Origin of the sequence: Streptomyces sp. NPDC098789 (genome assembly GCF_044759975.1) — a bacterium.
Lineage (GTDB): Bacteria > Actinomycetota > Actinomycetes > Streptomycetales > Streptomycetaceae > Streptomyces.
The window spans coordinates 599,776-656,354 of sequence record NZ_JBIWAJ010000001.1 but is presented as its reverse complement, the minus strand read 5'-3'; the positions used below and the strand labels follow the sequence as shown (position 1 = coordinate 656,354).

The 56,579-nt window shown below is 71.7% G+C and carries 50 protein-coding genes and 2 riboswitches (2 of these 52 only partly in view); of the genes, 23 read left to right on the top strand and 27 right to left on the bottom strand.

The window, feature by feature from the left end; all coding sequences use genetic code 11:
- Positions 1 to 950 carry the 5' portion of a GlxA family transcriptional regulator gene (locus tag ACIQWR_RS03185; protein ID WP_404004745.1) on the bottom strand. 19 nt of this gene lie to the left of the window's left edge, so only the first 950 of its 969 coding nucleotides appear in the window; it begins with the start codon at positions 948 to 950; its stop codon lies beyond the left edge, outside the window.
- A 123-nt stretch (positions 951 to 1,073) separates the two neighbouring features.
- Here ACIQWR_RS03185 and ACIQWR_RS03180 point away from each other — a divergent pair, with 123 nt between their 5' ends.
- Complete coding sequence (locus ACIQWR_RS03180; RefSeq protein ID WP_404004742.1) at positions 1,074 to 2,021, top strand: NADP-dependent oxidoreductase; 948 nt, start codon at positions 1,074 to 1,076, stop codon at positions 2,019 to 2,021.
- On the opposite strand, the gene mnmA is transcribed toward ACIQWR_RS03180, so the two are convergent.
- Entirely contained in the window at positions 2,018 to 3,151 is a 1,134-nt protein-coding gene (gene mnmA / locus ACIQWR_RS03175; protein ID WP_404004740.1) for a tRNA 2-thiouridine(34) synthase MnmA, read from the bottom strand. The genes ACIQWR_RS03180 and mnmA overlap by 4 nt on opposite strands.
- 68 nt (positions 3,152 to 3,219) lie before the next feature.
- Here mnmA and ACIQWR_RS03170 point away from each other — a divergent pair, with 68 nt between their 5' ends.
- Positions 3,220 to 3,846 carry an N-acetylmuramoyl-L-alanine amidase gene (locus ACIQWR_RS03170; protein WP_404004738.1) on the top strand — a complete coding sequence of 209 codons (627 nt, stop codon included), beginning with the start codon at positions 3,220 to 3,222 and terminating at the stop codon, positions 3,844 to 3,846.
- 28 nt (positions 3,847 to 3,874) lie between these two features.
- Here ACIQWR_RS03170 and ACIQWR_RS03165 read toward each other — a convergent pair whose 3' ends face one another.
- From ACIQWR_RS03165 to ACIQWR_RS03115, 11 genes are all read right to left on the bottom strand, one after another.
- Positions 3,875 to 5,038 (bottom strand): cysteine desulfurase family protein, encoded by a 1,164-nt coding sequence (locus ACIQWR_RS03165; RefSeq protein WP_404004736.1) that lies wholly within the window; start codon positions 5,036 to 5,038, stop codon positions 3,875 to 3,877.
- Positions 5,039 to 5,577: 539 nt separating this feature from the next.
- Positions 5,578 to 6,441 carry a thioesterase family protein gene (locus ACIQWR_RS03160; RefSeq protein ID WP_404004733.1) on the bottom strand — a complete coding sequence of 288 codons (864 nt, stop codon included), beginning with the start codon at positions 6,439 to 6,441 and terminating at the stop codon, positions 5,578 to 5,580.
- Positions 6,442 to 6,495: 54 nt separating this feature from the next.
- Complete coding sequence (locus tag ACIQWR_RS03155) at positions 6,496 to 7,152, bottom strand: trimeric intracellular cation channel family protein (protein ID WP_404004730.1); 657 nt, start codon at positions 7,150 to 7,152, stop codon at positions 6,496 to 6,498.
- A gap of 155 nt (positions 7,153 to 7,307) precedes the next feature.
- Complete coding sequence (locus ACIQWR_RS03150; RefSeq protein ID WP_404005033.1) at positions 7,308 to 8,375, bottom strand: ABC transporter ATP-binding protein; 1,068 nt, start codon at positions 8,373 to 8,375, stop codon at positions 7,308 to 7,310.
- Between the two features lie 14 nt (positions 8,376 to 8,389).
- Positions 8,390 to 9,454, bottom strand: coding sequence for an ABC transporter ATP-binding protein (locus tag ACIQWR_RS03145; RefSeq protein WP_404005032.1), 1,065 nt, complete (start codon positions 9,452 to 9,454; stop codon positions 8,390 to 8,392).
- Positions 9,455 to 9,480: 26 nt separating this feature from the next.
- Positions 9,481 to 10,482, bottom strand: a complete 1,002-nt coding sequence (locus ACIQWR_RS03140) for an ABC transporter permease (protein WP_385779579.1) — start codon at positions 10,480 to 10,482, stop codon at positions 9,481 to 9,483.
- Positions 10,483 to 10,599: 117 nt separating this feature from the next.
- Positions 10,600 to 12,390 carry an ABC transporter substrate-binding protein gene (locus ACIQWR_RS03135; protein WP_404004726.1) on the bottom strand — a complete coding sequence of 597 codons (1,791 nt, stop codon included), beginning with the start codon at positions 12,388 to 12,390 and terminating at the stop codon, positions 10,600 to 10,602.
- A gap of 24 nt (positions 12,391 to 12,414) precedes the next feature.
- Positions 12,415 to 13,407, bottom strand: a complete 993-nt coding sequence (locus ACIQWR_RS03130; RefSeq protein ID WP_385779583.1) for an ABC transporter permease — start codon at positions 13,405 to 13,407, stop codon at positions 12,415 to 12,417.
- 577 nt (positions 13,408 to 13,984) lie between these two features.
- Complete coding sequence (locus ACIQWR_RS03125) at positions 13,985 to 14,725, bottom strand: enhanced serine sensitivity protein SseB C-terminal domain-containing protein (RefSeq protein ID WP_404004723.1); 741 nt, start codon at positions 14,723 to 14,725, stop codon at positions 13,985 to 13,987.
- Between the two features lie 85 nt (positions 14,726 to 14,810).
- The gene (locus ACIQWR_RS03120; RefSeq protein ID WP_399262924.1) at positions 14,811 to 15,545 is read right to left on the bottom strand and encodes an enhanced serine sensitivity protein SseB; all 735 of its coding nucleotides are present in this window, start codon (positions 15,543 to 15,545) and stop codon (positions 14,811 to 14,813) included.
- 88 nt (positions 15,546 to 15,633) lie between these two features.
- Complete coding sequence (locus ACIQWR_RS03115) at positions 15,634 to 16,371, bottom strand: AAA family ATPase (protein WP_404004719.1); 738 nt, start codon at positions 16,369 to 16,371, stop codon at positions 15,634 to 15,636.
- Positions 16,372 to 16,647: 276 nt separating this feature from the next.
- A riboswitch (glycine riboswitch) is annotated at positions 16,648 to 16,748 on the top strand.
- A 164-nt stretch (positions 16,749 to 16,912) separates the two neighbouring features.
- Here ACIQWR_RS03115 and gcvT point away from each other — a divergent pair.
- The 12 genes from gcvT to ACIQWR_RS03055 all read left to right on the top strand — a co-directional run bounded on the left by gcvT (position 16,913) and on the right by ACIQWR_RS03055 (position 28,036).
- On the top strand, positions 16,913 to 18,028 hold the full coding sequence (gcvT, locus tag ACIQWR_RS03110; protein ID WP_404004717.1) for a glycine cleavage system aminomethyltransferase GcvT: 1,116 nt from the start codon (positions 16,913 to 16,915) through the stop codon (positions 18,026 to 18,028).
- Positions 18,029 to 18,164: 136 nt separating this feature from the next.
- Positions 18,165 to 18,548, top strand: coding sequence for a glycine cleavage system protein GcvH (gcvH, locus tag ACIQWR_RS03105; RefSeq protein WP_399262920.1), 384 nt, complete (start codon positions 18,165 to 18,167; stop codon positions 18,546 to 18,548).
- 15 nt (positions 18,549 to 18,563) lie between these two features.
- Complete coding sequence (gene glyA, locus ACIQWR_RS03100) at positions 18,564 to 19,820, top strand: serine hydroxymethyltransferase (RefSeq protein ID WP_399262918.1); 1,257 nt, start codon at positions 18,564 to 18,566, stop codon at positions 19,818 to 19,820.
- A gap of 176 nt (positions 19,821 to 19,996) precedes the next feature.
- A complete protein-coding gene (locus tag ACIQWR_RS03095) occupies positions 19,997 to 21,670 on the top strand; it encodes an APC family permease (protein ID WP_404004714.1) in 1,674 nt (557 codons plus the stop codon).
- A gap of 130 nt (positions 21,671 to 21,800) precedes the next feature.
- Positions 21,801 to 23,183 carry an L-serine ammonia-lyase gene (locus ACIQWR_RS03090; RefSeq protein ID WP_385779595.1) on the top strand — a complete coding sequence of 461 codons (1,383 nt, stop codon included), beginning with the start codon at positions 21,801 to 21,803 and terminating at the stop codon, positions 23,181 to 23,183.
- Positions 23,184 to 23,430: 247 nt separating this feature from the next.
- Complete coding sequence (locus ACIQWR_RS03085) at positions 23,431 to 23,742, top strand: hypothetical protein (RefSeq protein WP_404004711.1); 312 nt, start codon at positions 23,431 to 23,433, stop codon at positions 23,740 to 23,742.
- 139 nt (positions 23,743 to 23,881) lie between these two features.
- Positions 23,882 to 24,442, top strand: a complete 561-nt coding sequence (locus ACIQWR_RS03080; protein ID WP_404004709.1) for a hypothetical protein — start codon at positions 23,882 to 23,884, stop codon at positions 24,440 to 24,442.
- A 41-nt stretch (positions 24,443 to 24,483) separates the two neighbouring features.
- Positions 24,484 to 24,700, top strand: a riboswitch (cobalamin riboswitch).
- 29 nt (positions 24,701 to 24,729) lie between these two features.
- Complete coding sequence (locus ACIQWR_RS03075) at positions 24,730 to 25,440, top strand: energy-coupling factor ABC transporter permease (protein ID WP_404004707.1); 711 nt, start codon at positions 24,730 to 24,732, stop codon at positions 25,438 to 25,440.
- Positions 25,437 to 25,778, top strand: a complete 342-nt coding sequence (locus ACIQWR_RS03070) for an energy-coupling factor ABC transporter substrate-binding protein (RefSeq protein ID WP_404004704.1) — start codon at positions 25,437 to 25,439, stop codon at positions 25,776 to 25,778. The genes ACIQWR_RS03075 and ACIQWR_RS03070 overlap by 4 nt, the downstream gene beginning before the upstream one ends.
- A 4-nt stretch (positions 25,779 to 25,782) precedes the next feature.
- Complete coding sequence (gene cbiQ / locus ACIQWR_RS03065; protein WP_399262906.1) at positions 25,783 to 26,532, top strand: cobalt ECF transporter T component CbiQ; 750 nt, start codon at positions 25,783 to 25,785, stop codon at positions 26,530 to 26,532.
- A complete protein-coding gene (locus tag ACIQWR_RS03060) occupies positions 26,529 to 27,368 on the top strand; it encodes an energy-coupling factor ABC transporter ATP-binding protein (protein ID WP_404004700.1) in 840 nt (279 codons plus the stop codon). The genes cbiQ and ACIQWR_RS03060 overlap by 4 nt, the downstream gene beginning before the upstream one ends.
- A 47-nt stretch (positions 27,369 to 27,415) precedes the next feature.
- Positions 27,416 to 28,036, top strand: a complete 621-nt coding sequence (locus ACIQWR_RS03055) for a PadR family transcriptional regulator (RefSeq protein WP_404004698.1) — start codon at positions 27,416 to 27,418, stop codon at positions 28,034 to 28,036.
- A 52-nt stretch (positions 28,037 to 28,088) separates the two neighbouring features.
- On the opposite strand, the gene ACIQWR_RS03050 is transcribed toward ACIQWR_RS03055, so the two are convergent.
- On the bottom strand, positions 28,089 to 28,301 hold the full coding sequence (locus ACIQWR_RS03050; RefSeq protein ID WP_354379979.1) for an EF-hand domain-containing protein: 213 nt from the start codon (positions 28,299 to 28,301) through the stop codon (positions 28,089 to 28,091).
- A 253-nt stretch (positions 28,302 to 28,554) separates the two neighbouring features.
- On the opposite strand from ACIQWR_RS03050, the gene ACIQWR_RS03045 reads away from it, so the two are divergent.
- Together ACIQWR_RS03045 and ACIQWR_RS03040 are read left to right on the top strand one after the other, a co-directional pair.
- Complete coding sequence (locus ACIQWR_RS03045) at positions 28,555 to 29,316, top strand: tRNA-dependent cyclodipeptide synthase (protein WP_404004696.1); 762 nt, start codon at positions 28,555 to 28,557, stop codon at positions 29,314 to 29,316.
- On the top strand, positions 29,297 to 30,529 hold the full coding sequence (locus ACIQWR_RS03040) for a cytochrome P450 (protein ID WP_404004694.1): 1,233 nt from the start codon (positions 29,297 to 29,299) through the stop codon (positions 30,527 to 30,529). Before ACIQWR_RS03045 ends, ACIQWR_RS03040 begins: the two co-directional genes overlap by 20 nt.
- Positions 30,530 to 30,599: 70 nt before the next feature.
- Here the strand turns inward: ACIQWR_RS03040 and ACIQWR_RS03035 are convergent, their stop codons facing one another.
- The 8 genes from ACIQWR_RS03035 to ACIQWR_RS03000 all read right to left on the bottom strand — a co-directional run bounded on the left by ACIQWR_RS03035 (position 30,600) and on the right by ACIQWR_RS03000 (position 40,440).
- Complete coding sequence (locus tag ACIQWR_RS03035; protein ID WP_404004691.1) at positions 30,600 to 31,787, bottom strand: YncE family protein; 1,188 nt, start codon at positions 31,785 to 31,787, stop codon at positions 30,600 to 30,602.
- Positions 31,784 to 32,563 carry a polysaccharide deacetylase family protein gene (locus tag ACIQWR_RS03030; RefSeq protein WP_404004690.1) on the bottom strand — a complete coding sequence of 260 codons (780 nt, stop codon included), beginning with the start codon at positions 32,561 to 32,563 and terminating at the stop codon, positions 31,784 to 31,786. The genes ACIQWR_RS03035 and ACIQWR_RS03030 overlap by 4 nt, the downstream gene beginning before the upstream one ends.
- 395 nt (positions 32,564 to 32,958) lie before the next feature.
- Positions 32,959 to 33,462, bottom strand: coding sequence for an ATP-binding protein (locus tag ACIQWR_RS03025; RefSeq protein ID WP_399262891.1), 504 nt, complete (start codon positions 33,460 to 33,462; stop codon positions 32,959 to 32,961).
- 251 nt (positions 33,463 to 33,713) lie between these two features.
- Positions 33,714 to 34,481: an enoyl-CoA hydratase/isomerase family protein gene (locus tag ACIQWR_RS03020; RefSeq protein ID WP_404004687.1), complete on the bottom strand. Its 768-nt coding sequence runs from the start codon at positions 34,479 to 34,481 to the stop codon at positions 33,714 to 33,716.
- A 108-nt stretch (positions 34,482 to 34,589) separates the two neighbouring features.
- Entirely contained in the window at positions 34,590 to 35,825 is a 1,236-nt protein-coding gene (locus ACIQWR_RS03015) for an Ig-like domain-containing protein (protein ID WP_399262887.1), read from the bottom strand.
- Between the two features lie 172 nt (positions 35,826 to 35,997).
- Positions 35,998 to 36,726, bottom strand: a complete 729-nt coding sequence (locus tag ACIQWR_RS03010; protein WP_404004684.1) for a L,D-transpeptidase family protein — start codon at positions 36,724 to 36,726, stop codon at positions 35,998 to 36,000.
- A gap of 141 nt (positions 36,727 to 36,867) precedes the next feature.
- Positions 36,868 to 39,054 carry a choice-of-anchor A family protein gene (locus ACIQWR_RS03005; protein ID WP_404004682.1) on the bottom strand — a complete coding sequence of 729 codons (2,187 nt, stop codon included), beginning with the start codon at positions 39,052 to 39,054 and terminating at the stop codon, positions 36,868 to 36,870.
- A gap of 156 nt (positions 39,055 to 39,210) precedes the next feature.
- Positions 39,211 to 40,440, bottom strand: coding sequence for an Ig-like domain-containing protein (locus tag ACIQWR_RS03000; protein WP_404004680.1), 1,230 nt, complete (start codon positions 40,438 to 40,440; stop codon positions 39,211 to 39,213).
- 155 nt (positions 40,441 to 40,595) lie between these two features.
- Between ACIQWR_RS03000 and glgX the strand changes: the two genes are divergently transcribed.
- Together glgX and ACIQWR_RS02990 are read left to right on the top strand one after the other, a co-directional pair.
- Positions 40,596 to 42,914 carry a glycogen debranching protein GlgX gene (gene glgX / locus ACIQWR_RS02995; protein WP_404004678.1) on the top strand — a complete coding sequence of 773 codons (2,319 nt, stop codon included), beginning with the start codon at positions 40,596 to 40,598 and terminating at the stop codon, positions 42,912 to 42,914.
- 132 nt (positions 42,915 to 43,046) lie between these two features.
- Positions 43,047 to 43,769 carry a CDP-alcohol phosphatidyltransferase family protein gene (locus tag ACIQWR_RS02990; RefSeq protein ID WP_404004676.1) on the top strand — a complete coding sequence of 241 codons (723 nt, stop codon included), beginning with the start codon at positions 43,047 to 43,049 and terminating at the stop codon, positions 43,767 to 43,769.
- On the opposite strand, the gene ACIQWR_RS02985 is transcribed toward ACIQWR_RS02990, so the two are convergent.
- Positions 43,750 to 44,229, bottom strand: a complete 480-nt coding sequence (locus tag ACIQWR_RS02985) for an adenylyltransferase/cytidyltransferase family protein (protein WP_404004674.1) — start codon at positions 44,227 to 44,229, stop codon at positions 43,750 to 43,752. The two genes, ACIQWR_RS02990 and ACIQWR_RS02985, sit on opposite strands and share 20 nt — an antisense overlap.
- Positions 44,230 to 44,401: 172 nt before the next feature.
- On the opposite strand from ACIQWR_RS02985, the gene ACIQWR_RS02980 reads away from it, so the two are divergent.
- The 3 genes from ACIQWR_RS02980 to ACIQWR_RS02970 are packed head-to-tail and all read left to right on the top strand — an operon-like array spanning position 44,402 to position 48,644.
- Positions 44,402 to 45,607, top strand: coding sequence for a glycosyltransferase family 4 protein (locus ACIQWR_RS02980; RefSeq protein WP_404005031.1), 1,206 nt, complete (start codon positions 44,402 to 44,404; stop codon positions 45,605 to 45,607).
- Positions 45,604 to 47,361 (top strand): lipopolysaccharide biosynthesis protein, encoded by a 1,758-nt coding sequence (locus ACIQWR_RS02975; RefSeq protein ID WP_404004672.1) that lies wholly within the window; start codon positions 45,604 to 45,606, stop codon positions 47,359 to 47,361. Before ACIQWR_RS02980 ends, ACIQWR_RS02975 begins: the two co-directional genes overlap by 4 nt.
- Positions 47,358 to 48,644: a hypothetical protein gene (locus ACIQWR_RS02970; RefSeq protein WP_404004670.1), complete on the top strand. Its 1,287-nt coding sequence runs from the start codon at positions 47,358 to 47,360 to the stop codon at positions 48,642 to 48,644. The genes ACIQWR_RS02975 and ACIQWR_RS02970 overlap by 4 nt, the downstream gene beginning before the upstream one ends.
- A gap of 275 nt (positions 48,645 to 48,919) precedes the next feature.
- On the opposite strand, the gene ACIQWR_RS02965 is transcribed toward ACIQWR_RS02970, so the two are convergent.
- The gene (locus ACIQWR_RS02965) at positions 48,920 to 50,431 is read right to left on the bottom strand and encodes a hypothetical protein (protein ID WP_404004668.1); all 1,512 of its coding nucleotides are present in this window, start codon (positions 50,429 to 50,431) and stop codon (positions 48,920 to 48,922) included.
- 87 nt (positions 50,432 to 50,518) lie between these two features.
- Here ACIQWR_RS02965 and ACIQWR_RS02960 point away from each other — a divergent pair, with 87 nt between their 5' ends.
- Both ACIQWR_RS02960 and ACIQWR_RS02955 read left to right on the top strand, forming a co-directional pair.
- Positions 50,519 to 51,058: a WcaF family extracellular polysaccharide biosynthesis acetyltransferase gene (locus ACIQWR_RS02960; RefSeq protein ID WP_404004665.1), complete on the top strand. Its 540-nt coding sequence runs from the start codon at positions 50,519 to 50,521 to the stop codon at positions 51,056 to 51,058.
- A gap of 10 nt (positions 51,059 to 51,068) precedes the next feature.
- Positions 51,069 to 52,193, top strand: coding sequence for a glycosyltransferase (locus ACIQWR_RS02955; RefSeq protein WP_404004662.1), 1,125 nt, complete (start codon positions 51,069 to 51,071; stop codon positions 52,191 to 52,193).
- A 193-nt stretch (positions 52,194 to 52,386) separates the two neighbouring features.
- Here ACIQWR_RS02955 and ACIQWR_RS02950 read toward each other — a convergent pair whose 3' ends face one another.
- From ACIQWR_RS02950 to gmd, 3 genes are all read right to left on the bottom strand, one after another.
- A complete protein-coding gene (locus ACIQWR_RS02950; protein ID WP_404004660.1) occupies positions 52,387 to 53,061 on the bottom strand; it encodes a hypothetical protein in 675 nt (224 codons plus the stop codon).
- A gap of 97 nt (positions 53,062 to 53,158) precedes the next feature.
- Positions 53,159 to 55,942, bottom strand: a complete 2,784-nt coding sequence (locus tag ACIQWR_RS02945; RefSeq protein ID WP_404004658.1) for a DNRLRE domain-containing protein — start codon at positions 55,940 to 55,942, stop codon at positions 53,159 to 53,161.
- A gap of 250 nt (positions 55,943 to 56,192) precedes the next feature.
- A protein-coding gene (gene gmd / locus ACIQWR_RS02940; RefSeq protein WP_404004655.1) for a GDP-mannose 4,6-dehydratase crosses the window boundary here: on the bottom strand, positions 56,193 to 56,579 show its 3' end. 627 nt of this gene lie beyond the right edge of the window; 387 of the gene's 1,014 nt are visible here — the last part of the coding sequence; the start codon falls outside the window, past its right edge; it ends in the stop codon at positions 56,193 to 56,195.

Below are 56,579 nucleotides of genomic sequence, written 5' to 3'. Positions count from 1 at the left end.
CGGAAGGTGCGCCGGTAGGCGATCGGCGACACCCCGAGCGCGGTTCGCATGTGCTGGCGCAGGGAGTTGGCGGAACCGAAGCCGGACCGGTGGGCCACCAGGTCCACCGGGAGGTCGCTGGATTCCAGCAACTGGCGCGCCAGCTCCAGGCGTTGGGCGGTCATCCACTGCACCGGGGTGACCCCGACCTCGTCCCGGAAGCGCCGGGTGAAGGTGCGCAGGCTCATCCGGGCGTGCGCGGCGAGCTCGGCGAGCGAGAGCGGGGTGTCGAGCCGCTCCAGGGCCCAGGCGCGGGTGGCGGTGGTGGTCGCGACGGTGGCCTCGGGCACCGGGCGGTCGATGTACTGGGCCTGGCCGCCGTCCCGCCACGGCGGGACCACGCAGAAGCGGGCGGCCCGGTTGGCGACGGCGCTGCCGTGGTCGCGGCGGACCAGGTGCAGGCAGAGGTCCATGCCGGCGGCCACGCCCGCGGAGGTGAGGACGTCGCCGTCGTCGACGAAGAGGACGTTCGGGTCGAGCGCGACGCGGGGGAAGGCCCGGCGGAACTTGTCCGCGTCGGCCCAGTGCGTGGTCGCGGGCCGCCCGTCGAGCACTCCGGCGGCGGCCAGGACGTGCGAGCCGGTGCAGATCGACACCAGCCGGGTGCCGGGCCGGATCACGGCCAGGGCGGCGAGCAGCTCGGGCGGCAGCGGCGCGCCCTCCAGCAGGTCGTCCATGGCGTGCGTGGGCGGGATGACGACGGTGTCCGCCGCCGCCAGGGCCTCGGGCCCGGCCGTGACGCCCACGGTGAAGCCGGCGTCGCTGGTCACCGGCTGCCCGTCGGCCGTGCAGACGACCGTCTCGTACAGCGCCCGCCCGTCCTCGTCCCGGGCGTTCCCGAGGACCCGCGAGGGCATGCCCAGCTCGAAGGGGGCGACGCCTTCGAGGGCGAGTACGGCGACACGGTGCATGGCCAGATCCTGTCACATGGTGGCCAAACGGCCAACACCACGGGCGCCACCCGGGCCGGAAGCTGGTGACACCTTCCGGAAGGCCGGGGGGAAACAGATCCGAACAGATCCAAGGAGACATCCATGCGCGCCGTCGTCGTCAGCCAGTGGGGCGGGCCCGAGGTCCTGACCGAGACCACGATCGACCGCCCCGAGCCGGGCCCGACCGAGGTCCTGGTGCGCGTCCACGCGGCCGGGGTGAACCCGGTCGACTGGAAGACCCGCGCCTCCGGCGCCCTCATCGAGTGGGACGCGGTCCCGGTACCGGGCTGGGACGTCTCGGGCACCGTCGAGGCCGTCGGGATGGGCGTGACCCTCTTCGCGCCCGGCGACGAGGTCTTCGGCATGCCGCACTTCCCGAAGCAGGCGGGCGCCTACGCCGAGTACGTCACCGCGCCCTCCCGGCACTTCGTGCGCAAGCCGGCCGCCCTGGACCACGTGGCCGCGGCCGCGCTGCCGCTGGCCGCGCTGACCGCCTGGCAGGCCCTGGTGGACACCGCGGACGTGCGCCCGGGCCAGCGGGTGCTGGTGCACGCCGCAGCGGGCGGGGTGGGCCACCTCGCGGTCCAGATCGCCAAGGCGCGCGGCGCGTACGTCATCGGCACCGCGAGCGCGGCCAAGCACGACGTGCTGCGCGAGCTGGGCGCCGACGAGCTGATCGACTACCGCAGCGCCGACTTCGCGGAGGTGGTGCGGGACGTCGACGTCGTGCTCGACACCATCGGCGGTGACTACGGGCGGCGCTCGCTGGAGGTCCTGCGGCCCGGCGGGCACCTGGTCACGATCGCCGGCGCCGAGGGCTTCGACGCGGAGGCGGCCGGGGTGCGCCTGAGCGTGCTCCTGGTGGAGCCGGACCGCCAGGGCCTGATCGCCCTGGCCGCGCTGGCCGAGGAGGGCGCCCTGCGGCCCCTGATCGACACCGTGTTCCCGCTGGCGGAGGCGGCGAAGGCCCACGAGCTCGGCGAGCTCGGCCGGACCACCGGCAAGATCGTCCTGTCGGTGGTCCCGGCGGAGAGCGCCCCGACCGCTTAGGCGGAGACCGCGGGGGCGGCCTTCGCGGTCGTCGCGATGGTGGCGGAGCCGACGACGCGGGTGCCGTCGTAGAGCACGATGGCCTGGCCGGGGGCCACGCCGCGGACCGGCTCGGTGAAGGAGACGCGGAGTTCGCCGTCGACCACCTCGGCGAAGACCTCGGTCTCGCCGCCGTGGGCGCGCAGCTGCGCGGTGTAGGTGCCGGGGGCCGCCGGCGTGGAGCCGCACCAGCGGGGGCGGATCGCGGTGAGGGCGCTGACGTCGAGGGCCTCGACGGGGCCGACGGTGACGGTGTTGTTCACCGGGGAGATGTCGAGGACGTAGCGCGGCTTGCCGTCGGCGGCCGGGTGGCCGATGCGCAGTCCCTTGCGCTGGCCGATGGTGAAGCCGAAGGCGCCCTCGTGGGTGCCGAGCTTCGCGCCGGACTCGTCCACGATGTCGCCCTCGGCCTTGCCGAGGCGGCCGGCGAGGAAGCCCTGGGTGTCGCCGTCGGCGATGAAGCAGATGTCGTGGCTGTCGGGCTTCTTGGCGACGGCCAGGCCGCGCGCCTCGGCCTCGGCGCGGATCTCTTCCTTGGTGGTGAGGGTGTCACCGAGCGGGAAGAGGGCGTGGGCGAGCTGCTTCTCGTCCAGGACGCCGAGCACGTACGACTGGTCCTTGGCCATGTCGGAGGCGCGGTGCAGCTCGCGGCCGCCGTCCTCCTTCAGCACGACCGTGGCGTAGTGGCCGGTGCAGACGGCGTCGAAGCCGAGGGCCAGGGCCTTGTCGAGCAGCGCGGCGAACTTGATCTTCTCGTTGCAGCGCAGGCAGGGGTTCGGGGTGCGGCCGGCCTCGTACTCGGCGATGAAGTCCTCGACGACGTCCTCGCGGAAGCGGTCGGCCAGGTCCCACACGTAGAAGGGGATGCCGATGACGTCCGCGGCGCGGCGGGCGTCGCGGGAGTCCTCGATCGTGCAACAGCCGCGGGCGCCGGTGCGGAAGGACTGCGGGTTCGCGGAGAGCGCGAGGTGGACACCGGTCACCTCGTGCCCGGCTTCGGCCGCGCGGGCGGCGGCGACGGCGGAGTCCACGCCGCCGGACATGGCGGCCAGGACGCGAAGGGGGCGAGTGCTCGGCAGGTTCTCAGTCATAGCACCGTCCAGGGTACGGGGAACCGCGCGGGGTCACAGCGCGTTATCGGGTGCGGGGGGTGGTTCGGATGGGTTCCAGGGGGCGCCGGGCGTTTTTGATCGGAGGGCTCGGGGTGGTCGCGGCCGGTGCCGTGGCGGGCCGGGACAGCATCGCGCGGGGCTGGTGGCTGCTGCCGGGGGTGCGCAAGCCGCGTCAGGAGGGTGCGCTGGATCACGCGGGCGCGAGCTGGTCGGCGGCCTCGCCGGCGAACTGGCGCCTGGCCGACCGGCCGGACGACTACCGCGTCGACCGGATCGTGATCCATGTGACCCAGGGCGACTTCGCCTCGTCCGTGGAGGCCTTCCAGAACCCGTGGCACAAGGCGTCCGCGCACTACATAGTCCGCCAGGACGGGCACGTGGAGCAGATGGTCCGCGAGCTCGACGTCGCCTTCCACGCGGGCAACCGCTCCATGAACGAGCGCAGCATCGGCATCGAGCACGAGGGCTTCGTCACGCGCCCGCAGGACTTCACGGACGCGATGTACGCCGCCTCCGCGCGGCTGGCCGCCGACATCTGCCGGCGGTACGGGATACCCGCCGACCGCAAGCACCTGCTCGGGCACTCCGAGGTGCCCGGCGCCGACCACACGGACCCCGGGCAGTACTGGGACTGGGACCGCTACCTGCGCCTGGTCGGCGAACTGCTGCGCTGAGCGGACCGCACGGGGCGCGCGGCGCGGCTCAGCTGAGACCGGCGGTGCGGGCGCGCTCCACCGCCGGGCCGATGGCGGCGGCCACGGCGGCGACGTCCTCCTTGGTGGAGGTGTGCCCGAGGGAGAAGCGCAGGGTGCCGCGGGCCAGGTCCGGGTCCGTGCCGGTGGCCAGCAGCACGTGGCTCGGCTGGGCGACGCCCGCGGTGCAGGCGGAGCCGGTGGAGCACTCGATGCCCTGGGCGTCCAGGAGGAGGAGCAGGGAATCGCCCTCGCACCCGGGGAAGCTGAAGTGGGCGTTGGCGGGGAGGCGGTCGTCCGGGTCGCCGCCGAGGATCGCGTCCGGCACGGCGGCGCGGACGGCGGCGATCAGCTCGTCGCGCAGGGCGCCGACCTCGCGGGCGAAGAGCTCGCGGCGTTCGGTGGCCAGTACGGCGGCCACGGCGAAGGCGGCGATGGCGGGCACGTCGAGGGTCCCGGAGCGGACGTGCCGTTCCTGGCCGCCGCCGTGCAGGACGGGGACGGGGCTCTGGTCGCGGCCGAGGAGCAGCGCGCCGATGCCGTAGGGGCCGCCGATCTTGTGGCCGCTCACCGCCATCGCGGCGAGGCCGCTGTCGGCGAAGCCGACGTCGAGCTGGCCGATGGCCTGGACGGCGTCGGAGTGCATCGGGACGCCGAACTCGCGGGCGGTGCGAGCGAGTTCGTGGACCGGCATGACGGTGCCGATCTCGTTGTTGGCCCACATGACGGTGGCGAGGGCGATGTCGTCCGGGTTGCGGGCGATGGCCTCGCGGAAGGCCTCGGGGTGCACGCGGCCGTGGCCGTCGACCGGGAGGTACTCGACGCGGGCGCCCTCGTGCTCGCCGAGCCAGTGCACGGCGTCGAGGACGGCGTGGTGCTCCACGGGGCTGGCGAGGATCCGGGTACGGGCCGGGTCGGCGTCGCGGCGGGCCCAGTACAGGCCCTTGACGGCGAGGTTGTCGGCCTCGGTGCCGCCGGCGGTGAAGACCACCTCGCTCGGACGCGCGCCGAGTGCCTCGGCGAAGGCTTCGCGGGCCTCCTCGACGGTACGGCGGGCCCGGCGGCCGGCGGCGTGCAGGGAGGATGCGTTGCCCGTCGCGGCGAACTGCGCGGTCATCGCCGTGGCGGCCTCCGGCAGCATCGGCGTGGTGGCGGCGTGGTCGAGGTAGGCCATGATTCCCCGATTCTACGAGTCCCCGGGGCGGGGCCGAACCGGGCATCCAGCCATCGGACGGGCCGGGCCGTGGTCCTGGCCGGACGGGCGTCGGGCCGGTGGGGGCCGGGGCCGGTGCGCGGGTGCCGGGCGGCTCGGCCTCCGGCGGGTCCTCAAACGCCGGACGGGCTGGGAATGGTCGGCCCGGGCCGGCGCCGCGCAAGGCGGACGGGACGTCGGGCCGGTGCGCGGGTGCCGGGCGGCTCGGCCTCCGGCGGGTCCTCAAACGCCGGACGGGCTGGGAATGGTCGGCCCGGGCCGGCACCGCGCAAGGCGGACGGGACGTCGGGCCGGTGCGCCGGTGCGCCGGTGCGCGGGTGCCGGGCGGCTCGGCCTCCGGCGGGTCCTCAAACGCCGGACGGGCTGGAAGAGGTCGGCCCGGGCCGGCGCCGCGCAAGGCGGACGGGACGTCGGGCCGGTGCGCGGGTGCCGGGCCGCTCGGCCTCCGGGGGGTCCTCAGACGCCGGACGGGCTGGGAGAGGGCCCGACGGGCGAGCGGGTCAGGCCGTCGGGCGGGGGGCTCGGGCCAGTTGGCGGGACTGGGCCACCAGGTGGTTCGTGGAGTCCCATACCTCCGCGTCCTCCTCCAGCATGCCGCCGGCGAGGTTGCGCGTCGTGATCGAGACCCGCAGCGGGCCCGGCGCGGGCCGGCGGCGGACGTGGGTGGTGAGTTCCAGGGTCGGGGTCCAGCCGATGAGGCCCAGGTCGAAGGAGGTCGGCGGGAGCGCGTCGACGACGAGCAGCAGGGACAGCGCGTCCGCGTCCCGCCCGTCGGCGAGCTCGAACCAGGCCCGCATCTCGCCCTTGCCGGACGGCGCGCCCACCGCCCAGCCCGCCGTGGCCGGATCCAGCCGCAGCCGGAGGCGGTCGACGATGGCCGAGCTGCCGGGGATCGGGGCAGGGCCCGCCTCGGCGCCCAGGCAGTCGGCGTGGGCCGGCATCACCGGCGGCGTGGCCGTCGTACGGACGTCGTCGGGCAGCGCGGCGAGGTCGCCGTAGGACGCGAGGACGCGGATGCGCTCGACCTCGACGCCGTTCTCGTCGTACTGGAACAGCGAGGCCTGGCCCGTGGACAGCGCGCGCCCCGCCCGGACCACCTGGGTGCGGATCACGGCGGGGCCGGGAACCGACGAGGTCAGGTAGTGGGCGGACACCGTGAAGGGGTCCGGGTGCGGCAGGGCCGCCGACAGGGCCCGGCCGACCAGGGCGAGCAGGTACCCGCCGTTGACGGCGGTGATGATCGTCCATCCGCCGGAGAGTTCCGCGTCGTACACACCGGGCTCGTCCGCGCGCTCGGTGACGGCGGCGTCGCGGTCGAATTCGCTGTCGCCGATGGCGGCCAGGGCTGCTGCTTGAGGAGACATGTGACGAGGTTACCTCCAGTAGCTACTAAGCGGTAGCTTTCCCCGTCCGGGCGATTACGGCTCCTCCGGGACCGACGAGCGGCGGTTCCAGGCCAGCGGCGCCCGCCAGTGGTAACGCATCGCCAGCAGCCGCAGGACGAAGGTGGTCACGATCGCGACGCCACTGGTCACGGCGTTGAGCATGTCGAAGGCGATGAACACGGCCACCATCGCGGCGCCGATGATCGCGGGCACGGCGTACATCTCGCGGTCGCGCAGCAGCGACGGCACCTCATTGACCAGGACGTCGCGCAGCACGCCCCCGCCGACCGCCGTGGCCAGGCCCAGCGCGGCCGAGGCGGTCAGCCCGAGGCCGTACTCGTACGCCTTCGTCGTGCCCGTCACGCAGAAGAGCCCGAGGCCCGCCGCGTCGAAGACGTTGATGGCCTGGTTGATCCGCTGCACCTCGGGGTGCAGGAAGAACACCAGGGCGGCGGCGACCAGCGGGGTGACGAAGAAGCTCAGCTCGCCGAAGGCGGCCGGGGGGACGGCGCCGATGACCAGGTCGCGCAGGAGTCCGCCGCCGAGGGCGGTGACGAGGGCGAGGACGGCGATGCCGAAGACGTCGAAGTTCTTGCGGACCGCGAGCAGCGCGCCCGCGGTGGCGAAGACGAAGATGCCCGCGAGGTCCAGGGCATGCTGGACGCCGGGCGGGAAGAGATCGTGGGGCACCGGTTCATTGTGCCGGGCGCCCGGCGGCGGGCCGCGCCGACCCGGGTGCGGGTCACTGCCGGGGCTCCGCCCCGGACCCCGCTCCCCGAACGCCGGAGGGGCTGAGAACACACCTGAGCGCCGGCGCGGGTCGCCGGCGCTCAGGGCGCATCCGGCTAGACGGAGGCCTCGGCCGTGGCCGGGGTGTCCGCGTTCTCCGGGTGGTGGCAGGCGACCTCGTGGCCCGGCTTGAGGGCCACCAGCGGCGGTTCCTGCTTGCCACAGATCTCCGTCGCCTTCCAGCACCGCGTGTGGAAGCGGCAGCCGCTCGGCGGGGAGATCGGCGAGGGGACGTCGCCCTTGAGCAGGATGCGCCCGCTCTTGACGCCCCGGCGGCGCGGGTCGGGGACCGGCACGGCCGACAGGAGCGCCTTGGTGTACGGATGCATGGGGCTCGCGTACAGGGAGTCGCGGTCCGTCAACTCGACGATCTTGCCGAGGTACATCACCGCGATCCGGTCCGAGACGTGCCGGATGACCGACAGGTCGTGGGCGATGATCACGTAGGTGAGGCCCAGCTCCTCCTGGAGGTCGTCCAGCAGGTTCACCACCTGGGCCTGGATCGAGACGTCCAGCGCCGATACCGGCTCGTCCGCCACCACGAGCTTCGGGTTGAGGGCCAGGGCGCGGGCGATGCCGATGCGCTGGCGCTGGCCGCCGGAGAACTCGTGGGGGTAGCGGTTGTAGTGCTCGGGGTTCAGGCCCACCAGCGAGAGCAGCCGCTGGACCTCCTTCTTGAGGCCGCCGTCCGGGCTGACGCCCTGGAGCTTGAAGGGGGCGCTGACGATGGTGCCGACCGTGTGGCGCGGGTTCAGCGAGCCGTACGGGTCCTGGAAGATCATCTGGACGTCACGGCGCAGCGGCCGCATCGCCCCCACGCCGAGGTGGGTGATGTCCTTGCCCTCGAACTCCACCGTGCCACCGGTCGGTTCGAGCAGCCGGGTGATGAGCCGGCCCATGGTCGACTTGCCGCAGCCGGACTCGCCGACGATGCCGAGGGTCTCACCGCGGCGGACGTCGAAGTCGATGCCGTCGACGGCCTTCACTGCCCCGGCCTGGCGGCGCAGCAGCCCCTTGTGGATGGGGAAGTGCTTGACCAGCCCGGTGACCTTGAGCAGGGGCTCCTCGGCGGCGGAGGCGCCGTCCGCGGTCCGGTCCGCCGCCTGCTCCGCCGTCTTCTTCACGTCCGTCGTATCGGTCACAGCTTCGGCGCAATCTCTTCGGTCCAGATCCGGGTCCGGTCCTCCTGCGACATGTGGCAGGCGGACCAGTGTCCGGCACTGGTCAGGGCCAGCTCGGGCCGCTGGGTGCGGGTGACGCCGCCCTTGGGCACGTCGGCGAAGGGGCAGCGCGGGTGGAAGGCGCAGCCGCTCGGGATGTTGATCAGGCTGGGCGGCGAGCCCTTGACCGGGATCAGCCGCTCGGTCTGGTCGCGGTCGATGCGCGGCATGGAGCCGAGCAGGCCCCAGGTGTACGGGTGCCGGGGCTCGTAGAAGACCTGCTCCGCGCTGCCGCGCTCGACGCAGCGGCCGCCGTACATCACGAGGATCTCGTCGGCCATCTCGGCGACCACGCCCAGGTCGTGCGTGATCATGATGACGGCCGAGCCGAACTCCTTCTGCAGGTCGCGGATCAGGTCGAGGATCTGCGCCTGGACGGTGACGTCGAGGGCGGTCGTCGGCTCGTCCGCGATGAGCAGTTCGGGGTTGTTGACCAGGGCCATCGCGATCATCGCGCGCTGGCGCATGCCGCCGGAGAACTCGTGCGGGTAGGAGTCCACCCGCTGGTGCGGCTCGGGGATCCCGACCCGGTCGAGCATCTCGATGGCCCGCGTGCGGGCCGCCTTCTTGTCGACCTTCTGGTGGGTCCGGTAGGCCTCGATGATCTGCTTGCCGACCGAGTAGTACGGGTGCATCGCGGACAGCGGGTCCTGGAAGACCATCGCCATCTTCTGGCCGCGGAGCCTGCGCACGTCGTCGGCGTCGGCGCGGACCAGGTCCTCGCCGTCCAGCAGCACCTCGCCGGAGATGTGCGGGCGGCTGCGGGTGTTGCCGGTGCGGTGCAGGCCCATGATGGCCAGCGAGGTCACCGACTTGCCCGAGCCCGACTCGCCGACGATGCCGAGCGTCTTGCCGCGCTCCAGATCGAAGGAGAGTCCGTCGACGGACTTGACCAGGCCGTCGTCGGTCGGGAAGTGGACCTTGAGGTCGCGCACCGAGAGGAAGGCACGGGCGGGATCCTGGGGACCCGCCTGCTCGGGCACGAGGGGAGGGGTCGAAGGGGTCTCGGTCACGTCAGCCTCACGCGCGGGTCGATGACGGCGTACAGCATGTCCACGATCAGGTTGGCCATCACCACGAAGAGCGCGGCGAGCAGGGTGATCCCCATGATCACGGGGAGGTCGCCCTGGCCGATGGCGGCGACGGCCGCCGTTCCCAGACCCTGGAAGTTGAAGGTCGTCTCGGTCAGTACCGCGCCACCGAGGAGTCCGCCGAGGTCGAGGCCGAACATCGTGACGATCGGGGTGAGGGTGGAGCGCAGGGCGTGCTTGCGGATGACCACGCTCTCGGTGAGGCCCTTGGCCCGGGCGGTGCGGATGTAGTCCTCGCCCATCACCTCCAGCATCGTGGCGCGGGTGATGCGGGCGTAGGTGGCGGCGAAGAGGAAGGCCAGGGTGATCCAGGGCAGGATCATGCTGTTGAGCCAGGCCGCCGGATCCTCGGTGATGGGGCGGTAGTTGGAGACGTCCAGCCAGCCGAGGCCGTAGACGAGGACGGCCGGGGCGACCATGCCGGTGAAGAAGATGGGGAGCGAGACGCCGGCGAGCGCACCGACCATGACCGTTCGGTCGATGGCCGTTCGACGTTTGAGCGCCGAGACCACGCCGGTGGCCACGCCCGCGAGCACCCAGATGACGGCGGCTCCCGAGGCGAGCGAGAGGGTGACCGGCATGCGGCTGGTCATCAGCTCCCAGACGGGGGCCTCGCTCTTGAAGGAGTAGCCGAAGCAGGGGGCGGGGCAATGCGTCTGCTCGACGCCGGAGTCGTAGTCGCGACCGGCCACGACTCCCTTGAGGAAGAGCAAGTACTGCTCGGAAATGGGCTTGTCGAAGCCCATCTTCACGCGGATGCCCGCCAAGGCGGTTTCGTTGGTCTCGCGGCCGGCGTACATGAGCGCCGGGTCGGACCCGGTGATCTTCGGCACCGCGAAGAAGATGCCAAAGGTGACCACGGAGACCACCAGCAGAGTGGCGACGACGTTGAACAGCCGCCTGATGAGGTAGACGAGCACTGCAGTCGGCCGCTCCGGCGGGTGGCCGCCGCCCCTTGTGGGGACGGCAGCCACCGCCTAACGGCCTTCACCTGCCCTTCGGACTAGCGCATGTGCGGTGAAGGCACGTGCCGACTGTTACTTGACGACGCCGAGGGTGGCGAGGTCGATGCGGCCCATGGAGTCGTTGAAGTAGACGTTCGTCAGCCGCGGGTTGTGGTAGACGAGGGCCTTGTCGAAGTTGATGGGAAGGTAGAGCGCCTTCTCCATGATCTTCTTGTTGATCTCGGTGTAGGAGGGCGCGGCCTCTTCCGGCGTGGCGGCGGAGGCGGCCTTCTTGAACAGCCCGTTGACCTCGGGGTCGTTCAGCATCGTGTAGTTGTTGTTGCCGTTCGGCAGGATGAACGAGCCGTCCACCAGCGGCTGCAGGAAGCCGGAGCCGCTGTTGTAGTCGGCGCCCCAGCCCATGATGATGATGCCGTAGCCCTTCTTCTTCACGTTCTCGGGCGAACCGATCGTGGAGGAGGAGAGCTTGCCGTCGTACTGGTCGATCGTCGCGTCGATGTTGATGGCCTTGAGCGCGGCCTGGAGCGACTCGGCGGTCTTGACCTCGGGGGCGCGGTTGTTGCGCACCGCGATGGTGGTCTTGAAGCCACCGGACTGGCCGCAGGCGGCGAGCGCGGCCTTGGCCTTGTCGATCTGCGGGGCGCCTGCGGTCAGGCCCCACGGGTCGTAGGACTTGTCGGAGCCGGGGATGCCGGGCGGCAGCATGTTCGCGCCGAGGTCACCGCTGGTCGGGCCGCCGCGGGCGGTCTGCAGGGACTTCGGGTCGGCCGCGTAGATGACGGCCTTGCGGCACTCGATGTTGTCGAACGGCGCGACCGTCTGCGGGAAGGCCATGTAGCGGATGTAGCCCGTGAAGGGGTTGTCCGCGTTCTTCTTCAGGTCCGGGGTCTGCAGGATCTTGTTCTTCGCGGCCTGCTGGACGCCGGTGCCGTCGACGGCGAGGTCGATGTCGCCGGTGAGCAGGCGCTGGTCCATGTCGTCCGGGTTGGTGGTGACCGTGAAGGTGACCTTGTCCGGCAGGGCCTTGCGGATCGTGTCGGTCTTCGGGTCCCAGTTCTCGTTGCGGACCAGGGTGGCGCCCTTGCCCGAGGTGAAGGACTCGACCTTGTAAGGACCGGTGGAGACGGGCTTGTTGGTGTACTTGGCGCCCTCGTCCTTGGCCACCGGGACCGGCGAGGAGGACGGCATGGCCAGCAGGTAGCTGAAGTCCGAGTTGGCGCTCGCCAGGTTGAAGACGATCGTCTTGTCGTCCGGCGTCTGGACGGACTTCAGACCCATCTTGTTCGGGTCGGTGTCCTTGTACGGGCCGGGGTACTTCTGGCCCTGGTCCAGCTGGTCGATCAGGTACGTCGGACCACCGGAGAGGACGTCCTGCGCGAAGACGCGCTCGACGCCGTACTTGATGTCCTTCGAGGTGATCGGCGTGCCGTCCTCGAACTTCACGCCGTCCTTGAGCTTCAGCGTGTAGGTCTTGCCGTCGTTGCTGAGCACCGGCAGGGCCTCGGCGAGGTCCGGGACCAGCTTGGTGCCGTCCTTGCCCGGCTTGCTGTCGTAGGCCAGCAGCTGGCGGATGTACAGGCGCTGGATGTTCCAGACGAAGCCGTAGTAGGCGCGCGCCGGGTCGAGGTAGTCGACGTCCTGGGGCGACCAGAGCTTGAGCTCGCCGCCCTTCTTGTCGGACGCGTTGACGACACCCTTGGTCGCGGCGTCGAAGGCGGCTCCGGTGGAGCCCTTGTCCTTCGCACCGTCATCGCCCTTGCCACCGCACGCGGCGGTCAGCGACAGGGCTGCGACCACGGCGGTGATCGCGATTGCCTGCTTTCTGCGGATCACGTTTGTCCAACCTCCATGAGTGGATGACATGAGTGGATGAGTCGAGGACTCGGATCAGTTGCCCTTGGGGTCGAGCGCGTCGCGCAGACCGTCCCCGAAGAGGTTGAACGCCAGGACGGTGATGAAGATCGTCACACCGGGGACCACCATGTACATGGGGTCGAACTGGTAGATGGGGACGGCGTCGGAGAGCATCTTTCCCCAGGACGCGGTGGGCGGTTTGACGCCCGCGCCGAGGAAGCTCAGGGCCGCTTCCGTCAGGATGTTGGTCGGGATGATCAGCGTCGAGTAGACGAGGATCGGCGCGACCAGGTTCGGCAGCAGCTCCTTGAACAGGATGTACGCCCGGCCCGCGCCGAGGCTGCGGGCGGCCTCCACGTACTCGCGCTCGCGCAGCGAGATCGTCTGGCCGCGCACGATCCGGCCGATGTACGGCCAGCCGAAGAAGCCGATCACCAGGACCAGGACGCCCATCCGGACGCCAGAACCCTCGAACCCCCAGAGGGAGTTGGGGACCACGGACACCAGGGCGATGGTGAAGAGCAGCTGCGGGAAGGCCAGCAGCAGGTCCATGACGCGGCTGATGACCCCGTCGACCCAGCCGCCGAGGAAGCCCGCCAGCGTGCCCAGCAGGCTGCCGATGACCACGGAGACGATGGCCGCCAGGAAGGCGACGGTCAGGGAGATGCGGGCGCCGTAGACGATCCGGCTGAACACGTCGCGACCATTGGTGGGTTCGACGCCGAGCAGGAAGTCGGAACTCATTCCGCCGTAGGAACCGATCGGCGTGCCCAGGTTCGGGTCGATCAGGTCCTCGTGGAACTCGTTGGGCGGGTGGCCCAGCAGGCTCACGATCTGCGGCGCGAACACCGCCACCAGGATCAGGAGGAGCACGACGATGCCGCCCGTGAGCGCGACCTTGTCGCGCTTGAGCCGCATCCAGGCGATGCGGCCGGGTGAGCGGCCTTCGATGGCCTTGGCTGGGACGTCGGCTACGGACACGGGAGCGGGTGTTTCCGCGCTCGTGTCATGCAGTGGTGCCGTCATCGTGGTGGGGACCCCTCTCGGCCGACGGGTGGGTCGGCCCATGCCCGCCGCTGTGGCGGCGTTGGTGCGGAGTGGCGCTCGGAGTGCGTGGGACGGTGCGCCCGGGTGGGACCGTGCGGTACACGGGAGTGCACGGAACTGCGGGGACTGCGCGTACTTCGGGGGACTGCGTTTGCTTCAGTGCGTTGTCTTCGGTGGCGCGTGCTGCGTGGTGCGTGAGGTGCAGGAACCGCTGGAAGTGCAAGGTGAAGTGCAGAGTGAAATGCAGATGCCGAGCCGGGTAACAGCAGGACTGATCGGCTCTTGGGTGGGGAGTCTTCATGGGGCCCTCGATCACCCGCCAGACCCGCAGATGAATGGATGCGCAACCGTGATGTCCGGACCCGTGACCCGCTATCCGGACTTCGCTGGCCCCTCAGCGGAGCAAGACCGTCCGTTCGGTACACAATCGGACATCCGGGTCAACTCTCGCTTCTCGTGCGCTATTTGGACACGGGCGACGGGGCAAATCCGGACAACGCAAAGGCCGCACGGAAGCGGGTTCCATGCGGCCTGATACGGCGGTCTCAGCAGGTGGTCAGTACGTCGGCGCCTGACCCTCACGGTCGTAGAACGGCCGTGCCTGGGCGCGCAGCCACATCGCGACGGGATCGTGCTCGTCGGCGAGCGCGACCGTGCACACCGGTACGCCCTCGGGCACCGCCCCCACGGACTGGCGCATCATCTCGCGCACCGACTCCAGCGCGGGCACGGAGGCGTCGTAGAGGTCGAGGCCCACGGCGAGGTAGGGCGAGCCGAGCACCGGCTGGACCCAGGCGCGCCGCAGCGAGCGCACGGCGGGCGTGCGGTGGGCGTGCTGGGTGAGGAGCCCGTAGAACTGCGGGAGCTCGATCGATGGCTCGGACAGCCGCAGCGGCCCGGCGGGCATCCGGTCCAGGCCCGTGGCGATCCGGCGCAGGTCGGCCCAGGGAATGCCGAGGCCGCCGCCCTGGGCGTGCGGATTGAGCCACAGACCCCAGCGGTCCGGGTAGAGGGCGCGGGCGACGTCGCGCCCGGTCACCACCTCGTAGCCGCGGTTCCAGCCGCTGGCGGCCAGCTCCTGCGGGGAGGTCACGCAGGGCGCGTACCCGAGCCCCTCCACCTCCATGCCCCCGTACTGGGCGTCCGGCGAGCCGGACTGCCCCTGCCACAGCAGCATCCACAGCCGGCCCTCGGCCAGCCCCTGGAGCAGCTGCTCGTAGCTGTCGTAGCGCCCGGGTGTCACCTGGCGCAGCATGTGCTCGACCTGCCCGGCCGCGGCCGTGCCTGACGCACTCACCCGGTACCCCTCTTCGTCCGCCCGTCGTCCACGCGTACCCCCGGGCCACGCGTGCGTCCGGGCAATGCGAACAGCTTAAGCGCGACTACGGCAGGTAGAACGGGCGCACGCGCTCACGGATCCAATCGGCCACCGGGTCCTCGACCGCGTCGAGGAGGATCAACTGCACCTGCCAGGGCGGTTGGACCCGCCCCAGGGCCCGTCCCAGGGCGTCCATCGGGGCGTTGCGGTGCTCCGGTTCCCATCCCAGCAGGCGGACACCGACGTACAGCTGCGGGGCCGCGCCCTCGACGCTGGCCAGGCAGCGGTGGGCGGCGGCGACCACCCCGCTGGCCCGGAACTCCTCGGCGGCGGCGGCCAGGAAGTCCACGGGGTCCTCCTGCCAGTCCGGCTCGTACAGCCGGACCCGGCCGCCCGTGGCCGGGCCGTCCAGCTCGCTGCGGCCGGTCCGGCAGAGCAGTGCCACGGCGGGCGGCGGCAGCGGGACGCCGACGGCGCCCTCGGGGTTCACGGCGATGCCGAGCTGCGGGGGCAGGCCGCGGGCGAACTCGACGGCGGGTGCGACGACGAAGTCCATGCCCGTGCCCACGCAGGCCAGGAACTGCGCCTCGGAGCTGTAGACGGGCGCGTAGGCGTCGCCGCCGATGTCCATGGTCGCCAGGGTCAGGCTCCCCGCGTCGGGGCCGCCGCCGGCGGGCAGCGGTACCCAGACGTGGCTGCGGGCCAGGGTCTCCAGGATCCGCGGTCCGGCCTGCGGGTCGCCCATCGCCGTGCCCAGGACCGCTTCGAGTTCGTTGGCCGGCCAGCCACTGCCCTGCATGCCCGTGTCTCCCCGTGTGTACGGTCGCGAAGGCCGCCGCGGCGCCGGTCCGTGGACCGGCGGCCCGTGGGCCCTGTCACCGGTGAGGCTAATGCGTCCCGGGCCCGGAGCCGAAGCCGATCCGGGTCACCCGGGCCGCCGCCGCCCGGTCGAGCAGGACGGCGGAGGCGCAGCCCGCCGGCAGCCGGCCCGCCTCGGCCTCGCGCAGCAGCCGGGTGACCGCGCCGCGGTGCCGGGCGAAGGCGTAGCGCGACACTCCGCGCCCCCGGGCCGCCTGCCCGGCCAGTGCCTCCTCGGCGGTGGCGTCGAGCAGCACCAGGTGCAGGGCCCGGCCGCGGCGGCGGGCGGCCCCGGCCAGCAGCGCCCGTACCCAGGTCTGCGTGCCGCAGTCGTGGACGACGGCGGAGTCCCCCGAGCGCAGCACCCGCCACAGCCCCCAGTAGTGCGCGGCGCGCACCAGCGGGCGGTAGACGGCGTACGGCAGGGCCCGGGGCATCCGGTGCTCCCAGCGCTCGCGGGCGTCCTGGGAGTCGATCCCGCCGCCCGCGACGGCCCGCTTGATGAGGGTGCTCTTGCCGCCGCCGGGCAGGCCGGACACGACGACGATGTCGCCTTCGGCGAAGCCGAGGCGGGCCGGGCCGCGGCTCGCGCTCCCCCGGCCGCGCAGGTCCCGCACGGCGGCCGCGGGGGCCGCTCCGGCGGCGGCCGCGACCCGTGGTCGGTGCCCCGGCTGGACCGGTACGGCGCCCACCGGCGCACCCGCTCCCGCCACCGTCCCGGCCGCCGCTCCTGCCGTCGTCCCCGCCGCCGCGCCGAATCTGCGCACAGTGATCGCCTCCCCCGGATCGGGTCACCAGGACCCTTGCCCCCTGAGTGTAAAGAGACGGTAATGCGGCGGACATGGTTCCGGTCGGGTCATCGCGCCGGATCGGGAGCCGGAGCGGGAGCGGAAGCCCGAGCGGAAGCCCGAGCGGGAGGACGGCCGCAAGCCGGAGCGGGAGGACGGGCCGGGGTACGGGTCACGACCGGGACCCGCACGCCCATTCACGGCCGGGCCGTGCAATGATGTGCGCCATCTGGACCCAACTGCATAAAGGCCGCTTGAATCCGCGCGGGAGAGTCCCGGGAGTTGCTCCGCACCCCGGGCGCCGAAGGAGCAAGACCCTCCCTTGAATCTCTCAGGCCCCGTACCGCGTGGATGAGGCAGATCTGAAAAGCGAGCCGCACCGCCTTCTGGCCGGTGCGCTCCACCCAAGGTGCAAGTCGAGGAACTCTCGGCGAACCTCTCAGGTTCCGATGACAGATGGGGAGGATCATCCTCGTCATGTCATGCCCTGTCGACGCCCCGGGACCTGGGAGCCACACCCATGAGCACTGCCCCCCGCCTGACCGCCCTTGACGCGCTGCACCGATCCCTCGGTGCGACGATGACCGACTTCGCGGGCTGGGACATGCCGCTGCGCTACGCCAGCGAGCGCGACGAGCACAACGCCGTGCGCACCCGGGCCGGCCTCTTCGACCTCTCCCACATGGGCGAGATCACGCTGACCGGCCCCGAGGCCGTCAAGGTCCTCGACTTCGCCCTGGTCGGCAACATCTCCACCGTCGGAGTCGGCCGCGCCCGCTACACGCACATCTGTCGCGAGGACGGCGGCATCCTCGACGACCTGATCGTCTACCGCCTCGGCGAGACGGAGTTCATGGTCGTCGCCAACGCCTCCAACGCCCAGGTCGTGCTGGACGCGATCACCGAGCGCGCCGCCGGCTTCGACGCCGAGGTCCGCGACGACCGCGACGCCTACGCCCTGCTCGCGGTCCAGGGGCCGGAGTCCTCCGACATCCTGAAGTCGCTCACCGACGCCGACCTCGACGGGCTGAAGTACTACGCCGGTCTGCCCGGCACGGTCGCCGGGGTGCCCGCGCTGATCGCGCGCACCGGCTACACCGGCGAGGACGGCTTCGAGCTGTTCGTCTCCCCCGAGCACGCCGTGGAGCTGTGGCAGGCGCTGACCAAGGCGGGCGAGGGCGTCGGCCTGATCCCCTGCGGCCTGTCCTGCCGCGACACGCTGCGCCTGGAGGCGGGCATGCCGCTGTACGGGCACGAGCTGACGACCGCGCTGACCCCGTTCGACGCGGGTCTGGGCCGGGTCGTGAAGTTCGAGAAGGAGGGCGACTTCGTCGGCCGCGCCGCCCTGGAGACCGCCGCCGAGCGCGCCGCCTCCGCGGCCCCGCGCAAGCTCGTCGGCCTGATCGCCGAGGGCCGCCGGGTCCCGCGCGCCGGCTTCCCGGTCGTGGCCGACGGCCAGGTCATCGGCGAGGTCACCTCGGGCGCCCCGTCCCCGACGCTGGGCAAGCCGATCGCGATGGCCTACGTCGACGCGTCGCACGCCGCACCGGGCACCTCCGGCGTCGGCGTGGACATTCGCGGTACGCATGAGCCGTACGAGGTCGTGGCCCTGCCGTTCTACAAGCGTCAGAAGTGACGCTTCCCCCCATCGGGAAGCCCGCTCCGCGCACCACGACGGACACCGCGGACGTCACGGCGCACCTCGCGCCGGGCGTCGCGCCTCGTCACACCCCTGTTCATCAGCACTCCCCCGCATCCAGGAGAATCAGGTCATGAGCAACCCCCAGCAGCTGCGTTACAGCAAGGAGCACGAGTGGCTGTCGGACGCCGTGGACGGCGTCGCGACGGTCGGCATCACGGAGTTCGCGGCCAACGCGCTCGGTGACGTCGTCTACGCACAGCTGCCCGCCGTGGGCGACCAGGTGACCGCGGGCGAGACCTGTGGCGAGCTGGAGTCGACCAAGTCCGTCAGCGACCTGTACTCCCCCGTCACGGGCGAGGTCGTCGAGGCCAACCAGGACGTCGTGGATGACCCGGCCCTGGTCAACACCGCTCCGTTCGAGGGTGGCTGGCTGTTCAAGGTGCGCCTCGCGGGCGAGCCGGAAGACCTGCTCAGCGCGGAGCAGTACGCCGAGCTCACCCACTCCGACAACTGACCCCAGGGGATCCTGATGTCTGTTCTCAACACCCCGCTGCACGAACTCGACCCGGACGTCGCCGCCGCCGTCGACGCCGAACTCGTGCGCCAGCAGTCGACCCTGGAAATGATCGCGTCGGAGAACTTCGCTCCGGTCGCCGTCATGGAGGCCCAGGGCTCGGTCCTGACCAACAAGTACGCCGAGGGCTACCCCGGTCGCCGCTACTACGGCGGCTGCGAGCACGTCGACGTGGTCGAGCAGATCGCGATCGACCGCATCAAGGCGCTGTTCGGCGCCGAGGCCGCGAACGTGCAGCCGCACTCCGGTGCGCAGGCCAACGCGGCCGCGATGTTCGCGCTGCTGAAGCCGGGCGACACGATCATGGGCCTGAACCTGGCCCACGGCGGTCACCTGACCCACGGCATGAAGATCAACTTCTCCGGCAAGCTCTACAACGTGGTTCCGTACCACGTCGACGAGACCGGTCGGGTGGACATGGCCGAGGTCGAGCGCCTCGCCAAGGAGTCCAAGCCGCAGATGATCGTCGCGGGCTGGTCCGCCTACCCGCGCCAGCTGGACTTCGCCGCCTTCCGCCGCATCGCGGACGAGGTCGGCGCGTACCTGATGGTCGACATGGCGCACTTCGCCGGTCTGGTCGCCGCGGGCCTGCACCCCAATCCGGTGCCGCACGCCCACGTCGTCACCACCACCACGCACAAGACCCTCGGCGGTCCGCGCGGTGGCGTGATCCTGTCCACGCAGGAGCTGGCCAAGAAGATCAATTCCGCGGTCTTCCCGGGTCAGCAGGGCGGCCCGCTGGAGCACGTGATCGCGGCCAAGGCGGTCTCCTTCCTGGTCGCGGCCTCGCCCGAGTTCAAGGAGCGCCAGGAGCGCACCCTGGAGGGCGCGAAGATCATCGCCGAGCGCCTGGTGCAGGAGGACGTCACCAAGGTCGGCGTCTCGGTGCTCTCCGGCGGTACGGACGTCCACCTGGTCCTGGTCGACCTGCGCGACTCCGAGCTGGACGGCCAGCAGGCCGAGGACCGGCTCCACGAGATCGGCATCACGGTCAACCGGAACGCCGTCCCGAACGACCCGCGGCCGCCGATGGTCACCTCGGGCCTGCGGATCGGCACCCCGGCCCTGGCCACCCGCGGTTTCGGCGCCGAGGACTTCACCGAGGTGGCCGAGGTCATCGCCGCCGCGCTGAAGCCCGAGTTCGACGCCGAGGACCTCAAGGCGCGCGTCTCCGCGCTCGCCGCGAAGTTCCCGCTGTACCCGTCGCTCTAGTGTGTCCGGAGGGTCCGGTCCTGTTTTCCACAGGCCCGGGCCCTCTTTGACGACCAAGGTCCCAGACGGGTGTGCCTTTCTGCCTATGAAATAGCCAAATTACGGCAAATAGGCTTCATGTAAAGGCGCGGCAGCAGCCAGCCAGGCATCCCCCGTCAGGACGGACACCCCATCTCATGGACATGAGCGCAGCGAACAGGAAGGGACTCAGTCTCTTCGCGCTGATCATGATCGGCATCGGTTCGATCTTCGGCTCCGGCTGGCTCTTCGGAGCGGGTACGGCGGCCCAGGTCGCGGGCCCGGCGGCGCTCGTCGCCTGGGTGATCGGCGCCGTCTTCATCGGCATGATCGCCATGTCCTACGCCGAGGTGGGCGCCGCCTATCCGATCCCGGGCGGCATGGCCCGCTACGGCCACCTCTCGCACGGTCCGGTGCTGGGCTTCATCACCGGCTGGGCGGTCTGGATCGCGGTCGCCTCGCTCATCCCGATCGAGTCGATCGCCGCGACCCAGTACATGTCCTCCTGGAGCTTCGCCTGGGCCAAGGACCTGGTCGACGCACAGTCCCACCAGCTGACCACCTTCGGCATGCTGGTCGCCCTGGCGCTGACCGTGCTGCTGTGGCTGTCCTGCTACTGGTCGGTCCAGCTGCTGGCCCGGATCAACGCGGGGCTGACCCTGGTCAAGTTCGCCATCCCGGTGCTGGCCGTGATCGCGCTGGTCGCCTCCGGCTTCCACACCGAGAACTTCACCGCGCACGGCGGCTTCGCGCCGAACGGCTGGTCCGCCGTCCTGACGGCCGTCACCACCTCGGGCGTGGTCTTCGCCTTCAACGGCTTCCAGGCCGTGGTCAACCTCGGCGGGGCCGCCAAGAACCCCGGTCGCGCCATCCCGATCGCCCTCGTCGGCGCGCTGTCGCTGGGCCTGGTCATCTACCTGGCCCTGCAGGCCGCCTTCCTGGGCGCCGTACCGCCCGAGCACCTCGCGCAGGCCGGCGGCTGGGCCGGAGTGAACTTCAACTCCCCCTTCGCCGAACTCGCCAAGCTGTTGATGATCCACTGGGTCGTGGTGATGCTCCAGTTCGGCGCCTTCATCTCGCCCGCCGGCTCGAACATCGCGAACGTGGCCTCGGCCGCGTACATGGTGCAGAACCTCTCCGAGACCGGCTTCTTCCCCAAGAGGCTCAAGCAGACCCACCCCGTCTACGGCACCGCCCGGCCCGCGATGTGGCTGAACCTCGGCTTCTCCGTCCTGCTGCTGGTCACCGTCGGCCACAGCTGGAAGACCCTGGCCCCGATCATCTCGGCCGCCATGGTCATCTCCTACCTGATCGGCCCCATCGCGGTCGGCGTCTTCCGGGTCACCAAGCCCGGCCTCAAGCGGCCCTTCCGGCTGCCCCTGGCGGCCGTGCTCTGCCCGCTGACCTTCGTCTTCGCGGCCTGCGCGCTGTACTGGTCGAAGTGGCCGAACACCGGCATCGTGACCGCCCTGACCCTGGTGGCGGCCCCGATCGCGGCGGTCGTACTGGCCCGCAAGGGCGAGAAGGACCTGGTCAAGCAGTTCGCCCCGGCCTGGTGGATCGTCGTCTTCCTGGGCTGCCTGTCCCTGCTGTCCTACCTGGGCAGCACCGACTTCGGCGGCACCGGCCGGATCCCGGACGGCCTGGACATCGCCCTGGTCGCGGGCATGGCCCTCGCCGTCTACTACTGGGCCGTGCGGGCCGGCATCAAGGCCCACCGGGACGGGCTCCCGGGCCCGGACCCGGTGCTGGACGCCGACCCTGACGCGGGCGACCCCGCCGCGGAGCAGAGCGCCGCCGACGACCGGGGACGTGAGCTGTCGCACGCCTGACCCTTCTGTGACCCGTCCGACAGCCGAGCCGTTCACCTCACCGCGTTAAGCTCGGCTGTCGGACAAAATCCGAACAATCCACCTCTCCTGCCCCCTCCCACCCCACGAGCAGACAAGGGAGTCCGCCACCGTGGCCATCTCCGTCTTCGACCTTTTCTCCATCGGCATCGGCCCGTCCTCGTCCCACACGGTCGGTCCGATGCGCGCCGCGCGCATGTTCGTGAACCGGCTGAAGAAGGACGGTGTCCTCGCCCAGACCTCCTCCGTACGGGCCGAGCTCTTCGGCTCGCTCGGCGCCACCGGGCACGGCCACGGCACCCCCAAGGCCGTCCTGCTCGGCCTGGAGGGCCACTCCCCCCGCTCCGTGAACGTGGAGACCGCCGACGCCGAGGTCGAGCGGATCCGCCAGAGCGGTCGGCTGCGCCTGCTGGGTGCGGAAATAGGCGATGGCCACGAGATCGACTTCGACGAGCCGAACCAGCTGATCCTGCACCGCCGCCGGTCGCTGCCGTACCACGCGAACGGCATGACCCTCTTCGCCTACGACGAGACGGGCAACCCGCTGCTGGAGAAGACCTACTACTCGGTCGGCGGCGGGTTCGTCGTGGACGAGGACGCGGTCGGCGAGGACCGGATCAAGCTCGACGACACGGTGCTGAAGTACCCCTTCCGCTCCGGTGACGAGATGCTGCGGCTCGCGAACGAGAGCGGCCTGTCGATCTCCTCGATGATGCTGGAGAACGAGAAGGCCTGGCGCACGGAGGAGGAGATCCGCGAGGGCCTCCTGGAGATCTGGCGCGTCATGCAGGCCTGCGTCGCGCGCGGCATGTCCCGCGAGGGCATCCTGCCGGGCGGTCTGCGGGTCAAGCGCCGCGCCGCGGGCACCGCCCGCCAGCTGCGCGCCGAGGGCGACCCGCAGGCGCACGCCATGGAGTGGGCGACGCTGTACGCGATGGCCGTCAACGAGGAGAACGCGGCCGGCGGCCGGGTCGTCACCGCCCCCACCAACGGCGCGGCGGGCATCATCCCGGCGGTCCTGCACTACTACATGAACTTCGTGCCCGGCGCCGACGAGGACGGCGTGGTCCGCTTCCTCCTCTCGGCGGGCGCCATCGGCATGCTGTTCAAGGAGAACGCCTCGATCTCCGGCGCCGAGGTCGGCTGCCAGGGCGAGGTCGGCTCGGCCTGCTCGATGGCGGCGGGCGCCCTCGCCGAGGTGCTGGGCGGCACCCCGGAGCAGGTGGAGAACGCGGCCGAGATCGGCATGGAGCACAACCTGGGCCTGACCTGCGACCCGGTCGGCGGTCTGGTGCAGATCCCGTGCATCGAGCGCAACGGCATGGCGGCCGTCAAGGCCGTCACCGCGGCGAAGATGGCGATGCGCGGCGACGGCAGCCACAAGGTCTCCCTCGACAAGGTCATCAAGACCATGAAGGAGACCGGCGCCGACATGAAGATCAAGTACAAGGAGACGGCCCGCGGCGGGCTCGCGGTCAACGTCATCGAGTGCTGACCAGGACCTGATCCCGAACGACGGCGACCAGCCCAGATGCACCCCTTATGGACAATCCAGACCGCATAAATGGCGGGAAACATTTGTTTGAAATGGATTGATCATGCTTGAGGGGGAACCACCGCGTCTGGGCTGGTTTCTTCATGATCCGGTACGCAAAAGTGGGGCCTGCGACGTTGCACGCAGCACCCGGCGGTCGGCCAACCGTCTTGGACCACACGCCTTTTGCTCACTGGAGGACTCGATCATGGCAAGCATCCGCACCATCCGCGTGATGGCGGCGCTCGCAGCGCTCCCCCTCGCCGCCGCCCTGTGCACGGGCGTGGCGCAGGCCGACAACGGAGCCGGCGCGGCCAACGCGTCGAACGCGGCCGTCGCCAGCATCCTCGGCAGCGGGGTGGGCGGCAGCAACACCGGCAACTCCTCCACCGCGCAGCAGGTCGCCACCGGTTCCGGAGCCTCGAACCAGAACAACACGGCCCAGTCGAACGGCTCCGGCTTCACCGCCATCGGCCAGTCCAACACGCACGAGTCCGTGGTCTTCAACCCGGTCCCGTAACGCGCACGACCGCCCCCGGGGCCCGGTCCGCATCGGCGGGCCGGGCCCCGGCCCGTGCGCCGCGTGCAACCGCGAGGCCGTATGGCGTGTCTTCCACGATGACACTACTGTCCCCACATCCGAAGAATCGGGGGACGTCATGCTGGACCACCTCATACGCTCCGTCCGCAACTCAGTCCACTCGCTGCGGCGCGGTACGCGCCCCGGCTCCGTCCACCGGCGGCGGCTGGCGGCCGTCACCGCCGGGTTGCTCCTCACCGCCGGACTCGGCCTCGCCGTACCGGCCTCCGCCTCCGCCACCCAGACACCGCTCGTGACCAATGCCCGCTGGGGCGGGCACTGCACCTACGACCGGATCGTCATCGACCTCCAGGGCTACGTCCCCGGGGTCACCGTCACTCCCGTCTCCGAGCTCGTCTACGACGGCTCCGGCAAGCCCGTCCCGCTCGCCGGGACGTACTTCCTGGAGATCCGCCTGCACCCGGCCCAGGCGCACGACGACGCCGGGCACTCCGTCTACACCGGCCCCAAGCTCCAGAAGATCTACCTCAGCAAGCTCAAGGGCCTCGCCTTCACCGGCGACTTCGAGGGGTACGTCACCTTCGGCGCCGCCTTCGACACCGCACCGCAGTTCACCACCTCCACGCTCCACAACCCGGAGCGCTTCGTGGTCGACATCGCCCACCCGAACGTCTGCTGAGACGGCTCCGGGTGCCGCGCGCACCTGAACGACGGCGCCGCCGACGGCCCGTTGCCCCTGGTCAGGTAGGGTCAACGGGCCTTGGTGTACGGGAAACCGGTGGGAAACCGGTGCGGCCCTCGCCACTGTGAACGGGAAGTCCGGCGCCACCCTGCGGGGAGCCACTGGACCGGGCGGGAGACCGCCCGGGCCGGGAAGGCGGCGCCGCGGCATCAGCACCCGTGAGCCAGGAGACCGACCGGGGTGCGTTGTTCCATCCACGAGGTGCTGGAGAGGTCTCCCTACACATGCATATAGCCGAGGGGTTCCTACCCCCTTTGCACGCGGCCGCCTGGGGCGTCGCGTCCGCCCCCTTCGTCGTCCACGGAGTGCGCGCCCTGACCCGCGAGGTCAAGGCGCATCCCGAGAGCACCCTGCTGCTCGGGGCGTCCGGTGCGTTCACTTTCGTCCTGTCCGCCCTGAAGATCCCTTCGGTGACGGGCAGTTGCTCGCACCCCACCGGGACGGGGCTCGGTGCGATCCTGTTCCGCCCGCCGATCATGGCGGTGCTGGGCACGATCACCCTGTTGTTCCAGGCCCTGCTGCTGGCCCACGGCGGGCTGACCACGCTCGGCGCGAACGTCTTCTCGATGGCGATCGCGGGCCCCTGGGCCGGATACGCCGTCTACCGCCTGCTCAAGCGGTTCGACGCGCCCCTGATGGTCTCGGTCTTCTGCGGCGCCTTCTTCGCCGACCTGATCACCTACTGCGTGACCAGCGTGCAGCTCGCGCTGGCCTTCCCCGACCCGGCGTCCGGCTTCGCGGGCTCGCTCGCGAAGTTCGGCGGGATCTTCGCCGTCACCCAGATCCCGCTGGCGGTCAGCGAGGGCCTGCTCACCGTGCTCGTGATGCGGTTGCTGATGCAGTCGAGCAAGTCGGACCTGGTGCGGCTCGGCGTGGCCAAGCTGACCGGCGCCCGCACCACCGCGCGCAGCGAGCAGGGGACGGCCGTCCGATGACCAGGAACGCGAAGATCAACACCCTGCTGCTGCTCCTGGTGGCGGCGCTGGCGGTGCTCCCGATCGCCCTGGGCCTCGGCGAGGGCAAGGAGGAGCCGTTCGCCGGCGCCGACGCGCAGGCGGAGACGGCGATCACGGAACTCAGGCCGGACTACGAGCCGTGGTTCTCCCCGCTGTACGAACCCCCCTCCGGGGAGGTCGAGTCGGCGCTCTTCGCCCTCCAGGCGGCGCTCGGCGCGGGCGTGCTCGCCTACTACTTCGGGGTGCGCCGCGGGCGCCGTCAGGGCGAGGCCGCCGGCGCGGGCCACGGGGACGACCAGAGCTCCCGGGGCGCGTGAGGCGGTGCTGCCCATCGACGCCGCGGCGCACAGCAGCCGCTGGCGCCGCCGACACCCCCTGGAGAAGGCCCTGCTGGGGCTCGGGCTGACCGTCACCGCGGTCTGCCTGCCGCCCTGGCCCGGCGGACCCCTGGTGGCCGCCACCACCCTCGCCGTGCTGCTCGGCCCGGCGGGGGTGCCCCCGCGGCAGTTGTGGCGGGCCTTCCGGATCCCGCTCGGGTTCTGCTTCACCGGGGCGGCTCCCCTGCTGCTCGCGGTGGGCGGCCCGGCGGGGCTGGTCTCCCTGGCCCCGGACGGCCCGCGGCACGCCGTCGAACTGCTGCTGCGCACGTCGGCGGCCTCGCTCGGCGTGCTCCTGTTCGCCTTCACCACCCCGGTCTCGGACGTCCTGCCCCGGCTGGTGCGGGCCGGGGTGCCGGCGCCCGTCGTCGACGTGGCGCTGGTGATGTACCGGATCGGCTTCCTCCTGCTGGACTCCCTCGCCCAGGTCCGCCGGGCCCAGGCCGCCCGGCTGGGCCACAGCGGCCGGGCCGCCGCCTGGCGGTCCGTGGCGGGGCTGGCGGCGACCGCCTTCGTCCGCGCCTTCGACCGCGCGTCCCGGCTCCAGAGCGGGCTGGCGGGGCGCGGCTACGACGGCACGCTGCGGGTGCTCGTACCGCAGTCCTCCCCGTCCTGGCGGTTCCTGACCGCGTCGGGAGCCCTGCTCGCCGCGCTGGTCGCCGTCACCCTCGCCTCGAAGGGCTTCGTCTCGTGAACGTACCCGTGGAACCCGAACCGCTCGTCCGGCTGGCGGGCGCGGGCTACGCCTACGAGGACGGGCCCGCCGTGCTGTCCGGCGTGGACTTCCCGATCGCCCCGGGCCGGGCCCTGGCCCTGCTGGGCCGCAACGGCAGCGGCAAGACCACGCTGATGCGCCTGCTCAGCGGCGGGCTGCGCCCCGACGCGGGCGAGCTGCACCTGGACGGGGCGGTGGTCTCGTACGGCCGCGCCGGACTGACCCGGCTGCGCAAGGCCGTGCAGCTGGTGGTCCAGGACCCGGACGACCAGCTCTTCGCCGCCTCCGTGGAACAGGACGTCTCCTTCGGCCCGATGAACCTGGGGCTGGCGGTGACGGAGGTGCGGGACCGGGTCGACGCGGCGCTGGCCGCCCTCGACATCACCGCACTGCGGGACCGGCCGACGCACCTGCTGTCCTACGGCCAGCGCAAGCGGGCCGCGATCGCGGGCGCCGTGGCGATGGCCCCCCGGGTGCTGATCCTGGACGAGCCGACGGCCGGACTCGACCCGGACGGCCAGGAACGGCTGCTGGAGGCCCTGGCGGGCCTGCGCGCGGCCGGGACGACCGTGGTGATGGCGACGCACGACGTGGACCTCGCCGTGCGGTGGGCCGACGACGCCGCGATCCTGACCCCGACCGGCATCCGCCTCGGCCCGGCGCAGACCCTGCTCTCGGACCCCGAGCTGCTCGCCTCGGCGGGCCTGCGCGCCGCCTGGTCCCCGTCCGTGACGGCCCTGCTGCGCGCCCACGGCCTGCTCTCCCCGCAGACCCCGGGCCCCACGACCCCGGAGGCCCTGGCCGCCTGGCGCTGAGCGGCGCCGGGGGCGGCGCCCGGTCCGGGCGAACCTAGGATGACCGCATGTCGCTGCCGCACGCCATCCTCACCGCGCTCCTGGAGAAGCCCAGTTCCGGACTGGAGCTGACCCGGCGGTTCGACAAGTCGATCGGGTACTTCTGGTCGGCCACCCACCAGCAGATCTACCGCGAGCTGGGGCGGCTGGAGGAGGGCGGGCTGATCCGCGCGCTGCCGAGCGAGCAGCCCGTGCGCGGCCAGCGCAAGGAGTACGAGGTGCTGGCGGCCGGGAGCGCGGAACTGGCGCGCTGGATCGGGGAGAGCCAGGATCCCAAGCCGATCCGGGATCCGCTGCTGCTGCGGGTGCGGGCGGCCGGGGTCGTCGGGGTGCGCGGGCTGGGACCGGAGCTGCGGCGCCACCTGGAGCTGCACCGGCGTCAGTTGGCGCAGTACCGGGCCATCGACGAGCGGGACTTCCCGCCGGGCCGGGACGCCGACGAGGACCGGGTGCGGCGGCTCGTGCTGCACGGCGGGCTCGCCCTGGAGACCTTCTGGCTGAGCTGGCTGGAGGAGGCCGTGGCCGAGGTGGACCGGCTGTCCGCGGAGCCCGCCGAGGAGCCCCGCGAGGGCCCCGAGGGGCCGGCGGCGGAGCCCGGCGGGCGTGCGATGGAGCCCGGCGGTCGCTGACGCGCCTGGCCCCGGCAGGTGGGGCGCAGGCGCGTGCGGTACCTGACCTGGACTACTTGTTCAGGGAGGCCCAGAACTCGTCGAAGCTCATCTGGCCGTCGCCGTTGGCGTCCTTGCTCGCGACGATCGCGTCCGCGACCGCACCGGTGACGTACGCGTCGCCCATCGCCTTCATGGCCGCGCTGTACTCGTCGGCCGAGACGAAGCCGTCGCCGTCCGCGTCGAAGCGGTCGAACGTCGCCCGCGCGCTCTCGATGTCCGCCATGGGTCCACCCCTTCTTGGTGCTTGTTGACCGGCTCAGGGTAGCCGCCCCCGGAGCCGTCTTCCGCCGGGGGGCCCGATCGAGCGGTCGATAGAAATTCGATTACCCCGGAGTAAGGCGGAAGCAACAATTCCAGCCAACAAATCGGACCCCCACTTGTCACGCTCCGGGATCACGGCATAACGTACCGACATTGCCGCCACACCAGGAGCGCAGGGCTCCCAGGGACAAGCGGCAACAAGGGCGTTCACACAGGTGACGATCACAGCTGACGCATCATTCGAAGTTCTGCCCTTCACCCGTACCTGCCGCCACATCTGGGAAGATGGCGACCATGTGCTGATTGGCGTAAGTCCTGGTAACAGCTACTTCACCGCCGAGCGCATCAGCAGCCTCACCCAGTGGGCCACGACCCGCTTCGCGCAGGTCGACTTCGTCTACGCGGACCTCCACGTGGACCGGATGTTCGCCGCCTTCGGTTACACACAGGAGCACGCCGAGAAGCGTGCCGCCAAGGAGATCAAGGCGGTCCGGAGACGGATCTTGAAGGGCGTCGGGGAATCAGCTCCCCAGGACGCCGAGATCCGGGTGAGGGCACTCTCCGAATTCCAGGGCAACCCGGTGTACGAACTCCTGCACCGGCGCGTGCTGCATTTCCTGGAGACCGACGACGAATTCCGCAAGGGGTGCGAGGAAATGGCACTCCACTTCGTGGGTTCAAAACTCCCCGAGGGCGAATCCATCACCGACGAGCAGTTGCAGGTCTGTTTCGACTACATGGCCGCCGAGCTGCCGTTCTTCCTCGACACCCCGAGCATTCTCGGAGTGCCCTCCTCCGTCGCGGCCTACCACGTCAAGATGCCGCTGACCGATGTCCTCTACGCACGCGGCGGGGGCCTTCGCGCCACCCGCAACCAGGCCTCCGCCGTCGTACGGCCCGAGGTCGTCGCGAGCACCACGCACAGCGCACACACCGCACCAACCGAAGGGACCGTCGATGAGCGTCGAGCAGCTTGAGGGCACGGAGGACACGGCGGTCCTCGACTTCCCCCTCTCCCGGCGCGGCGACGTACTGCCCGAGGAGTGCACGTGGCTGCGCGAGAAGGCCCCGGTCGCCAAGGTCCGCACCCTCACGGGCGACCCGGCCTGGCTGGTGAGCAGCTACGCGCTGGCCAAGCAGGTGCTGGAGGACGAGCGCTTCAGCCTCAAGGACACCGCGAACGCCGGGGTGCCCCGCCAATACGCGTTGACGATCCCCCCCGAGGTCGTCAACAACATGGGCAACATCAACAGCGCCGGGCTGCGCAACGCCGTCATGAAGGCGCTCAACCCCCGCCAGAAGGGGCTCCAGGACTGGCTGGCCGCCAAGGCCGGCGAGCTGATCGACCAGATCGTCGCCGAGGGGGGCCCGGCGGACCTGCGGGCGGGGTTCGCCGACCCCTTCTCCGCGGCGCTGCACTGCCAGGTGCTGGGCGTGCCCTTCGAGGACTGGCGGCGGCTGATGTCGGGGCTGGACGTCGCGTTCATGACCGCGCGCGAGCCCTTCGCCGACTCGGCCCTCAACTGGTACAAGGACGTCGGGTACTTCTCCGACGCGCTGCGGGCGCAGCTGGCGCTGCCGGCCGAGGAGCGTACGGGGCTCCTCGGAAAGTTCGCGGAGCTGAAGGAGGCCGACCCCGAATCGGCGCACCTGACCGACGACATGTTCGCGACGGTGGCCGTGTCGCTCTTCGGCGCGGGCGCGGTCTCCACCTCGGCCTTCCTGGTGCTCGCGATCCTCGCGCTGCTCCAGAAGCCCGAGCTGATCGGCTACCTGCGCGCCCACCCGGAGCGCATGGGCAAGGCCGTGGACGAGCTGCTGCGGTGGAACCTGTCCGTCGGTGACGGGCTGCCGCGCATCGCCCTGGCGGACGTCCAGGTCGGGGACGTACTGATCAAGGAGGGCGAGCTGGTCCTCGTGCTCCTCGAAGGCGCGAACTTCGACCCGGAGGCCTTCGAGCGGCCGGACGAGCTGGACCTGGAGCGCGACGCACCGAACGCGAACCTGGCCTTCGGCGCGGGGCGGCACTTCTGCCCGGCGTCGGCACTGGGCCGCGCCCACGCCGAGATCGCGCTGTCGGTGCTGGTCGACCGGCTGCCGCAGCTGCGGCTCGCGGTGCCGGCCGAGAACCTGGTCTGGCGCACGGGCTTCATCAAGCGGCTCCCGGAGCGGCTCCCCGTCGCCTGGTAGTCGCGGCCGCCGCACATGACGGTGCCCCGGAGGTCGGCGGACCTCCGGGGCACCGTCACGTGCGGGCGCGTCAGCGGAAGATGCCGGTGTGGCCGAGCGAGTAGCGGCCGGGCTGCGGGTAGACGGCGAGGCCGTGCGGGCCGCTGCCCACGGGGATGCGGGCGAGCTGCTCGCCGCTCTTCGTGTCGATCGCGTAGACCTCGGAGTTGTAGCGGCCCGAGAGCCACAGCACCTTGCCGTCGGCCGAGACGCCGCCCATGTCGGGGCTGCCGCCGTCGGGCAGGTCCCACTTCTTGGTCAGCCGGTTCTGCTTGAAGTCGAAGACGGAGATGCTGCCTTCGCCGCGGTTGGAGACGTACATCTCCCGGGAGTCACGGCTCACGTACAGACCGTGGCAGCCCTTTCCGGTGGGCAGCAGCTTGGGGGTGTCGAAGGCATCGCCGCTGAGCACCCACATGCCGTGCGCCATCATGTCCGCGACGTAGAAGGTCTTTCCGTCCGGGGAGACCTTGACGTCCTGCGGCATCGCTCCCTCGAAAGGCAGTTTCTGCTGCCCGACGACCTCCATCTTCTCGGTGTCGACCTTGAGGAGTTCACCGGAGAACTCGCAGGAGACGATGAAGTACCGGCCGTCCGCGGAGAAGTCGGCGTGATTGACGCCGAAACAGGTCACCGGGACGGTTTTCACGCGATCCATGGTGTGCGGGTCGCGGAAGACCAGCTCCTTGTCCATGGAGGCCATGACGATGGCGTACTTGCCGTTCGGCGTGAAGTACAGGTTGTAGGGGTCGTGCACCTCGACGGGCTTGCCCGCCTCGCCGGTGGCGGGGTCGATCGGGGTGAGCGTGTGGCCCCGGTTGTTGTTCACCCACAGGGTCTTCATGTCCCAGGAGGGCACGACGTGCTGCGGCTGGACGCCGACCGGGATGGTCTCGATCACCTTGTACGTCGCCGGGTCGATGACGGACACCGTGTTGGAGCTGGTGTTCGGCACGTAGACCCGGGACGGGAAGTTCTTGACCACGGGCGAGAGCTTGTTCGGCCGGTCGGCCGCGTACACGTCGTCGGGTGCGAGCAGGGGCGGCATTCCGGCCAGCCCCGGCGGCGCGGCCGGAACGGCCTTCACGGGCTTGGCGGGCCCGCCGGAGCCGAGCGCCTCGGGCGTGCCCTTGTCGGCCGCTCCGCAGCCGGCGAGGGCGGCGAGGACCAGTCCGGCGAGCAGCACGGTGGCCTTCCGGGGAAGGCGGTGGGTCGTCATGAGGTCAGCAGCTCCGTGGTGGTCACCGCGCGCAGTTTGCGGCGCGCGAGGTCTTCGAGGAGGGGTGGCAGCGCGTCGACCGTGTCCGCGTAGCCGAAGTGCAGGCTCACCACCGATCCGCCGAGGATCGGCCCGGTGACGTTGCGGATGACGGCCGCGGCGCCGGGTGAGGTGAAATCGAGGGAGTCCACGTCGTAGGAGAGGACGTGCGGGTAGCCCGCCCGCCCGGCGAGGGTGCGCACCAGCGGGCTGGCGTACTGGGTCTGGGAGGGGCGGAACCAGGTGCCGATGGACCCGGTGAGCCGCTTGAGGCGGTCGGCGCAGCCGGTGATCTCGGCGTAGGCCTCCGCCTCGGGCAGGGTGTTGATCGCGAGGTGGCGCTGGGTGTGGTTGCCGAGTTCGTGACCTCCGTCCAGGATCCGGCGCGCCATCTCCGGGTGGGTGTCGAGCCAGCTGCCGATGGCGAGTACGGTCACCCGCGCCCCGGCCCTCTCGGCCTCGGCGAGGACCGCGCGGGCGATGGCGGGCTCCCCGTTCCCGTGGAAGGTGAGCGCCACCTTGGGGCTGTCCCGGGCTCCGTGGCCGATCTCGACGGGCTGGCCGGCGAAGCGGCGGGGGGCGGGGGCCCGAGCGGGCGCGGCGGCCCGTCGGGTGGCGGGGGGCGGGGCCGCGGGCGGGGCGGCGGAGCGGCCCGTCCCGCAGGCGGCGGTGAGGGCCCCGGCGGCGACCGCCGCTCCGGCGCGCAGGGCCGTACGACGGTCTGGGTAGCAGAGCACCTGCCCATTTAAGGGGTGGTTGGCCCTGAAGGTAATGATTGACCCAATTCGGGCCGTTGGTACAGGCAGCCCGGCCGACAGGCTGTCCACTATGTGATCAACGATTTACGCAGAGCAGTCAATATTTATTCACTGATTGCGAGGTGAGTGGCCCACCTCACCTAGGATTTAGGTGGAAAGTCTTAGGATATGCACACTTATGCCCGACTTGGGACTTTTGGCATTTGGGCCCTCATCTGCCATAGTCGGAACCACGGCTTCCCCATTGACCCGAGCGAAGTCGCCGGCCGAGGATCACACCCCCTTCGATCCTCGGCTCACTCATGAAGCCCCCGAAGCGCCGCACTACGGCGACAGGGGGCTTCTGCGTTGCGGGGACGGGGCGGCGGGGCGGCTCAGCGGTCGGACACGCGCATCTCGAACCAGGTGGTCTTGCCCCGGGGTAAGAGGTCGGCGCCCCAGCGGTCCGAGAGCTTGTCGACCAGGAACAGGCCGCGACCGGTGGTGTCCATCTCATGGACCGGCATCAGGCAGGGCAGGCCGCGCGAGGGATCGCGCACCTCGATCCGGATCCAGCCGCGGCGGCGCAGCATCCGCAGCCCGAAGGAACGGGCCCCGGTGTGCCGGACCGCGTTGCCGACCAGTTCGGAGACGAGCAGGACGGCGTGCTCGGCGGTCTGCGGGGACAGCCCCCACAACCGGGCCGCCACGCACTGGGTGAGGCGGCGGGCGATCGCCGCGGACTCGGGGAGCGAGGGCAGGGTCACCTCGCCGTCGGCCGGACTGCCGTACAACTCCACTGCTTTCAGGCCCTGTTCGTCCTCCAGAGCCGCCGTCGGTCGCACGGCGGAAGCGCTGCTGCGCTGCCGCGGCTGTTCCACACCCTCCAGGCCCGCCATGCACCCATCATGAAGGGCGAAGCAGCCCCTCGGAGCGGTTCCGCGCGAAAACGCCCCCTCGGAATGCTTCATTCCGGGGGGCGTCCTGTCATATGCCGAAGGCAATCAGAGGGCCATTACACCCCCCTCACCTGCGATGACTCACCGCTGCGAGATCATCACCCACAGTGGATCTCCACGATTCCTTAAGGTTCCCTTAAGCCCTGGCTAATCCACCCGCAGGGAGGACCCTGCGGACGACGCCCGTGCGCTCAGAGGAACTTGGCCTTGCCCGGGCCTTCTTCGACGAAGCTGCGCATGCCGCGCTCGCGGTCCTCGGTCGCGAACAGGCCCGCGAACCAGTTGCGTTCGATCGCCAGCCCGGTGTCGATGTCCGCCTCAAGACCCGCGTCCACGCACTCCTTGGCGGCGCGCAGGGCGAGCGCCGGGCCCTGGGCGAGCTTCGCGGCCCAGGCGTGCGCCTGCTCGTACACCTCGGCCGCGGGCACCACGCGGTCCACCAGGCCCAGGGCCAGGGCCTCTTCGGCCTTGACCATGCGGCCGGTGAAGATCAGGTCCTTGGCCTTGGAGGGGCCGATCAGCCGGGACAGCCGCTGGGTGCCGCCCGCGCCGGGGATCAGGCCGAGCAGGATCTCGGGCTGGCCGAGCTTGGCGTCGGCGGCGGCGATCCGGTAGTCCGCGCAGAGGGCCAGCTCGCAGCCGCCGCCCAACGCGTAGCCGGTGACGGCCGCGACCACGGGCTTGGGGATCCGCGCGACGGCGGTGAAGGCGTCCTGCAGGGGGCGGGAGCGGGCGATCATGCCCGCGTGGTCCATCCGCTGCATCTCCTTGATGTCGGCGCCCGCCGCGAAGACCTTCTCGCCGCCGTAGAGGATCACCGCGCGGACGTCGGACCGGTCCGTCGCCTCCACCGCCAGCTCGCGCAGGCGGTCCTGGGTGGCGATGTCCAGGGCGTTCATGGGCGGACGGTCCATGCGGATGGTGCCGACGCCTGCCGAGACTTCGAGGGTGATGGTCATACGGGGAAGGTTAGCGGGGGTTAACCGGGAGTGGCCCGGTGCTGTGGGTCACAGCACCGGGCCACCCGGACTCCCGCGCGGCGGAGCCGCTCGTGAGCTACGTGAGAGCTACTTGATCCACTCCGCCCAGGGCATGTTCCAGCCGTTGAGGCCGTTGTCCGGGGCGATCTCCTTGTCCTTGGAGTTCTTCACGACCACCACGTCGCCGATCAGCGACTCGTTGAAGAACCAGGCGCCGGGCATGTCGTCGTCACCGGCGCCGCGGGCGTCGCGCAGGCCCACGCAGCCGTGACTGACGTTCTCCGAACCGAAGGTGTCGGAGGAGGCCCAGTAGTTGCCGTGCACGAAGGTGCCGGAGTTCGACAGCCGCATCGCGTGCGGGACGTCGGATATGTCGTACTCGCCGCCGAAGCCGACGGTGGCGCCGTTCATCCGCGTCACCTTGTACTTCTCGCTGATGACCATCTGCCCGTTGTACGTGGTGTTGGCCGCGGCGCCCGCGGTGATCGGGACGTCCTTGAGGACGGCGTTGTCACGGACCACCTGCATCGTGTGGGCGGCCGCGTCCACGGTGCTCACCTGGGAGCGGCCGACCTTGAAGGTCACGGTGCGGGTCTGCTTGCCGTAGACGCCGGGGCGGCCCTCGACGCCGTCCAGGGCGATCTTGACGGTGACCTTGGTGCCCGCCGCCCAGTACTTCTCGGGACGGAAGTCGAGCCGGTCGTTCCCGAACCAGTGGCCCTCGACCGGGACCGCGGGCTCGGCGGTCACGGTGATCGCCTTCTCCACGGCCTGCGGGTTGGTGATCCCGCGGCTGAAGTTGATCGACACCGGCATGCCCACGCCGACGGTGTCGCCGTCCTCGGGCACGTAGTGGCCGACGAAGGTGTTCGTCGGGGTGAGCGTGGTGAAGGTGATGTCCTTCGCGGACTCGCGTCCGGAGCCGTCCTTGGCGACCGCGTGCACCTTGTACTCGGTGGCGGAGGCGAGGTTGCGGGCGGGCTCCCAGCTGGCGCCGTCGCCGCCCAGCTTGCCCTCGACCGCGTTGCCCTTCGTATCGGCGACCGTCACCGTGGTGAGCTTGCCGCCGGTGCTGGATATCTTCAGGATGCCGCTCGTCGCGACCTCCTTGGCGCCGTCGTCCGGCTTGATGGTGACCGTCGCCTGGGAGGCTTCGGTACCGCTCTTGCCGTTCGCGACGGCTCCGCCCTTGCCGTTGTCCCCGCCACCCACCTTGGCGTCGGGCGACCCGCCGCTGCACCCGGTGGTGAGCAGCAGGGCCGCTCCGAGCAGCAGGGCCGGCAGCCCCGTGCGGAAGCGGCCGCGGATCGGCTGCAGGTTCACTCTTGTTCTCCCCCATGTCCCCCGCGCGCGGGCAGTCGCGCGCATGGCGAAATGGAATCACACGGGGGGATCACGAACGGAAACGGGTGTGTCACCGTTCCGTCCCAAGAGCCTGTGAACAGGCGGGGAACGGACGGGTGCGACGGGTGGGCGCGGTGGGCGGGTGGGCCGCTCAGTCGTCCGTGCCGGGCTTGGTGCCCCAGACGTAGACGGCGTCCCCCTCGGTCAGCAGGTCCCACAGCCGGGCCGCGTCGGGAACGGTGAGGTTCACGCACCCGGCCGATCCGCCGTAGTCGTAGAGGTCCCCGCGGTGGCCGTGGACGGCCTGGCCCTCGTCGAAGAACTGCGAGTACGGCATGGGCGAGTTGTCGTAGAGGGAGGAGTAGTGGTCCTCGTCCCGCCAGTACACCTCGTGCCAGCCGGGTCGGGTCTCCTGGGTGTCGCGGCCGGTCCGGATGGGGACCGGGGCGAAGACCACCTTGGCGTCGCGCTGCACCCACAGGAGCTGGCGGTCCATGTCCACGCAGGTGACCCGGTGCGGGCGGACCGGGCAGAGCCCCTGCGCGTTGGGGTCGGGGCGCGCCTGTACGGCGACCATCGTGCGGTAGGTCCCGAGGTCCGCGTACCCGTCGGCGGGCCGCAGTCCCTGGGCCCGCTGGAAGGTCCGCACGGCGGCGCAGTCCGCCGGGCTCTGGATCCCGTCGACCGGACGCTTCAGGTACGCCTCCAGCTCGCGCTGGTAGGGGCCGGTGCTTGAGGTGCAGTCGGCCTCCGGCGCGGGCCCGGGCACTGTGGCCGCCGCCGGGTCCGGGGGGCGCTGCGCTCCCGGGGGCGGGGTCGGGCCGCCCAGGGCCAGTACGACGGCCAGTGCTGCCGCTCCGCGTATCGCGCCAGTCGCCATGCCCGCCTCCTCGCGCCCGCCGGCCGGGCCGCCGCTGCCAGCTAAACCGGCCCCGGCGCTCCCGGCGCGCGCAGGTGCGCCGATGCGGTGACGAGGTCACCCCACCGGCGCACCCGGGAGGCCTTCAGCCCCCGCGGCGGTTCAGCCGCGCGGGCCGTTCGGCTCGCGGCCGCCCTTGCCCTTGCCGTGGTGGTCGCGCTCGTTGGCGAGGCGCTGGACCAGGACGTGGTTCGGGGTCCTCTGGTCCAGGTGCAGCGGTCCGGTCACCCGGTCCTTCGGGAGCACGTACCCGTCGGGGACGTCCGTCTCGACGAGGTAGTAGTAGCCGTCGGAGAGGTTCGGGAACTCACAGACACCGTCCCGGTCGGTGGCGCAGCCATGCGAGACCAGCGTGTCGGCGTTGATGCCGCGCCGCTGGAGGCCCTTGGTGTTGTTGGTCTCCTTCCAGACCTCGAACACCGCGCCGCGCAGCGGCCGCTGGGTCTTCTTGTCCACCTTCAGGACCTTGATCCTGCCCTTGGGGTCCTCGGGCTTCTTCTTGTTCGGGACGTTGAGGATGATGCCGTCCTTGACGTCCCCCTCGTCCAGGGCGAACTCCCTGACCGGGTTGGCGGGGGGCTCGTATCCCGTGGGGGTCCCGGTCTCGCGCCAGTAGTACGTGGCGCCGATCGGCAGCTCGACGGTGCAGCTGCCCTGCGCGTCGGTCACGCAGTCACCGGGGAGCTTGGTGTCGGGGCCGGTGCCGCCGGAAGCCGTGGTCTGGAGGCCGCGGGCGCCGTTGGTCTCCTTCCACAGCTCGAACCGCGCGCCGCGCAGCGGTACGCCGGTGTCCTTGTCGGTCTTCCACAGGACCACCTTGGCGGTGGCGGGCGGCACGACTTCCTTCTCGTTGACCGCGACGACGCGGACGCCCTCCTGGGCGTTCTCCGGGGTCAGCCGCACGGTGTGGACCGGGTTGGCGGGCAGCAGGTAGCCGGTCGGGGCGGCCGTCTCGCGCCAGTAGTACGTGCCGAGCGGGCCGGTGAAGTCGCACAGTCCGGTGGCCGTGGTCGTGCAGTCCTTGACCTTGGCGTCGGCGTCCATGCCGGTGAACTGCGCGCCCGGCCTGCCGTTGGTCTCGTGCCACAGCTCGAACTTCGCGCCGGCCAGGGCCGCGCCCTGCGCGTCGTGCTTGACGACGGAGGTCCTGCCGTTGACCACCGGGGGCGCGCCGCAGTCCGGCAGGTCGCCGTTGAAGGGGTAGGCGTGCAGCTCCTGGCCGCCGCCCCCGCCCTGGCTGCTGGTGTGGGTGAGGTTGCCGGTGGTGAAGAAGCGGCCGTTCATGCCGGGCAGGGTGACCTCGGTGCCCGAGGCCTGCGGGCCGACCAGCACGCTGCCCTGGAACTGGCCGGTGCCGTTCAGGTGCACCGTGGTGGCGTCGGGGAAGTTCCACAGCAGCCGGCTGCGCAGGGCGTTCCACGGGTCGGCGCCCGGGCCGGTGTCGTTGATGGTGCCGTTGGAGATGTTGACGGTCCGGGTCGCGCCGTAGACGTTGACCAGGACCGTGGCGCGCGCCGGGATCCGGGCGAAGGCGATGGTGACCTGCCCGTTGTTGCGCCCGACCAGGTCGGCGTCCACGTCGAAGACCTGGAGCGGCGAGGTGTTGTCGCCGGTGAAGGTGACGGTGCCGAACTCGTTGGTGACCGTGCCGGTGGCCGGGCGGCGCTGCCCACCGGGGTGCGCGTAGCAGGTGCTGGCGGCGGTGAGCCGGTCGCGCAGCGGGGTGTAGGGGGCCGCGGCGTTCAGGTCGCGGACCAGCGGGCCGGTGACGGTGCCGGCGCCGGGGGCGGTGCCCGCGTGCCGGACCACGCCGCCGTCGGAGATCAGCCGCTCGCCGGCGGCGATGTTCACGTTCCTGCCGGTGGTGAGGAAGTCCGCGCCGACGGGCGGCGGGACGAGGGAGCCGGCGCCGACGATGCCGATGTTGTAGGCGGCGCTGGCCCCGGCCACCTTGTCCTGGTCGAAGCTGCCGAGCACGACGACCCGGCCCTCGGCCTCGGCGGCGCGCTCGCGGACCTGGAAGTCGCCGCCGACGAAGATGTTGATGCCGTTGTCGCGGCCCTTGGGGACGCCGTCGAACCCGATCTGCGGGTACGGGTCGGGGCAGTCCCCCGGTACGCAGGGACCGAGCCCACCGGGCAGCGGGGCGCGCGCCGCCGCCACGGGGCGCTCGCCCGCGGAGCCGCCGGAGCCGCCGGGGCCGCCCGGGCCCGCCGCCAGGGCCGTGGGCGCGCCGGTGGCCAGTACGGCCCCGATCGCGACCCCGAGGGTCCACTTCCTTGCTGACATGACGCTCCGTCCGTTGCCTGCCGCGGTCACCGCTGTCTCCGCTGTGTGCGCTGACAGGCTGGACGGCGGCGGCGGCGAGCCGGGCGGACCGACACTCCCCGCTACGACATTCCGGTCCGACAATCACTCGATCGGACCGTGATCGGTCGTCGCGGTTCAGCCGAGTGCGGAGCCCGCGACCCAGTCCGGCCAGGAGAGGTTCCAGCCGCCGAGGCCGTTGTCCGCCGCGACGGTCTTGTCCTGGGAGTTCACGATCTCGACCACGTCCCCGACCAGCGTCCGGTCGAAGAACCAGCCCGCCGGGGTGTCCGAGCCGCCGCCCTTGTCGTCGCGCAGGCCGATGCAGCCGTGGCTGGTGTTCGTGGCGCCGAAGGTGTCGGGGCTGGCCCAGTAGTTCCCGTGCAGGAAGGTGCCGGAGGCGGTGAGCCGCATGGCGTGCGGGACGTCGGGGATGTCGTACTCGCCGCCGAAGCCCACCGTCTGGCCGTTCATCCGGGTCACGTCGAACATCTCGCTGACCACCATCTTGCCGTTGTAGGTGGTGTTCTTGGGCGCCCCGGCGCTGATCGGGATGGTGGAGAGCAGCCGGCCGTCGCGGCGGACCTCCATCGTGTGGGCGGCCGCGTCGACGGTGGAGACCTGTCGGCGCCCGACGGTGAAGCGGACGGTCTTGCTCTGCACCCCGTACGAACCGGGCGCCCCCTCGACGTCGCGGAGCTTCATGTCCACGGTGACCTCGGTCCCGGGCTTCCAGTACTCCTTGGGCCGGAAGTCGATCCGCTCGCTGCCGAACCAGTGGCCGGTGACCTCCGCGGCGGGTTCGGAGGTGATGGTGATGGCCCGCTCGACCTCGGCGCGGTTCTTGATCGGCAGGTTGAAGTTGAAGGAGACGATCATGCCGGTGCCGACGGTGGAGCGGTTCTCGGGCTTGAAGTAGCCGATGAACCGCTCCTCGGGGACGTAGGTGGTGAAGCTGGTGTGCCGGGCCTGGCGGCGGTCGTGGCCGTCGACCGCGACGGCGTCCACCGTGTACTTGGCGGCGAGCGCGAGCCGTCCGGCCGCCGCGTCGGGGTGCCAGCTCAGCCCGTCGGGGTCGATCGATCCCGGTACCTGCTCCTCCGTGGCGTCCTCCACCTTGGTGACCACGACCCGCTCCAGGCGGCCCTCGGGCACGTGCACGGTCAGCGGCCCCTCGGCCGGTACGCCCTTGGCGTTGTCCTCGGGGGTGACCCGGATGGCCTCCTGCGGCGACCTGGCCTTCCCGGGGAGCTGGATCTCCACCGGGGACCCGCCGCCCTCGGTGCATCCGGCCAGTGTGCCCATCAGGCCCGCCCACGCCGCCATGGCGGCGACTGCCGCCCGTGCCCGCCTCTTCACATGTCTCACGGTGCGTCCAACGACCGTGCCGTCCAGGGGAAACGTGAGTGCGGCCCAGGTTCCGGGCAGAACAGTGGGAAGGACCAGAGGGGGAGGGGCCCCGGCCGGGACGCCGGAGCCCCCTTCCCTCCCCCGCAGGTACCCAGGAGCCGTGGAGGCGGGCAGTGACGAGCGCAGCCGAGGACGAGGCGGTGGAATCCGTTCCGCACGCCGCGGGCAGGACCGACGCCCGGCGGGGCGGCCGGGGCACCGGGTACGGCAACGGCCAGGTCAGCGGCCCGGTCAGCGGGGTGGTCGCGGATCCGGTACGGGCCGGCGCGCTCCCCGGACCGAGCGTGTGGCCGGGCTCCTCGCACCCCCTGGGGGCCCGCTTCCGGGCCGGCCCGGACGGCATCGTGGGCACCAACTTCGCGCTCTGGGCGCAGGGGGCGGAGTCGGTGGAGCTGTGCCTCTTCGACGAGGGCGGCGCCGAGACCCGGTGCGGGCTGACGGAGCTCACGCACGAGATCTGGCACGGATTCGTGCCGGGCGTACGCCCGGGGCAACGGTACGGCTTCCGGGTGCACGGCCGGTGGGACCCGTGGACGGGGGCCCGGTACAACCCGGCGAAGCTGCTGCTGGACCCGTACGCCCGCGCCGTGGACGGCGACTTCACGCTGCCCCCGGAGGTGTACGGGCACGTACGGGACTGGCCGCAGCAGTACATCGCCGACACCGTGCGCGACGACCGGGACTCGGCGCCCTTCGTGCCGAAGGGCGTGGTCGTGCACGACGACGACGACTGGGCGGACGACGTGCGGCCCAAGACGCCGTGGGCGGACTCCGTCATCTACGAGCTGCACGTGCGCGGCTTCACCATGCGCCACCCGGGCGTCCCCGAGGAGCTGCGCGGCACCTACGCGGGCCTCGCCCATCCGGCGGCGATCGAGCACCTGACCCGGCTCGGGGTGACGGCGGTGGAACTGCTGCCGGTGCACCAGTTCGCGCACGAGGACCACCTGCTGCGCCGGGGGCTGCGCAACTACTGGGGCTACAACTCGGTCGGCTACTTCGCCCCGCACGCCGGCTACTCGGCCTCGGGCACCACCGGGCAGCAGGTCGGCGAGTTCAAGCGGATGGTCCGGGCGCTGCACGCGGCGGGGATCGAGGTGATCCTCGACGTGGTCTACAACCACACCGCGGAGGCGGGCGAGCTGGGGCCGACCCTGTCGCTGCGCGGGATCGACAACCGGGGCTACTACCGGCTGCAGAACGACCAGCGGCGCTACGCCGACTACACCGGCTGCGGCAACACCCTGCACGCCGGGCGCCCGCACGTGCTGCGTCTGATCACCGACTCGCTGCGGTACTGGGTGACGGAGATGGGGGTGGACGGCTTCCGCTTCGACCTGGCGGCCGCGCTGGCCCGCTCCATGCACGACGTGGACATGCTCTCGCCGTTCCTGGCGGTGATCGCGCAGGACCCGGTGCTGCGGCGGGTCAAGCTGATCGCGGAGCCGTGGGACGTGGGATCGGGGGGCTACCAGGTGGGCGCGTTCCCGCCGCTGTGGACCGAGTGGAACGACCGGTACCGGGACGCGGTCCGCGACTTCTGGCGGGGCGCGCTGCCCGACGTGCGGGACCTGGGCTACCGCTTGTCGGGGTCCAGCGACCTCTACGCGTGGGGCGGGCGGCGCCCGTACGCCTCGGTGAACTTCGTGACCGCGCACGACGGCTTCACCCTGCGCGACCTGGTCTCCTACGAGCGCAAGCACAACGAGGCGAACGGCGAGGGCGGCCGCGACGGGACCAACGACAACCGGTCGTGGAACGGCGGCGTGGAGGGGGAGCCGCCCGAGGGCACGGACCCGCGGATCGCGGCGCTGCGCCGGCGCCAGCTGCGGAACCTGCTGACCACCCTGCTGTTGTCGACGGGGGTGCCGATGCTGGTGGCGGGCGACGAGTTCGGCCGGACCCAGGGCGGCAACAACAACGCGTACTGCCAGGACAACGAGACGGGCTGGGTGGACTGGTCGCTGCTGGAGGACCCGGCCTGGCGGGAGCTGTTCGCGCTGACCGCCCGGCTGGTGCGGCTGCGCCAGGAGCATCCCGTGCTGCGGCGGCGGGCGTTCTTCTCGGGGCGGGCCCAGGGCGCGGACGGGCTGCGGGACCTGGCGTGGTTCGCCCCGGACGGCGCGGAGATGACCGAGCGGGACTGGTACGCGCCCACGGCCGCGCTGGGCCTGTACCTGTCCGGGCGGGACATCCCCGGGCGCGACGAGCGGGGCCGGCCGGTGACGGACGACAGCTTCCTGGCGCTGCTGCACGCCGGGGACCGGCCGGTGTCGTGGACGCTGCCGGGGGCGCCGTGGGCCGCGGAGTACGAGGTGGTGCTGGACACCTCGCGGGAGGACCAGGAGGCGGCTCCCGGGGTGCGGCACCGGGGCGGTCGCGCGATGACGGTCCCGGCGCGGTCGGTGGTGCTGCTGCGGGTGGTGTCCTGAGGGGTCTTTCCCGTCGGGAAGGCGGGCGCCGCGGATCTCCCTGCGATGATGTGCCGTCGTACACGCGTGCCCCTGCGCGCGCGTGTCAACGGGGGCGTCGGGGCATCGTGAGGTCGAAGGGGCTGTGTGCGGATGGCGAGTGTGGGGACCGCGCTGCGGGAGTTGCGCGGGGCGCAGAAGTCGGCGAAGGGGGTGTCCCTGTACTCGCGCTACGTGAACCGGCCGGCCGGCCGGTACCTGGCCGCCGGCTCGTACGGGGCGGGACTGAGCCCGAACCAGGTGACGTTGATCAGCGCCGCCTTCAGCTTCGCCGCCGTCGCGGCGGTGGCGCTGAGCGAGCCCTCGTGGGCGCTGGGGATCGTGGTGTGGGCGGCGCTGGCCGTCGGCTTCGCCTTCGACTCGGCCGACGGGCAGCTCGCGCGGCTGCGCGGCGGCGGCAGCGCGGCGGGCGAGTGGCTCGACCACGTGGTGGACTGCGCGAAGCTCACCGCGCTGCACACCTGCGTGCTGATCGCCTTCTACCGCTTCCCCGAGGCCTACGGGACCGCCGGGGACGGCTGGCTCCTGGTGCCGCTGGGCTTCCAGTTCGCGGCGGTGGTGACCTTCTTCGGCGGGCTGCTGACCGAGAAGCTCAAGCCCAAGCCCGCTCCGGGGAGCCCCGCCGCCGCGCCCTCCACCCTGCGCGCGATCGCGCTGCTGCCGGTGGACTACGGCGTGTTCTGCCTGGTGTTCCTGCTGCTGGGCGGCGGGGAGCTGTTCCGGTGGGCCTACACGGGTCTCGGCGCGGTGGCCGCGCTGTTCCTGTTGGCGTTCCTCGCGAAGTGGTTCCGCGAGCTCAGCGCAGTTCGGCGCTGAGCGGGGCCGCCGGGGCGGCCAGCGCGTCCAGGGCCCGGCGCAGCTGGGTGCTGGACGTGTGCACGGTGTAGGGGAAGTAGACGACGTCGACGCCGACGGTGGCGAAGTCCTGTTCCAGGCGCTGCCCCTTGGGCGTGCCGCGCCAGTCGTCGCCCTTGAAGATGACGTCGAAACGGACCTGCTTCCAGGTCTCGACCTTGTCCGGAACCGTCTCCACGAAGGCGGCGTCGACGTACTTGACGCTGCGGACGATTTCCAGCCGCTCGACGAGCGGGATCATCGGGCGGCGCCCCTTGGCCAGTTCCGCCATCTCGTCGGAGACCACTCCTGCGACCAGGTAGTCGCACTGACTACGGGCGTGCCGCAGGATGTTGAGGTGCCCTATGTGGAACAGGTCGTAGGCGCCCGGCGCGTAGCCGACCCGATACGGCCTGCGCGCGGGCGCGCCAAGTCCGGACATGTCCAGCTCCGTCATCTGTTACCCCCCAGGAGCCGCACCCCCCGGCGCGGCGGATTAGCAGACAATAGCGTGCACGTCCTCCGCCGTGCGGGTGAACGATTAGGGTGTGCAGCGCATCAACGTGGGGGGAAGGGAACGTTCAGTGTCCATATCCGGTCACCGGCGCCTGCTGCTGGTTTCCACCAATTACGCTCCCGAGCACGCGGGCATAGGCCCGTACGCCACACAAATAGCGGAACATTGGGCGAATTCCGGCCACGACGCCCATGTCTTCACGGGCATGCCCCACTACCCCTCCTGGTCCCTCGAACCGGAGTACAAGGGGGCGTTGCGGCGCACCGAGGAGCGCTCCGGGGTCACCGTGCACCGGCGTGCGCACACCGTCCCCGCGCGCCAGACCGCCGTCAAGCGCGCCCTTTTTGAAGGATCGATTCTGCTGCACGGCGCCGTGGCCCCGCCGCGGATGCCGAAGCCGGACGCGATCCTCGCCCAGATGCCCAGCCTGGCCGGCGGCGTGCTCGCGGCCCGCCTCGCGGCGCGCTGGAAGGTCCCCTTCGTACCCGTCGTCCAGGACCTGATGGGCGCCGCCGCCGCGCAGAGCGGGATCAGCGGCGGCGACAAGGCGGCCGTGATCGCCGCCCGCGCCGAGGCGTACGCCCTCAAGCGGGCCACCCTGGTCGGCGTCATCCACGAGACCTTCGTGGACCGGGTCGTGGGCATGGGCGTGGACCCGAAGAAGATCCGCCTGGTCCCCAACTGGTCGCACGTGCCCGCGCCCACCAAGCCGCGCGCCGAGACCCGCCGCCACCTGGGCTGGGCCCCCGGCCAGACCGTGGTGCTGCACTCCGGGAACATGGGCCTCAAGCAGGGCCTCGAAGTCCTCGTCGGAGCGGCCCGCCTGGACCCGCGCGTCCGCTTCGTCCTCATGGGCGACGGCAGCCAGCGCGGCGCCCTGGCCGGCCTGTCGGCGGACGTACCGAACCTGGACATCATCCCCCCTGCCGCCGACGGCGAGTTCCCCGATATCCTCGCGGCGGCGGACGTGCTCACGGTGACGCAGCACGCGGCCGTCCTCGACATGAGCGTGCCGTCCAAGCTCACCTCCTACTTCGCCGCCGGCCGACCCGTCGTCGCCTCGGTGGCGGCGGAAGGCGGCACCGCCCAGGAGGTGGAGCGCTCGGGAGCCGGCGTGCTCGTCGCCCCGGAGGACCCGGGCGCGCTGCTGGAGGCCGTGCGCGCGCTGGCCGAGGATCCGCACGGGGCGGACGCGCTGGGCGCGGCCGGTCCGCGCCACGTGGCGGCCCACCTGAGCCGTACGGCGGGCCTCGCCCGCATCGACGCACTGATGGACGAAGCACTTGGGGGTCCCCGGCCGTGATCGAGACGAACCGTCCGGCAGCGGTCCCGGTCGAGGACGAACCCGACCTCCTCAGGGACCAGTTCCGCCAGCTGACCCGCTACCGCAGGCTCATCGGCGCGGGCATCGGGATCGGCCTGCTGGGCGGTGTGTACCTCGGCATATCGACGTCCGACACCTACGTCGCCACCGCCGACGTGGTGCTGCGCACGCCCACCGACGACCCGTTCAACCCGAGCATCGCCCCCGACAAGGCGATCAACATCGGCTCCGAACGGCAGGTCGCGCTCAGCAGTTCCATCGCGGGCGAGGCCGCGAAGAAGCTCGGCATCAACGACTCGGGCCTCGCCGCGCTGCGCTCCGGACTCCAGGTCACCAACCCGCCGCAGACCATGGTGCTGCGCTTCACCTACACCTCCGGCTCCCCCGCACAGGCCGCCAAGCGCGCCAACGCGATGACCGAGGCCTACCTGCTCAAGCGGCGCGACGCCCTCGACGTCACCCGCGACGCCATGGTCAAGAGCTACAAGGACCAGCGCGACCCGGTGGCCAAGCAGCTCGACGACCTGGTCAAGCAGATCGCCCAGATGCCCGCCGGCAGCGCGCGCGACGCCGCGTACTCCTCCCGGACCGACCTGCAGAGCAAGGTGGGCCAGCTCAACGGGAACATCGCCAAGCTCGACGCGCTCGACATGACCCCGGGCCGGGTCACCAGCGCGGCCACCGTGCCCACGCAGCCCGACGGCCCCGGCATCGTCATGTCGCTCGCGCTCGGCGCGGCCGTCGGCCTCGCGCTCGGCCTGCTGGCCGCCTGGGTCCGCCTGGTCTTCGACCCCTCCCCGCGCTCCGACGGCGACGTCTCGCGCGCCCTGCGCGCGCCCGTGCTCGGCACCCTGCCCCGCGACAAGACGGGCGGCGGCCCGCTGCTCGCCGCCGGCGAGGCCGATCCGCGGCTCGCGGAGGAGTACCGGTCGGTGGCCTTCCGGCTCGCCTACGACTCCCGGTTCGCCGACCGCCGGCGCCTGCTCGTGGTCGCCCCGCGCGGCAGCAGCGAGACGGCCGCCGCGGTGGCCGTGAACCTCGCCGCCTCCTTCGCCGAGACCGGCAAGGACGTGCTCCTCATCGAGGCGGACCTGCGGACACCGCTGCTCGCCAGCCAGCTGCCCACCGACGCGGGCGGGCGGCCCCGTTGGAGCCAGACGCCGGGTGGGCCGGCCCAGGGCGGCCAGCCCGGGCAGGGCGACTCCGACTGGCCCGACGGGCGCCAGCTCGTCGTGGACGCCGGCGAGTCGGGCGCCTTCGACCTGATCCCCGGCGAGCGGGTGCGCAACGTCGCCCGCGCGCTCACCACCCCGCGCGCGACCCGGTTGATCTCCGAGGCCGACTCCCCCAACTCCACCGTGGTCGTGCTGGCCCCGCCCGTCCTCTCCTACGCCGACGCGCTCGCCCTCGTCGACCGGGTCGACGGCGTCCTGGTGGTCTGCGACCCGCGTGCCGTGCACCGCACCGACCTGTCCCGGATCCGCGAACTGATCAGCGGCGCGGGCGGCACCGTACTGGGCGCGGTCCTGCACGGACCGCTGCCGGGCGAGAAGCGCGGCCGGACCGCGTCGCGCACGAAGAAGGCGGCCGCGCCCGCGGTCGCCCCCGCCCCCGCGGCCACCCCCGCGGTCGACCCCACGGCCGCCGGCGAACCGCCCGAGCCGGACCAGCAGGTCCCCGGCGACGGCAGCGACACGGTCGCCCTGCGCACGGTCCGCACGGGACGCAGATGAGCCGGCGCGGCCTCGCCGCCCTCGCCTCGGTCCTGGACCAGGCCGCGTCCAGCGCCACCAACATCCTGGTCCTGGTGCTGGCCGCGCGGCTGTCCTCGGTCTCCGGCTTCGCCGCGTTCTCGATGGTCTACGTGACCTTCAGCGTGCTGCTCGGCCTGAACATGGCGTACGTCGGCCAGAGCGTGGTCCTGGAGCACGGGGAGCGGCGGGCCGTGGTCTGCCGCTCGGCGGTGGCCTTCACCGGCTCCGCCTCGGTGCTCGTGGGGGCCGCGCTGGCCCTCGTCGGCCTGCTGCTGCCCGACCCGGCGGGCGGGGCGTTCCTCGCGCTCGGGGTGGTGTTGCCGCTGGTCCTGGTCCAGGACGGGCTGCGGTACTGCTTCTCGGCCCTGCGCACGCCCGAACGGGCCCTGGCCGCGGACGCGCTGCGCCTGGTGTGCGTGGTGGCCGCGCTGCTGCTCCAGCCGTCGGGGGCCTCCCCCGGCCGGCTGGTGCTCGTCTGGGGGGTCTCGGCGCTGCCCGCGCTCGCGCTCGGGCTGATCCTGCTGCGTCCGTACGTCCGGGGCGCGCGCGCCGACCTGCGCCCGTACCTGCGCCGCGGGCACCTCGGGCAGCGGTTCGTGGTCGAGTTCGCGGTGGGCAACGGCTCCAGCCAGCTCGCCGTGCTCGGGCTCGGTGTCTTCGCGACCCCGCTCGCGGTGGGCGCGCTGCGCGGTGCGACGACCCTCTTCGGGCCGCTCAACGTGCTGTTCAACTCCGCCAACGCCTTCGGGCCACCGATGCTGGGGCGGCGCGGGGGCAAGCGGGCGGTGGTCCGTACGACGGCCGCGCTCGGCCTGGTCCTGGCCGTACTGGGCGCCGGCTGGGCGGCCGCGCTCTACCTGCTGCCCGACCGGCTGGGGCGCCAACTGCTCGGCGACACCTGGGGTTCGGCGGCGGCGCTGCTCCCGGCGACCGGGGCGCAGTACGCGGCGATGGGGCTGGGGACCTGCGCCCTGCTGACCCTGCGGGTGCTCGCGCCCAAGGCGACGCTCGCCGTGCAGGTGGTCTTCTCGGTGGTGTCCGTGGTGCTGCTGCTCGCGGGCTACGTCCTGTGGGGGGCGCAGGGCGCCGCCTGGGGCCTGGCGGCCGGCTCGGCCCTCAAAGCCGTGGCCGCCTGGACCCGCGTCTCCCGCCTCTCCCCCCTCCCCTCCGGGGACGCCTCAATCGCCGGCGAGGCTGAACCGGCCACCTCCAGCCCGAGCGTCCCTCAGGGCCCCGCCACCTCCAGCCCGCCCGGCGTCTGAGCCCGGCCAAATCCAGCCCGCCCGGCGTTTGAGCCCGGCCAAATCCAGCCCGCCCGGCGATTGAAGGCCCGCCAAATCCAGCCTGCCCGGCGTTTGAGCCCGGCCACCTCCAGCCCGCCCGGCGTTTGAGGGCCCGCCGGAGGCACCACCGGCGGAGACCGGACCACTACCGGACCGTCGCCGGGCGCACACCGTGAGCCCTCCGGGGGCGCCTCAAACGCCGGCGAGGCTGAAACGGGCCGACCCAGCCCGCCCGGCGGTTGAGGGCAGGGGCGTCAGCGGAGGGTTGTCGCGCGGTCCTGGCGGTAGGTGGCGATCAGGGCCAGGCACATGCCGGCGATCGCGACGCGCCCGGAGGCCTGGAGGAGCGGACCGCGCAGCAGGATGAAGGAGTAGCCCGCGACCAGCGGGACGACGATCGAGATCAGGCTCCCCGGCGGCGTGCTCCGCACGGCCCGCTTCGCGTACCGCCGGTCGACCCGGGCGGCGGCGTACCCCATGCCCAACAACCCGGCCCCCATCCCCAGCGGCCCGAAGTCGAGCCACAGCTCGGCCCAGATCGGCGAGGACAGGTTGGTGTTGACCGTGCCCATCCACTGGCCGACCATCACCCCCGTGTCGCGCGGCTTGCCCGGCCACACCGAGCGCGGCACCGCGAAGAAGATGGACCCGGCCAGCTGGCGCCCGTAGAAGTGGCCGGGACCGGAGTTCGAGAAGGTGATCGTGTTCGCGAACATGCCGATCTGGTCGTAGTCCTTGAGCGCCATCGGCTCCAGGAACGAGGTCGTCTCGACCGGCTTGTAGTTCTTCTCGTCGTACCGGAAGCGGTCCGCGAAGGGGAAGACGAGGAGCGCGACCACCACGGCCATCGACAGCGCCGCCCGGTACATCGCCGCACTGACCGGGAAGACCGTGAAGAGCAGCGCGAACATGACCGTCAGGAACCAGTACCGCGGATTGGAGATCGGGTTGTTGACGATGATGTTGAGCACCGCCAGCGCGCTCCACACCGCGATCACGGAGGGCCTGCGGCGCGCGTGCACCGAGGTCACCAGCCAGCGGGTGTAGCAGAGCAGCGCGAGCAGCGCCGGCACGGTCCCGAAGCCGCGCAGGAACGCCTGGCCCGCCTGCCCGTCGGTGGAGACCCCCGCCTCCTGGATGCCCGCGATGATCTCCTGCCGGCTGCTGAAGAACACGGCCGGGCCGCCCAGCTTCACGATCAGCGCCGCGCTGCCCAGGAAGGCCAGCAGGGTCAACAGTTGGAGCCGCCGGTGGTGCGTCATCACGGGGCGCGGCTCGCGCTGCGAACCGCCCGCGCGCCCCGCGGGCCGGTGCCGGGCCAGCAGCACCCCGACGTCGAAGGCGGTGCAGCCGAGCAGCACCAGGCCGATGGCCACGGTGAGGTCGGAGCGCGGGCCGACCACGGGCGTCGGGACCTGGCCGAGGACGGCCTGCGCGAGCGGGGCGACGCCCATCGCCATGTAGACGAAGAGCCAGAAGGAGCCCTGGAGCAGCTTGCGGCGGCTGGTGAGGACCATGGCGGAGAGACGGGCGCCGGCGTACACGGTGAGGGCCAACTGGAGCCAGAACGCGGCGTCCCGGGCGCCCGCGCCCGACTGCGAGGCCACGAACAGCGGCAGGAAGACGCTGAAGCCGAGGGCGAGCGGGACGGACAGCGCGCGGGAGAGCAGCGTGCGCGGGGTGGTGACCTTCCCCCAGCGCCGGTCCGCGTCCTGCGGATGCGCGGCGGGTGCCGTCCTCGGGGGTGCGGACACGGGTCCGCGCATGTCCGTCGCCATTGTGCCCCCGCCCCCCGTGCCTGGTCCGCGCGCAGTCTAGTCTGACCCGACGGGGATGGAGTGGGGGGTACTTCGGTGCGCAATCTCCCGGCCTTCACACTGGCCGGTTACGACAAGGGGCGCGGCCTGCTGACGCAGGCGCTCTGGTTCGCCGTGATGAACACGGTGTTCACGGCGTGGTTCTGCCCGGCCCGGCTGCGGGTCGCGCTGCTGCGCGCCTTCGGCGCGCGGATCGGCGAAGGCGTGCTGATCCGGCACAAGGTGCGGGTGCTGTGGCCGTGGAAGCTCACGATCGGCGACCACACCTGGATCGGCGAGGGTGCCTGGCTGCTGAACCTGGAGCCGATCACGATCGGCGCGCACGCCTGCGTCTCGCAGGAGGCCATGCTGTGCACCGGTTCGCACGACCACCGGGCCGCCGACTTCCGGTACCGCAACGCCCCGATCACCGTCGAGGACGGCGCGTGGGTGGCCGTACGGGCGACCGTGCTGGCCGGGGTGACCGTGGGCCGCTGCGCCGTGGCGGGCGCGGGGGCCGTCGTGCACAAGGACCTGCCGGAGCTGACCCTGCAGACCGCGGACGGCACGCGCCGCCCGGTCGACGAACCGAAGTGAGGCCCCGCCGGTGAGAGTTCTGCACGCCGTCACCCTGCACTCCCCCACGCACGCCTTCGGCGGGCCGGTGCGGGTCGCGCTCAACCTCGCCAAGGGGCTGCGGGCGCGCGGGCACGAGGCCTCGCTGCTGGCGCTCGGCGAGGGGTTCCCGGACCCCTGGCCCACCGACGTCGAGGGCGTACCAGCCGCGCTGTACCCGGCGAAGCGGTTGCTGCCGCTGGGCTTCAGCGGGATGACCTCGCCCGCGCTGCTGGCCGCGGCCGGGCGGCTGGTCCGGGGGGCGGACGTGGTCCACGTGCACCTGGCCCGGGACCTGGTGACCCTGCCGATCGCGCTGGCCGCGCTGCGCGCCGGCAAGCCGCTGGTGCTCCAGACCCACGGCATGGTCGACCCGAGCGGGAAGCTGCTGGCGAAGGTCCTGGACGCGGTGGCGGTACGACGGCTGCTGCGCGGGGCGGACGCGGTGCTGTACCTGACCCCGCACGAACGGGAGGCCCTGGACGCGGTCGTCGGCGGGGCCGGGCTGGACAACACCGTGCGGCTGGTGAACGGCGTACCGGCGCAGGAGGCCCGGCCCGCGCTGTCGGGGCCGCCGCGGATCCTCTACTCGGCGCGGCTCCAGGAGCGCAAGCGTCCGGTGGACTTCGTGAACGCGATGTCGCTGGTCGCGCAGCGGGTGCCGCAGGCGCGGTACGTGGTGGCGGGGCCGAACGAGGGCGAGTACGGGGCCGTGTTCCACCAGATGATGACGATGCGGCTGGACGGGAGCATGACGATTCCCGGGGCGCTGAGCAGCGATCAGGTGCTGGAGGAGCTGCGCCGGGCGCACGTGTACGTGCTGCCGTCGGTGGACGAGCCGTTCCCGATGTCGGTGCTGGAGGCGCTGTCCGTGGGCGTGCCGGTGGTGGTGACCCACTCGAACGGGCTGGCGCGGGACGTCGTGGCGGCGGGGGCCGGGCGGGCCGTGGAGCCGGGGCCGGAGGGGGTGGCCGAGGCCGTCCTGGAGCTGCTGGATCCGGGGGTGAACGGGGCCGCGTCGCTGGCCGCGCGCAAGTTGGCCGTGGAGTCCTTCTCGATGGACGGCGTCCTGGACACGGTCCTGTCCGTCTACACCGGAGCCCTGTCCCGCCGCTGACCCGGCCGCGCGCTCCGGCGGGGCTTGGGCTTGCCCTCAAACGCCGGGCGGGCTGAATTCGAGCCCCGCCCCCAGCCCCGCCGGCGTTTGAGGCGCCGCCGGAGGCACGTGAGCCACCCGGGGCCGATGTCGCCTCCGGCGGGCCCTCAAACGCCGGGCGGGCTGAATTCAGCCCCGCCGGAGACACAGGCCCCTACGCGGGGATCCAGGCGTAGCAGCCCGTCGAGGTGAATTCCGAGGTGCCGGCCGGGACCTCGGCAAGGATCTTGGCACCCGCGGGGAGCGCCATCGGGCTGGAGGCCAGGACGGACCCGTCCTTGCCCTTCGCCTGCCAGGTGCACGTGGTGCTCTGGGTCAGCGCCCGGTACGAACCCGCCGCCAGGTCCGTACGCGTGCCGTCGGGGAAGCCCTTCTGTGCGGCGGTGAGCACCGGCTGCTGGTCGGGGCACAGGGCCGGGATCGCGTCCTTCGCCGTGGGGATCTCCCCCGCGATGATGGAGCCGACCGCCGCGTCCTTGTCGTGCTTCGCGGTGCGCTGCACCCGCTGGCACGCCTCCTGCCCGGTCTGGAGCACCGCGGCCGGGTCCATCTTCGCCGGCACGCGCCCGCTCAGGTACTTCTTCTCCTGGGCCGTGAAGCTGCCCGTCGCCGGGGTGAGCTTCGCGTCCGGCAGCACCGGCCCGGTCGGCTTCGCCGCGGGCGGCGCGGTGGCCGTGGACTGCGCGTCCGCCGGGTCCGGGACCCCGGAGGAGGCCGGGGGCTTCGGCTTGGCCGTTCCCGCGGCCTCGGGCTTGGCGTCCGAACCGCAGGCGGTCAGCGTCAGGGCGGCGGCCAGCAGGACCGCGGCCGCTGCGGAGCGTCGGTACATCAGGGGGCTCCCGTGGTACTGGGTGGTGCGGGCTGTGGATACGGGTACGGGGCCCGGCGGTGTGCCGGGCCCCGTACCCCTTGTCATCCGGCCGGGGCTACTTCGGGCCGAAGGTGAGCACGAGCTGCGGAACGGCGTCCGCGGCGGTCGACTCGCTGGACCAGATCCAGAGCGGGTCGGTGCCCGTGCTGGTCAGGGCCATGCTGTAGCTGCCGCCCAGCACCGCGGTGACCGCGGTGGTGTCCAGCTCGACGTTCTGGATGGCGGAGCCGTCCGGGACGCCGGCGAGGGAGCCGAGCGGGGTGGCGCCCAGGGCGGGCTTGGTGTTGAAGGTGGTGTCCGTGCCGTTCCAGGTTCCGGTGATCGGGACGACGTTGATGGTGTCGGTCGTCCCGGCGTTCGCCTGGGTGCTGGTCTTGACCTGGAGCGACGCGGCCTTCAGGACCTGACCGGCAGGAGCGGCCGGGAGGTTGAAGCGCAGGTACGTCTCGTAGGCCGAGGTGCCGCGCACCGCGAGCGACGACGAGGTGCCGTACGCGGTGCTCGGGGCGCCCTGGTTGATGTAGGTGTCCTCGTTCGCGGAGACCTTGGACACGGTGTCGGTCGGCGCCTTCGCCAGGTCGAAGTGGTTCTTGACCTGGGTCTGGGTGAGGACGCTCGGGTAGACGGCCGTCTCGTCGATCTGGCCCGCGAAGAAGTTGCTCGTCGGGCGGGACGGCCAGTTGGCGAGGTTGTCGCCGCCGACGTGCCAGTAGCCGGTGTAGGGCGTGAAGTTGGTGACGTTCAGCGTGCCCTTGTTCTGGCCGTCGACGTAGAGCGCCATGCCGCCGGGACCCTGGGTCGCGACCACGTGGTGCCACTTGTTGTCGTTGTACGTGTCGAACAGACCGGTGGAGATGGTGCGCGACGAGCCGTTGTACGTGCCGAACATCAGGCGACCGGTGTTGGTCATGTAGATCTGCTTGTCGTTCGACGAGCTGGCGCGGTCGGTGTTGTTGCCGAAGCCGACCAGCTTGCCGCCGCGCGTGGTGTTGGTCTTGAACCACGTCTCGATCGAGTACGAGCTGCCCACCGTCTGGCGGTGGTCGCTGTACACCTGCTGGCTGGTGCCGTTGAAGCCCATGGCCGTGCTGGTGCCGGAGACCGCGCCGGGGCTCTGGCGCAGGGCCGGGGCGTTCAGCTGGATGCCGCTGGTGTTGCCGCCGACGGAGGAGTCGGCGACGTACGGGCTGACGGTGTCGTCGAAGCGCCAGTACAGGTTGGCGCCGTCCGCGCGGACCTGGTTCGGGTAGGTCTGGACCGAGGTCGGGACCGTGACGGAGACGTTCGCCGACAGGGCGCTGGTGTTGCCCGCCGCGTCGCTCGCGGTCACCCGGTAGGTGTAGGACTGGCCGGGCTTGACCGTGGTGTCGACCCAGGAGGCCTGCGGGCGCTCCCACTCGACGGAGTCCGCGACCACCGAGGCGATCGGGTTCGCCGAGCCGTTGCGGTAGATGCGGTAGGTCAGCTTGCTGTCGTCCTGGTCGTAGCTGGTGCGCCAGCGGACCTGGGCCTCGCCGGGCTTGACGCTCGCGGCGCTGGCGACCGGGGTGGTCGGGGCGCCGACGTCACCGGTGGAGGCGAAACGGGTCAGGCCCTGCTGCGGGTTGCCGTTGATGAGGGTGAACTCACCGCCGACCCAGAGGTACTTGACGTCGCTCTTCTCCGCCACGGCCATGACGCGCGGGCCGATGCCCTCGCCGATGCCGTCGTTGGCGGTGGGGTGCCAGCCGAGCTTGCGCGGGCTGGCGACGAAGCCGCCCTCGGGCGCGGGCGCGGCGCCGGTGTAGTTCGTGGGCTGGGCCAGCAGGAAGTTGCGCTTCCCGTCGGGCCACTCGTTCACCAGCGAGCAGTCGTGCGCGTGCGAGGAGCTGTAGAGGACTCCGTCGTAGGGCAGGACGGACTGGGTGGCGCCGAGGCAGCGGTCGCGCCACTTCTCGTTGAAGTCGCTGAGGTTGAGGCCGATGCGGCCGTCGAAGACGCCGCCGCCCGAGCCCTCGTTGCCGGTGTAGAAGCCGCCGTTGTCGTCGGTGGCGATCGTCTTGACGACGGAGTTGCTCGGGATGTTGCTGTACGTCTTGGTGAGGGCGCCGGTGGTCGCGTTCACCACGGCCAGCGCGTGCGTGCTCTTGCCGTTGATGTCGAAGAAGTCACCGCCCAGGATGACGTTCTTGCCGTCCGGGGTGACCGCGATGGCGCGGCCCGGCTCGTCGGCGTCGGCGACGAAGGGCTTGAGGGCACCGGAGGTCGCGTCGACCGCGGCGAACCGCCCGCGGGTCTGGCCCTCGACGGTGTTGAAGTCGCCGCCCACGTACAGGGTGTCGTCGGTGACGGCGAGCGCGCGCACGGTGGCGGGGAAGCTGGGGTGGAACGAGGCCTTCGGCGCGCAGGTGGCGATGTCGATCGCGGCGAGGCTGGCGACCGGGGTGCCGTTCACGGCGCCGAAGTAGCCGCCCGCGTACAGGGTCTTGCCGTCCTTGGAGACGGTGAGGGCGCGCACGGTGGCGGTGCCGTCGCCCACGGTGAAGCTGAGCTTGCAGGCGGTCGGGTTGCCCGTCGCGGCGTCGAGCGCGACGAAGTTGACCGCTTCCTGCTCGGAACCGCTGCCGGCGTTGTCCGGCGGACGGACCGTCGAGAAGGTGCCACCGGCGAAGACGGTCCCGCTCGTCTGCGCCATCGCGAAGACGACGCCGTTCGGCTGCCAGGTCGGCAGGTCGTCGGCGGTGAAGGCCACGGGCGGTGTGATGGCGGAGGCCTGGGGCATGAGCACCAGACCCAATCCGGCGCCGGCACCGACCAGTGACAGGGCGAGGGCAGCAGTCAGCCCTCTGGATCTACGCATGAGCCCCCCAGGGCAATAGCCCGGTTTCAATTGGCTGAAACTATCCGAACAGCCATATGTACTGGCGCAGACTAGGGCTCACTGGACGGCCTGGTCACCTCACTTGACCCATTGCATACCAACTTGGAATCAACGGGGATCAGGAAGGAGGGTGCGGTGCGGACATACGGCGGAAAAGGCCCGGTCACGCCCTGGAAGACGCGACCGGGACACGGCAAACCTTAAGCGAGGCGCACGGTGTTACGGCACCTCAGCGGTCGATGCGGACGGTGGCCCCGGCCAGTTGGTCCTCGACCTGGCGCACGTCGGCGTCCACCATGATCTGGGCCAGTTCCTGCACCAGGACCGTCGGCTTCCAGCCGAGCAGCGCGTGGGCCTTGCTCGCGTCGCCGATGAGGGCGTCGACCTCGCTCGGGCGCTCGTACTTGGCGTCGTAGCGCACGTGCTCGTTCCAGTCGAGGCCCACGTGGGTGAAGGAGGCCTCGACGAACTCGCGGACGGTGGCGGCGACGCCGGTCGCCACGACGTAGTCGGTCGCCTCGTCCTGCTGGAGCATCCGCCACATCGCGTCGACGTACTCGGGCGCGTAGCCCCAGTCGCGCACGGCGTCCAGGTTGCCCAGGTAGAGGTGTTCCTG

Bases quoted from the DNA above. Each gene is read 5' to 3' on its own strand.
- ACIQWR_RS03180 (WP_404004742.1), top strand. From the start codon at position 1,074: ATGCGCGCCGTCGTCGTCAGCCAGTGGGGCGGGCCCGAGGTCCTGACC.
- mnmA (WP_404004740.1), bottom strand. From the start codon at position 3,151: ATGACTGAGAACCTGCCGAGCACTCGCCCCCTTCGCGTCCTGGCCGCC.
- ACIQWR_RS03170 (WP_404004738.1), top strand. From the start codon at position 3,220: ATGGGTTCCAGGGGGCGCCGGGCGTTTTTGATCGGAGGGCTCGGGGTG.
- ACIQWR_RS03165 (WP_404004736.1), bottom strand. From the start codon at position 5,038: ATGGCCTACCTCGACCACGCCGCCACCACGCCGATGCTGCCGGAGGCC.
- ACIQWR_RS03160 (WP_404004733.1), bottom strand. From the start codon at position 6,441: ATGTCTCCTCAAGCAGCAGCCCTGGCCGCCATCGGCGACAGCGAATTC.
- ACIQWR_RS03135 (WP_404004726.1), bottom strand. From the start codon at position 12,390: ATGTCATCCACTCATGGAGGTTGGACAAACGTGATCCGCAGAAAGCAG.
- ACIQWR_RS03130 (WP_385779583.1), bottom strand. From the start codon at position 13,407: ATGACGGCACCACTGCATGACACGAGCGCGGAAACACCCGCTCCCGTG.
- ACIQWR_RS03120 (WP_399262924.1), bottom strand. From the start codon at position 15,545: ATGCAGGGCAGTGGCTGGCCGGCCAACGAACTCGAAGCGGTCCTGGGC.
- gcvT (WP_404004717.1), top strand. From the start codon at position 16,913: ATGAGCACTGCCCCCCGCCTGACCGCCCTTGACGCGCTGCACCGATCC.
- gcvH (WP_399262920.1), top strand. From the start codon at position 18,165: ATGAGCAACCCCCAGCAGCTGCGTTACAGCAAGGAGCACGAGTGGCTG.
- glyA (WP_399262918.1), top strand. From the start codon at position 18,564: ATGTCTGTTCTCAACACCCCGCTGCACGAACTCGACCCGGACGTCGCC.
- ACIQWR_RS03095 (WP_404004714.1), top strand. From the start codon at position 19,997: ATGGACATGAGCGCAGCGAACAGGAAGGGACTCAGTCTCTTCGCGCTG.
- ACIQWR_RS03085 (WP_404004711.1), top strand. From the start codon at position 23,431: ATGGCAAGCATCCGCACCATCCGCGTGATGGCGGCGCTCGCAGCGCTC.
- ACIQWR_RS03080 (WP_404004709.1), top strand. From the start codon at position 23,882: ATGCTGGACCACCTCATACGCTCCGTCCGCAACTCAGTCCACTCGCTG.
- ACIQWR_RS03075 (WP_404004707.1), top strand. From the start codon at position 24,730: ATGCATATAGCCGAGGGGTTCCTACCCCCTTTGCACGCGGCCGCCTGG.
- ACIQWR_RS03070 (WP_404004704.1), top strand. From the start codon at position 25,437: ATGACCAGGAACGCGAAGATCAACACCCTGCTGCTGCTCCTGGTGGCG.
- ACIQWR_RS03055 (WP_404004698.1), top strand. From the start codon at position 27,416: ATGTCGCTGCCGCACGCCATCCTCACCGCGCTCCTGGAGAAGCCCAGT.
- ACIQWR_RS03050 (WP_354379979.1), bottom strand. From the start codon at position 28,301: ATGGCGGACATCGAGAGCGCGCGGGCGACGTTCGACCGCTTCGACGCG.
- ACIQWR_RS03040 (WP_404004694.1), top strand. From the start codon at position 29,297: ATGAGCGTCGAGCAGCTTGAGGGCACGGAGGACACGGCGGTCCTCGAC.
- ACIQWR_RS03035 (WP_404004691.1), bottom strand. From the start codon at position 31,787: ATGACGACCCACCGCCTTCCCCGGAAGGCCACCGTGCTGCTCGCCGGA.
- ACIQWR_RS03025 (WP_399262891.1), bottom strand. From the start codon at position 33,462: ATGGCGGGCCTGGAGGGTGTGGAACAGCCGCGGCAGCGCAGCAGCGCT.
- ACIQWR_RS03020 (WP_404004687.1), bottom strand. From the start codon at position 34,481: ATGACCATCACCCTCGAAGTCTCGGCAGGCGTCGGCACCATCCGCATG.
- ACIQWR_RS03010 (WP_404004684.1), bottom strand. From the start codon at position 36,726: ATGGCGACTGGCGCGATACGCGGAGCGGCAGCACTGGCCGTCGTACTG.
- ACIQWR_RS03005 (WP_404004682.1), bottom strand. From the start codon at position 39,054: ATGTCAGCAAGGAAGTGGACCCTCGGGGTCGCGATCGGGGCCGTACTG.
- ACIQWR_RS02990 (WP_404004676.1), top strand. From the start codon at position 43,047: ATGGCGAGTGTGGGGACCGCGCTGCGGGAGTTGCGCGGGGCGCAGAAG.
- ACIQWR_RS02985 (WP_404004674.1), bottom strand. From the start codon at position 44,229: ATGTCCGGACTTGGCGCGCCCGCGCGCAGGCCGTATCGGGTCGGCTAC.
- ACIQWR_RS02970 (WP_404004670.1), top strand. From the start codon at position 47,358: ATGAGCCGGCGCGGCCTCGCCGCCCTCGCCTCGGTCCTGGACCAGGCC.
- ACIQWR_RS02965 (WP_404004668.1), bottom strand. From the start codon at position 50,431: ATGCGCGGACCCGTGTCCGCACCCCCGAGGACGGCACCCGCCGCGCAT.
- ACIQWR_RS02950 (WP_404004660.1), bottom strand. From the start codon at position 53,061: ATGTACCGACGCTCCGCAGCGGCCGCGGTCCTGCTGGCCGCCGCCCTG.
- ACIQWR_RS02945 (WP_404004658.1), bottom strand. From the start codon at position 55,942: ATGCGTAGATCCAGAGGGCTGACTGCTGCCCTCGCCCTGTCACTGGTC.